Annotated in this window: 53 protein-coding genes, 3 tRNA genes and 1 other RNA gene (2 of these 57 only partly in view); 34 read left to right on the forward strand and 23 right to left on the reverse strand. The window is 65.3% G+C overall.

Annotated features, from left to right (window positions below):
- Nucleotides 1–1,139 carry the 5' portion of an ammonium transporter gene (locus DK874_RS06315; RefSeq protein ID WP_114313170.1) on the reverse strand. The gene continues 190 nt to the left of window position 1, outside the view, so only the first 1,139 of its 1,329 coding nucleotides appear in the window; it begins with the start codon at nucleotides 1,137–1,139; its stop codon lies off the left edge, out of view.
- A 218-nt stretch (nucleotides 1,140–1,357) separates the two neighbouring features.
- On the opposite strand from DK874_RS06315, the gene DK874_RS06320 reads away from it, so the two are divergent.
- The 3 genes from DK874_RS06320 to DK874_RS06330 are packed head-to-tail and all read left to right on the forward strand — an operon-like array spanning nucleotide 1,358 to nucleotide 4,231.
- Entirely contained in the window at nucleotides 1,358–2,893 is a 1,536-nt protein-coding gene (locus DK874_RS06320; protein WP_114313270.1) for an ATP-binding protein, read from the forward strand.
- A 2-nt stretch (nucleotides 2,894–2,895) separates the two neighbouring features.
- Nucleotides 2,896–3,342, forward strand: a complete 447-nt coding sequence (locus DK874_RS06325) for a tRNA (cytidine(34)-2'-O)-methyltransferase (RefSeq protein ID WP_114313171.1) — start codon at nucleotides 2,896–2,898, stop codon at nucleotides 3,340–3,342.
- A gap of 7 nt (nucleotides 3,343–3,349) precedes the next feature.
- Nucleotides 3,350–4,231 (forward strand): histone deacetylase family protein, encoded by an 882-nt coding sequence (locus DK874_RS06330; RefSeq protein WP_114313172.1) that lies wholly within the window; start codon nucleotides 3,350–3,352, stop codon nucleotides 4,229–4,231.
- On the opposite strand, the gene DK874_RS06335 is transcribed toward DK874_RS06330, so the two are convergent.
- Together DK874_RS06335 and DK874_RS06340 are read right to left on the reverse strand one after the other, a co-directional pair.
- Nucleotides 4,201–5,055, reverse strand: a complete 855-nt coding sequence (locus DK874_RS06335) for a GNAT family N-acetyltransferase (RefSeq protein ID WP_114313173.1) — start codon at nucleotides 5,053–5,055, stop codon at nucleotides 4,201–4,203. The two genes, DK874_RS06330 and DK874_RS06335, sit on opposite strands and share 31 nt — an antisense overlap.
- A gap of 34 nt (nucleotides 5,056–5,089) precedes the next feature.
- Complete coding sequence (locus DK874_RS06340) at nucleotides 5,090–5,728, reverse strand: histidine phosphatase family protein (RefSeq protein ID WP_114313174.1); 639 nt, start codon at nucleotides 5,726–5,728, stop codon at nucleotides 5,090–5,092.
- A gap of 17 nt (nucleotides 5,729–5,745) precedes the next feature.
- Here DK874_RS06340 and DK874_RS06345 point away from each other — a divergent pair, with 17 nt between their 5' ends.
- The 4 genes from DK874_RS06345 to aspC all read left to right on the forward strand — a co-directional run bounded on the left by DK874_RS06345 (nucleotide 5,746) and on the right by aspC (nucleotide 8,621).
- Nucleotides 5,746–6,666: a diacylglycerol/lipid kinase family protein gene (locus tag DK874_RS06345; protein WP_114313175.1), complete on the forward strand. Its 921-nt coding sequence runs from the start codon at nucleotides 5,746–5,748 to the stop codon at nucleotides 6,664–6,666.
- Between the two features lie 56 nt (nucleotides 6,667–6,722).
- Complete coding sequence (locus DK874_RS06350) at nucleotides 6,723–6,941, forward strand: type II toxin-antitoxin system Phd/YefM family antitoxin (RefSeq protein WP_114313176.1); 219 nt, start codon at nucleotides 6,723–6,725, stop codon at nucleotides 6,939–6,941.
- A complete protein-coding gene (locus DK874_RS06355; RefSeq protein ID WP_240307618.1) occupies nucleotides 6,938–7,345 on the forward strand; it encodes a type II toxin-antitoxin system VapC family toxin in 408 nt (135 codons plus the stop codon). Before DK874_RS06350 ends, DK874_RS06355 begins: the two co-directional genes overlap by 4 nt.
- Before the next feature lie 118 nt (nucleotides 7,346–7,463).
- Complete coding sequence (aspC, locus tag DK874_RS06360; RefSeq protein ID WP_114313177.1) at nucleotides 7,464–8,621, forward strand: aspartate/prephenate aminotransferase; 1,158 nt, start codon at nucleotides 7,464–7,466, stop codon at nucleotides 8,619–8,621.
- A gap of 4 nt (nucleotides 8,622–8,625) precedes the next feature.
- On the opposite strand, the gene DK874_RS06365 is transcribed toward aspC, so the two are convergent.
- From DK874_RS06365 to lspA, 3 genes are read right to left on the reverse strand one after another with little or no spacing between them, the layout of a single operon-like run.
- Nucleotides 8,626–8,844, reverse strand: coding sequence for a DUF2283 domain-containing protein (locus DK874_RS06365; RefSeq protein ID WP_114313178.1), 219 nt, complete (start codon nucleotides 8,842–8,844; stop codon nucleotides 8,626–8,628).
- Nucleotides 8,828–9,127 (reverse strand): DUF4258 domain-containing protein, encoded by a 300-nt coding sequence (locus tag DK874_RS06370; protein WP_114313179.1) that lies wholly within the window; start codon nucleotides 9,125–9,127, stop codon nucleotides 8,828–8,830. Before DK874_RS06370 ends, DK874_RS06365 begins: the two co-directional genes overlap by 17 nt.
- A 10-nt stretch (nucleotides 9,128–9,137) precedes the next feature.
- On the reverse strand, nucleotides 9,138–9,587 hold the full coding sequence (lspA, locus tag DK874_RS06375) for a signal peptidase II (RefSeq protein WP_114313180.1): 450 nt from the start codon (nucleotides 9,585–9,587) through the stop codon (nucleotides 9,138–9,140).
- Nucleotides 9,588–9,657: 70 nt separating this feature from the next.
- On the opposite strand from lspA, the gene rpmB reads away from it, so the two are divergent.
- From rpmB to DK874_RS06390, 3 genes are read left to right on the forward strand one after another with little or no spacing between them, the layout of a single operon-like run.
- Nucleotides 9,658–9,954 carry a 50S ribosomal protein L28 gene (rpmB, locus tag DK874_RS06380; RefSeq protein WP_114313181.1) on the forward strand — a complete coding sequence of 99 codons (297 nt, stop codon included), beginning with the start codon at nucleotides 9,658–9,660 and terminating at the stop codon, nucleotides 9,952–9,954.
- Nucleotides 9,955–10,011: 57 nt separating this feature from the next.
- On the forward strand, nucleotides 10,012–10,707 hold the full coding sequence (locus tag DK874_RS06385) for a M23 family metallopeptidase (RefSeq protein ID WP_114313182.1): 696 nt from the start codon (nucleotides 10,012–10,014) through the stop codon (nucleotides 10,705–10,707).
- Between the two features lie 4 nt (nucleotides 10,708–10,711).
- On the forward strand, nucleotides 10,712–11,809 hold the full coding sequence (locus tag DK874_RS06390; protein ID WP_114313183.1) for an AI-2E family transporter: 1,098 nt from the start codon (nucleotides 10,712–10,714) through the stop codon (nucleotides 11,807–11,809).
- Nucleotides 11,810–11,931: 122 nt separating this feature from the next.
- Here the strand turns inward: DK874_RS06390 and tgt are convergent, their stop codons facing one another.
- Nucleotides 11,932–13,089 carry a tRNA guanosine(34) transglycosylase Tgt gene (tgt, locus tag DK874_RS06395; protein ID WP_114313184.1) on the reverse strand — a complete coding sequence of 386 codons (1,158 nt, stop codon included), beginning with the start codon at nucleotides 13,087–13,089 and terminating at the stop codon, nucleotides 11,932–11,934.
- Nucleotides 13,089–14,297 carry a flavodoxin-dependent (E)-4-hydroxy-3-methylbut-2-enyl-diphosphate synthase gene (ispG, locus tag DK874_RS06400; protein ID WP_162798738.1) on the reverse strand — a complete coding sequence of 403 codons (1,209 nt, stop codon included), beginning with the start codon at nucleotides 14,295–14,297 and terminating at the stop codon, nucleotides 13,089–13,091. The genes tgt and ispG overlap by 1 nt, the downstream gene beginning before the upstream one ends.
- Before the next feature lie 367 nt (nucleotides 14,298–14,664).
- On the opposite strand from ispG, the gene DK874_RS06405 reads away from it, so the two are divergent.
- Nucleotides 14,665–17,739 (forward strand): carboxypeptidase regulatory-like domain-containing protein, encoded by a 3,075-nt coding sequence (locus tag DK874_RS06405; RefSeq protein WP_114313186.1) that lies wholly within the window; start codon nucleotides 14,665–14,667, stop codon nucleotides 17,737–17,739.
- A 179-nt stretch (nucleotides 17,740–17,918) separates the two neighbouring features.
- On the opposite strand, the gene DK874_RS06410 is transcribed toward DK874_RS06405, so the two are convergent.
- The 7 genes from DK874_RS06410 to DK874_RS06440 form a co-directional block, all read right to left on the reverse strand.
- Nucleotides 17,919–19,274, reverse strand: a complete 1,356-nt coding sequence (locus DK874_RS06410) for a S8 family serine peptidase (RefSeq protein WP_114313187.1) — start codon at nucleotides 19,272–19,274, stop codon at nucleotides 17,919–17,921.
- Complete coding sequence (locus tag DK874_RS06415; RefSeq protein WP_114313188.1) at nucleotides 19,271–20,593, reverse strand: carboxypeptidase-like regulatory domain-containing protein; 1,323 nt, start codon at nucleotides 20,591–20,593, stop codon at nucleotides 19,271–19,273. The genes DK874_RS06410 and DK874_RS06415 overlap by 4 nt, the downstream gene beginning before the upstream one ends.
- Before the next feature lie 8 nt (nucleotides 20,594–20,601).
- The gene (locus DK874_RS06420; RefSeq protein ID WP_114313189.1) at nucleotides 20,602–21,927 is read right to left on the reverse strand and encodes an S-layer homology domain-containing protein; all 1,326 of its coding nucleotides are present in this window, start codon (nucleotides 21,925–21,927) and stop codon (nucleotides 20,602–20,604) included.
- A 21-nt stretch (nucleotides 21,928–21,948) separates the two neighbouring features.
- Nucleotides 21,949–22,728, reverse strand: coding sequence for an enoyl-ACP reductase FabI (locus tag DK874_RS06425; protein ID WP_114313190.1), 780 nt, complete (start codon nucleotides 22,726–22,728; stop codon nucleotides 21,949–21,951).
- A gap of 41 nt (nucleotides 22,729–22,769) precedes the next feature.
- Nucleotides 22,770–23,210, reverse strand: a complete 441-nt coding sequence (locus tag DK874_RS06430; RefSeq protein WP_114313191.1) for a PIN domain-containing protein — start codon at nucleotides 23,208–23,210, stop codon at nucleotides 22,770–22,772.
- The gene (locus tag DK874_RS06435; RefSeq protein WP_114313192.1) at nucleotides 23,210–23,458 is read right to left on the reverse strand and encodes an AbrB/MazE/SpoVT family DNA-binding domain-containing protein; all 249 of its coding nucleotides are present in this window, start codon (nucleotides 23,456–23,458) and stop codon (nucleotides 23,210–23,212) included. The genes DK874_RS06430 and DK874_RS06435 overlap by 1 nt, the downstream gene beginning before the upstream one ends.
- 94 nt (nucleotides 23,459–23,552) lie before the next feature.
- Nucleotides 23,553–23,825 carry a glutaredoxin family protein gene (locus tag DK874_RS06440; protein WP_114313193.1) on the reverse strand — a complete coding sequence of 91 codons (273 nt, stop codon included), beginning with the start codon at nucleotides 23,823–23,825 and terminating at the stop codon, nucleotides 23,553–23,555.
- A gap of 45 nt (nucleotides 23,826–23,870) precedes the next feature.
- On the opposite strand from DK874_RS06440, the gene DK874_RS06445 reads away from it, so the two are divergent.
- The 9 genes from DK874_RS06445 to fmt are packed head-to-tail and all read left to right on the forward strand — an operon-like array spanning nucleotide 23,871 to nucleotide 29,957.
- Entirely contained in the window at nucleotides 23,871–24,146 is a 276-nt protein-coding gene (locus DK874_RS06445) for an AbrB/MazE/SpoVT family DNA-binding domain-containing protein (protein ID WP_114313194.1), read from the forward strand.
- The gene (locus tag DK874_RS06450; protein WP_114313195.1) at nucleotides 24,143–24,538 is read left to right on the forward strand and encodes a type II toxin-antitoxin system VapC family toxin; all 396 of its coding nucleotides are present in this window, start codon (nucleotides 24,143–24,145) and stop codon (nucleotides 24,536–24,538) included. The genes DK874_RS06445 and DK874_RS06450 overlap by 4 nt, the downstream gene beginning before the upstream one ends.
- 18 nt (nucleotides 24,539–24,556) lie before the next feature.
- Nucleotides 24,557–25,528 (forward strand): AFG1/ZapE family ATPase, encoded by a 972-nt coding sequence (zapE, locus tag DK874_RS06455; RefSeq protein WP_114313272.1) that lies wholly within the window; start codon nucleotides 24,557–24,559, stop codon nucleotides 25,526–25,528.
- A gap of 9 nt (nucleotides 25,529–25,537) precedes the next feature.
- On the forward strand, nucleotides 25,538–25,795 hold the full coding sequence (locus DK874_RS06460; protein ID WP_114313196.1) for a hypothetical protein: 258 nt from the start codon (nucleotides 25,538–25,540) through the stop codon (nucleotides 25,793–25,795).
- Nucleotides 25,795–26,937, forward strand: a complete 1,143-nt coding sequence (locus tag DK874_RS06465) for a phosphopentomutase (RefSeq protein WP_114313197.1) — start codon at nucleotides 25,795–25,797, stop codon at nucleotides 26,935–26,937. The genes DK874_RS06460 and DK874_RS06465 overlap by 1 nt, the downstream gene beginning before the upstream one ends.
- A gap of 3 nt (nucleotides 26,938–26,940) precedes the next feature.
- Nucleotides 26,941–27,654: a diadenylate cyclase CdaA gene (cdaA, locus tag DK874_RS06470; protein ID WP_114313198.1), complete on the forward strand. Its 714-nt coding sequence runs from the start codon at nucleotides 26,941–26,943 to the stop codon at nucleotides 27,652–27,654.
- Nucleotides 27,647–28,465, forward strand: a complete 819-nt coding sequence (locus DK874_RS06475; RefSeq protein WP_114313199.1) for a CdaR family protein — start codon at nucleotides 27,647–27,649, stop codon at nucleotides 28,463–28,465. The genes cdaA and DK874_RS06475 overlap by 8 nt, the downstream gene beginning before the upstream one ends.
- 5 nt (nucleotides 28,466–28,470) lie before the next feature.
- Nucleotides 28,471–29,046 (forward strand): peptide deformylase, encoded by a 576-nt coding sequence (def, locus tag DK874_RS06480; protein WP_114313200.1) that lies wholly within the window; start codon nucleotides 28,471–28,473, stop codon nucleotides 29,044–29,046.
- Nucleotides 29,043–29,957, forward strand: coding sequence for a methionyl-tRNA formyltransferase (gene fmt, locus DK874_RS06485; protein ID WP_114313201.1), 915 nt, complete (start codon nucleotides 29,043–29,045; stop codon nucleotides 29,955–29,957). The genes def and fmt overlap by 4 nt, the downstream gene beginning before the upstream one ends.
- Nucleotides 29,958–30,096: 139 nt before the next feature.
- On the opposite strand, the gene DK874_RS06490 is transcribed toward fmt, so the two are convergent.
- Together DK874_RS06490 and DK874_RS06495 are read right to left on the reverse strand one after the other, a co-directional pair.
- Nucleotides 30,097–31,773 (reverse strand): hypothetical protein, encoded by a 1,677-nt coding sequence (locus DK874_RS06490; protein WP_114313202.1) that lies wholly within the window; start codon nucleotides 31,771–31,773, stop codon nucleotides 30,097–30,099.
- Nucleotides 31,770–32,381 (reverse strand): hypothetical protein, encoded by a 612-nt coding sequence (locus DK874_RS06495; RefSeq protein WP_114313203.1) that lies wholly within the window; start codon nucleotides 32,379–32,381, stop codon nucleotides 31,770–31,772. Before DK874_RS06495 ends, DK874_RS06490 begins: the two co-directional genes overlap by 4 nt.
- Before the next feature lie 79 nt (nucleotides 32,382–32,460).
- Between DK874_RS06495 and DK874_RS06500 the strand changes: the two genes are divergently transcribed.
- From DK874_RS06500 to DK874_RS06525, 6 genes are all read left to right on the forward strand, one after another.
- A tRNA-Gln gene (locus DK874_RS06500) sits at nucleotides 32,461–32,534 on the forward strand.
- Nucleotides 32,535–32,540: 6 nt separating this feature from the next.
- Nucleotides 32,541–32,615, forward strand: a tRNA-Glu gene (locus DK874_RS06505).
- Nucleotides 32,616–32,636: 21 nt separating this feature from the next.
- Nucleotides 32,637–32,712: transfer RNA gene (locus DK874_RS06510), tRNA-Glu, on the forward strand.
- Nucleotides 32,713–32,844: 132 nt separating this feature from the next.
- Nucleotides 32,845–33,822: a thioredoxin-disulfide reductase gene (gene trxB / locus DK874_RS06515; RefSeq protein ID WP_114313204.1), complete on the forward strand. Its 978-nt coding sequence runs from the start codon at nucleotides 32,845–32,847 to the stop codon at nucleotides 33,820–33,822.
- An 8-nt stretch (nucleotides 33,823–33,830) separates the two neighbouring features.
- Nucleotides 33,831–35,063, forward strand: coding sequence for a DUF4127 family protein (locus DK874_RS06520; RefSeq protein ID WP_114313205.1), 1,233 nt, complete (start codon nucleotides 33,831–33,833; stop codon nucleotides 35,061–35,063).
- Nucleotides 35,064–35,077: 14 nt separating this feature from the next.
- The gene (locus tag DK874_RS06525) at nucleotides 35,078–36,682 is read left to right on the forward strand and encodes an HD domain-containing phosphohydrolase (protein WP_114313206.1); all 1,605 of its coding nucleotides are present in this window, start codon (nucleotides 35,078–35,080) and stop codon (nucleotides 36,680–36,682) included.
- Nucleotide 36,683: 1 nt separating this feature from the next.
- Here the strand turns inward: DK874_RS06525 and glmS are convergent, their stop codons facing one another.
- Nucleotides 36,684–38,498 (reverse strand): glutamine--fructose-6-phosphate transaminase (isomerizing), encoded by a 1,815-nt coding sequence (gene glmS / locus DK874_RS06530; RefSeq protein ID WP_114313207.1) that lies wholly within the window; start codon nucleotides 38,496–38,498, stop codon nucleotides 36,684–36,686.
- Nucleotides 38,499–38,970: 472 nt separating this feature from the next.
- On the opposite strand from glmS, the gene DK874_RS06535 reads away from it, so the two are divergent.
- Together DK874_RS06535 and uvrB are read left to right on the forward strand one after the other, a co-directional pair.
- Nucleotides 38,971–41,670: an S-layer homology domain-containing protein gene (locus DK874_RS06535; RefSeq protein ID WP_114313208.1), complete on the forward strand. Its 2,700-nt coding sequence runs from the start codon at nucleotides 38,971–38,973 to the stop codon at nucleotides 41,668–41,670.
- A 59-nt stretch (nucleotides 41,671–41,729) separates the two neighbouring features.
- On the forward strand, nucleotides 41,730–43,727 hold the full coding sequence (gene uvrB / locus DK874_RS06540; RefSeq protein WP_114313209.1) for an excinuclease ABC subunit UvrB: 1,998 nt from the start codon (nucleotides 41,730–41,732) through the stop codon (nucleotides 43,725–43,727).
- Here uvrB and DK874_RS06545 read toward each other — a convergent pair.
- Entirely contained in the window at nucleotides 43,724–44,863 is a 1,140-nt protein-coding gene (locus tag DK874_RS06545) for an E3 binding domain-containing protein (RefSeq protein WP_114313210.1), read from the reverse strand. The two genes, uvrB and DK874_RS06545, sit on opposite strands and share 4 nt — an antisense overlap.
- Before the next feature lie 20 nt (nucleotides 44,864–44,883).
- Between DK874_RS06545 and DK874_RS06550 the strand changes: the two genes are divergently transcribed.
- On the forward strand, nucleotides 44,884–45,978 hold the full coding sequence (locus DK874_RS06550) for an aminopeptidase (protein WP_114313211.1): 1,095 nt from the start codon (nucleotides 44,884–44,886) through the stop codon (nucleotides 45,976–45,978).
- Here the strand turns inward: DK874_RS06550 and DK874_RS06555 are convergent.
- Together DK874_RS06555 and DK874_RS06560 are read right to left on the reverse strand one after the other, a co-directional pair.
- Nucleotides 45,975–46,745: a DUF2705 family protein gene (locus DK874_RS06555; protein ID WP_114313212.1), complete on the reverse strand. Its 771-nt coding sequence runs from the start codon at nucleotides 46,743–46,745 to the stop codon at nucleotides 45,975–45,977. The two genes, DK874_RS06550 and DK874_RS06555, sit on opposite strands and share 4 nt — an antisense overlap.
- Nucleotides 46,738–47,616, reverse strand: a complete 879-nt coding sequence (locus DK874_RS06560; protein ID WP_114313213.1) for an ABC transporter ATP-binding protein — start codon at nucleotides 47,614–47,616, stop codon at nucleotides 46,738–46,740. Before DK874_RS06560 ends, DK874_RS06555 begins: the two co-directional genes overlap by 8 nt.
- A gap of 19 nt (nucleotides 47,617–47,635) precedes the next feature.
- Between DK874_RS06560 and ffs the strand changes: the two genes are divergently transcribed.
- An RNA gene (ffs, locus tag DK874_RS06565) (signal recognition particle sRNA small type) lies at nucleotides 47,636–47,736 on the forward strand.
- An 85-nt stretch (nucleotides 47,737–47,821) separates the two neighbouring features.
- Here the strand turns inward: ffs and DK874_RS06570 are convergent.
- Nucleotides 47,822–49,024, reverse strand: coding sequence for a CaiB/BaiF CoA transferase family protein (locus DK874_RS06570; protein WP_114313214.1), 1,203 nt, complete (start codon nucleotides 49,022–49,024; stop codon nucleotides 47,822–47,824).
- A 31-nt stretch (nucleotides 49,025–49,055) separates the two neighbouring features.
- Here DK874_RS06570 and DK874_RS06575 point away from each other — a divergent pair, with 31 nt between their 5' ends.
- Genes DK874_RS06575 through DK874_RS06585 form a run of 3 tightly spaced genes read left to right on the forward strand, consistent with a single transcriptional unit; the run spans nucleotide 49,056 to nucleotide 50,964 of the window.
- Nucleotides 49,056–49,841 (forward strand): carbohydrate ABC transporter permease, encoded by a 786-nt coding sequence (locus DK874_RS06575; protein WP_114313215.1) that lies wholly within the window; start codon nucleotides 49,056–49,058, stop codon nucleotides 49,839–49,841.
- Between the two features lie 34 nt (nucleotides 49,842–49,875).
- Entirely contained in the window at nucleotides 49,876–50,397 is a 522-nt protein-coding gene (locus DK874_RS06580) for a hypothetical protein (RefSeq protein ID WP_114313216.1), read from the forward strand.
- Nucleotides 50,398–50,406: 9 nt separating this feature from the next.
- On the forward strand, nucleotides 50,407–50,964 hold the full coding sequence (locus tag DK874_RS06585; protein ID WP_114313217.1) for a hypothetical protein: 558 nt from the start codon (nucleotides 50,407–50,409) through the stop codon (nucleotides 50,962–50,964).
- Here the strand turns inward: DK874_RS06585 and DK874_RS06590 are convergent.
- Nucleotides 50,942–52,189 (reverse strand): replication-associated recombination protein A, encoded by a 1,248-nt coding sequence (locus tag DK874_RS06590; protein ID WP_114313218.1) that lies wholly within the window; start codon nucleotides 52,187–52,189, stop codon nucleotides 50,942–50,944. The two genes, DK874_RS06585 and DK874_RS06590, sit on opposite strands and share 23 nt — an antisense overlap.
- Before the next feature lie 44 nt (nucleotides 52,190–52,233).
- Between DK874_RS06590 and DK874_RS06595 the strand changes: the two genes are divergently transcribed.
- On the forward strand, nucleotides 52,234–52,845 hold the 5' portion of the coding sequence (locus DK874_RS06595) for a hypothetical protein (RefSeq protein ID WP_114313219.1). Its footprint extends 72 nt past the window's final position; only the first 612 of its 684 coding nucleotides appear in the window; its start codon is at nucleotides 52,234–52,236; its stop codon lies beyond the right edge, outside the window.

Raw genomic sequence — 52,845 nt, forward strand, 5'->3', positions numbered from 1 at the left:
GCGGAGTAGGCCACCGCCACCCCCACCGCCAGGGCTTGGACGGCGAGCTGCCCTGGGTTACCGAAAAGAAGGCCATCCGCCACCCCGTTCCAGGCCTTCTCCGCCAGGAGGCCGGTGAGAAGGGCCCCTGTGGTGCCGGCAAGCCCGTGGGCGCCGAAGACATCCAAGGAGTCATCCAGCCGGCTCCTGGGCCGCCAGAGGAGGAAGAAGTAGCTGGGGAGGGCGCTTACCGCCCCCAGCACCAGGGCCGACAGGGGAGATACGAACCCCGCTGCTGGGGTGATGGCCACCAGGCCCACCACGATGGCGGTGGCCAGGCCCACCGCCGTAACTTTTCCCGTGCGCAAGAGGTCCAGAAGGGCCCAGACCGTGAGGGTGGCCGCGGGGGCGAGAAGGGTATTCACGAAGGCCAAGGCGGCCACGGCCCCCGAGCCTAGGGCACTTCCCCCGTTGAAGCCGAACCAGCCGAACCAAAGTAGGGCAGCCCCTAGGAGCACGAAGGGGACGTTATGGGGCAGGATGGCCTGGCGGCCATAGTCCTTACGGGCCCCCAGGACCAAGGCCCCCACCAGGGCGGCCACGCCGGCGTTGATGTGTACCACCGTGCCTCCGGCGAAGTCCAGGGCCCCTAGGCTTCCCAAAAACCCCCCGCCCCAGACCCAGTGGGCCAGGGGGGCGTAGACCAAAAGCCCCCAAAGGCTTAGGAAGAGAAGGAGGGCGGGAAAGCGCATCCTTTCCACCAGGCCTCCGGTGAGGAGGGCGGCGGTGATGATGGCGAAGGTGCCCTGGAAGGCCATGAAGAGGAGGTGGGGGATCTCCCCCTTGGCCTCGAGGCCCACCCCCTGCAAGAGGGCATGCCCGAGGCCTCCCAGCCACGGGCCTCCCTCGGCAAAGGCCAGGCTGTAGCCCAAAAGGGCCCAGCCCGCCCCCACGAACCCCAAGGCGGCGAAGCTCATCATCATGGTGTTCAAGGCGTTTTTGCTCCGCACCAGGCCCCCGTAGAAGAAGGCCAAGGCCGGGGTCATGAGGAGGACCAGGGCCGTGGAAACCAACATCCAGGCCGTGGCGGCTCCATCCACCCCTTCCGCCAACGCCAGTCCTGGGAATCCGCCTACCGCTAACCACAGGGTCTTCCGCATGGGTCCACACCCCCTTGGCCCTAAGGGTAGCACTCGGTTTGCCGATCGTCAAGATATAGCTTGACAGTTAGCAAATACTAGTGAAACATGCAACGCAAAAAACGCTAGAAAGCTGCTTAATGTAAACAAAAAGATTGACGAAAGGCAACATGAGGCGGAACACATCCTCCTCCAAGCCCCCTGATCCACCCCGGGCCCCTGCCCTTAAACTGAGGCCCGTGACGTGGGAGGAACTCTTGGATCGGCTTTCCCTGGGTCAGGATGAGCGCACCCTTTTCCTGCCCCCAGACCTCTCCCCGGAGGAGCTGGCCCGCTACGCCGCGGGCCTGGCCAACCACCGGGGGGGAATCCTTTTCCTGGGGGTGGACCGGGAAGGACGGGTGGTGGGGGCCTCGGAGATCCACCCCTTGCAGATCACCCATGCTCTGTTTCAGCTCACCCAGGGGCTTCTCTTGCCCTATGTGGAGGTGGTGGAGGGGCCCTTGGGCCGGGTTCTAGCCCTCCACGTGCCCCAAAGCCCGGCGGCCATCGCTGTGGGGGTGGGGAGGGTGCCCTTTTGGGATGGAAAGCGTCTCACGGAGCTTAAGATGGGCCAGGCCCTGCCCGAGCCCGACTTCACCGCCCAGGTCCTGCCGGCGGCGAGCCTTTCCGACCTGGACCCGGTGGAGGTCCTGCGCCTAAGGCGCATCCTGGAGGAACGGGGGAGCAACCTGGCGGCCTTGCCGGACCTCGAGCTCCTCTTCGCCCTGGGGCTTTTGGAGCGGGTGGAGGGGGAGGAAAGGCCCACGGTGGCGGGGCTTCTCCTTGCGGGCACCCCCTTGGCCTTAAGGCGGCTTCTCCCCCAGGCGGAGGTGAGCTACTACTTCCACGAGAGCGAGGAGGGGTACACCTTCCGGGAGGATTTGCTTCGCCCCATCCCCGCCCTTTTGCAGCGGCTTAGGGACCTGATCCAGGCCCGGAACCGGGTGCGCTACCTGATGGTGGGGCTATTCCGCCTCGAGGTCTGGGACTTTGACCAGGAGGTTTACCGGGAGGCCCTCCTCAACGCCTTGGTCCACCGGGACTGGCAGAGCCCGGATGCCATCCAGGTGCACCACTACCCGGATCGCCTGGAGGTTTCCAACCCGGGAAGCTTCCCCCCCGGCATCACCCCGGAAAACATCCTCCGCCATCCCCCCAAAAGGCGGAACCCCCGTCTGGCCGAGGCCCTTTACCGGCTTGGCTACGTGGAGCGGGCGGGAAGCGGGGTGGACAAGATGTACCGCCTCCTCCTCAAGTATGGGAAGGAGCCCCCGGAGTACCGCCTTTTCCCCGAGGCCCTCACCCTGGTCCTTTACAATCCGGAGCTGGACGAGGCCTTCGTGCGGGAGCTGGCCGAGGCCCAGGAGCGCCTGGGCGGCTTCAGCCTGGACCACCTCATCGCCGTGGGCCACCTGCGCCGGGTGGGGGAGGCCACCTTGGAGGAGCTTTCCCGGGCCTTGCAGCTTCCTCCCGAAGCGGCCCGTAAGGTCCTTTCCCGCATGGAGCGCATGGGCCTTTTGCGCAAGGAAGGGGGGCGGTACCACCTTCTAAGGCGCGACCCTTTGGGGGAGAGGGTGCTGGGCCTTTTGGAGAGGCCCCGTTCCCGGCGGGAGGTGCAGGAGGGGCTTGGGCTTTCCCCAAGGGCGGCCTTGGTCCTTTTGAACCGCCTCATCCGCGAGGGCAAGGTGGAGCGGGTGGGCCGGGGGGCGGCCACCCGTTACCGGCGCCTCTAGCCATGCCCCACCTGGTCCTCTACCAACCGGAAATCCCCCAGAATGCGGGGAACATCGCCCGCACCGCCGCCGCCTTGGGGTGGCCCTTGCACTGGATCCGGCCCCTGGGGTTCCGCCTGGGCGACCCCAGGCTCCGGCGGGCGGGCCTGGACTACTGGCCCCATGTGGACCTCCGCCTTCACCCTTCCTGGGAGGCTTTCCTAGAGAGCCTCCCTTCCGGGGCGCGGGTTTGGGCCTTCAGCGCCAGGGGAAGGACGAGCCTATACCAGGTGCGTTTCCAACCGGAGGACTACCTCCTCTTTGGTCCTGAGACCCGGGGGCTTCCCCCCGAGGTGCTGGGGAGGTTCCCCAGCGTCCACATTCCCATGCCGGGGCCGGTGCGCTCCTTGAACCTGGCGGTGGCCGTGGGGGTGGCAGCCTACGAAGCCTACCGCCAGCTTGGGGCATGATGGAAGGGTGCGGGCCTATACCACCGCCCACCTTCAGGTGGACCTTCCCCAAGGCCACCCCTTTCCCCTCTACAAGTACCGGGGGGTGGCGGAGGCCCTGAGAGGCCTCCTTCCCATCCTGCCGGCCCCCGAGGTCCCCCGGGAAGCCCTCCTTCTTGCCCACTGCCCGGAGTACGTGGAGAAGCTTTTCACCGTGGGGCTTTCCCGGGAGGAGTCCTTGCGCCTGGGTCTTCCCTTTAGCCCAAGTCTCCTGAAGCGGGCTCTACATGCGGCGGGGGGAACCCTGGCTGCGGCCCTGGATGCCTTGGAGCTGGGCTTGGGCCTCAACCTTTCCGGGGGCACCCACCACGCCTACCCCGACCGGGCCGAGGGGTATAGCCTCTTCAACGACGTGGCGGTGGCCGTGGCCTGGCTGAGGCGGGAGGGTTTTTGGGGCCGGGTTTTGGTGGTGGACCTGGACGCCCACCAGGGCAACGGCACGGCAGTCTTCTTCCAGGAAGATCCCACCGTTTTCACCCTTTCTCTGCACGGGGAGCGGAACTACCCCTTGAGGAAGGAGCGGAGCGACCTGGACGTGGGCCTCCCCGATGGCGTGGGGGACGAGGCCTACCTAAAGGCCCTCGAGGAGGCCCTGGAACGGGCCCAGGCCTTCCGTCCGGAGCTGGTCTTTTACAACGCCGGGGTGGACGTGCTCAAGGGGGACCGGTTTGGCCGCCTGGCCTTGAGTCCGGAAGGGGTAAGGAAGCGGGACGAGCGGGTGTTCCGCCTGGTGAGGGCCTTGGGGGTGCCCTTGGTGGTGGTGATGGGCGGGGGGTATAACCGCGATCCCCGGCTTACGGTGGAGGCCCATGCGGAAACCTACCGGCTGGCCCTAAGCTCCTTGGCGTAGGTGGCCACCGCCTCCTCGAGGCTGAAGCCCAGGTTGCGGTAAAGCTCCAAGGCCCCGGTTTCGTGGTCGTGGGCCCGGACCCGGAGGAGCTTGGCCCCCTTCCTCTTGGCTAGCCTGGCCGCCTCGGCCAAAAGGGCCCGTCCGATGCCCTGGCCCCGGACCTTGGGCACCACGCCGATATAGGCCACGCTGGCCTCATGGTCCTCCAGCTCCACCTCGGCCAGGCCCACGGGGCTTTCCCCCTTGTAGGCCACCAGGAGGTGAACATGGGGGTCCTGGAAGTGTTCCCAAAGCTCCTCGTCCGTCCACTTAAGGCGCAAGGCCCAGCCCTCCTCGCTTTCCCGGTAAAGCTCCCGGTAGACGGCGGGGCCGGGAAAACCTAAGCGGATCACCACCCCTTCGGGGGGTGGGTAGTCCAGGCCCTCAGGGTTCTTGACGAAGAAGTAGGTGAGGTGCAAAAGGCCGAAGTCGGCCTGTTCCAGGGCTTCCCGCACCGTGCGGTTCTCCTCCCGGGGGAAGGCGTAGAGGCGCTCTAGCCCGAGCTCCTCCGCCCGCCTCTCCGCCGCCTGCAATAGGGGTAAGAGGTCCTCCTCCCGGTAGGCCAGGGGCCCCTCGAGGGCCGCCCCATCCCAAAAGGCGTAAAGCCCCACGTACCCCGCCACCTCCCCGTCCCTCAGGAGGACCAGGCCGTCCTCCAGCTCCTCCGCCAGGCCCTCCAGGTCCCGGGCCTCCGGGGCCAGGACCCCCCGCTTGGGGCTTTCGTCCATCCAGCGGAGAAGCTTTAAGAGCCCGGGAAGGTCCTGGCGGGCCACGGGCCGGATCATGCCTCCAGTTTACTCCCCTTTCCCTGGGGAAAGGCTAGGGACAAGCGTCCAGGTTCAAGGCCTTTACCACCCCCTCCTCCCCGTAGAACTCCACCACGGAAAGCCGGGCGTAGTCCTGTTCCACCCGGAGGCCCTCTTCCGGGGGAAGGGGCAGGACCAGGTTCAGGGCGGCGCGGTTTAGGGTGCAGTTCCCCACCACCAGGAGGGCCTGGCCTCGGTGCTTTTGCAAAAGGGTCTTCACGGCCCTTTGCCCTCGGGCCCAGGCCTCCTTCAGGCTTTCCCCTCCCGGGGGGGCAAAGCCGGCCTCGTCCTCCAGCCAGGCGGCCACCTCCCGGGGATACCGCTCCCTTACCTGGGCGAAGCTTTGCCCTTCCCATTCCCCCCAGCTTCGCTCCCTGAGTTCGGGAAGGAGGGCGAAGGGCACCCCTAGGGCTTCCGCCAGAAGCCCGGCCCCCTCGGCCTCCGCCAGGCTGTCGGGGGCGTAGACCCAGGCCACGGGGTAGCCCTGGGCCAGCCTGGCCAGGGCGCGGAGGGCCCGCCTGCCCTCTTCCGCAAGGGGAAGGCCCGGATGGCTGTAAAGGACGTGTTCTGGGTTTTCCACCGGCCCGGCTCGGGTGAGGATCAGGGTGGTTTTGGGGTGGGGTCCTTGGAGGAAATGGGCCAGAAGCCCCATGGGTCTAGAATACGGGGGTGGAAAGGTGGGTCATCGTGAACCCGGCGGCGGGGCGGGGCAAGGTGGGGAGGCTTTCCGGGGCCATCCTCAGCTCCGCGCGGGCCAAGGGGGCTAAGGCCTTCCTCACCGAGGGGCCGGGCCACGCCACGGAACTGGCCCGGGCGGCTCCCCCGGGGGCGCGGGTGGTGGCGGTGGGGGGGGACGGCACGGTGCATGAGGTTTTACGGGGTCTTGCCGGTGCGGAAAAGGTTTTAGGGGTGGTGCCCATCGGTAGTGGCAACGACTTCGCCCGCATGCTGGGCCTGAAGGGACTTCCCTGGAAAGAGGCCTTGGACCTGGCCCTCTTCGCCCAGGAGGAGGCCATAGACCTCTGTTGGGTAAACGGCGAGCCCTTTGGGGCCTCCCTGGGCATCGGCTTTGACGCCTTGGTGGCCAAGAAGGCCCTCACCGCCCCCTCCTTCCTGCGGGGTATGCCCCGCTACCTTTACGCCCTCTTTGGGGTGCTTAAGGAGCTCCGCCTGCCCGAGGGGCGGGTGGTGGTGGAGGGGGAGGAGGTGCACCGGGGACCTTTGCTCCTGGTGGCGGCCATGAACGGGCCCGCCTACGGGGGTGGCATCCCCATTGCCCCCATGGCCGATCCCCGGGATGGCCAGCTATCCGTGATCCTGGCCCGCTCCTTCACCCGGCCCGGGGTGGTCCTCATCCTGCCCCGGCTCCTTTTGGGTCGGCACCTTTCCCATCCCCAGGTGGTGGCCTTTAGGGGCCGGGAGGTGACGGTGGAGCTCGCCCACCCGGTTCCCGCCCATGCCGACGGGGAGCTTCTGCCTGAGGCCAGCCTATACCGGGCCCGGGTGGAGCCTTTGGGCCTTAGGGTGGTGGGGGGAAGGGCGGGGGAGAAGGGGGAAAGGCCCCTCCTAAGCCCAGTGGGGGCGGGTTGAGGCCAGGTGGCCCAGGGCTTGAAGGGGGGTCGGTGACCAGGTATCATGGCCTGGTCATGAGGGTGTCTAAGAGTTACTTTAAGGCTCATGCCCTCGAGCTTCTCCGCCAGGTGCAGACCACAGGGGAGCCCTTGATCCTCACGGACCGGGGCCGGCCTGTCTTGGTGGTCCAGCCCTATCGGGAGGAGGACCACCTGGACAGGCTTAAAGGGACCCTGGTGCTTTACCAGGACCCCTTGGAACCCACGGGGGAGGCGTGGGAGGCCCTGGGGTGAAGGCTCCACCTTTTCTTCTGGACACCCACGCTTGGGTATGGTTTTTAACGGGCTCGGACATGCTCCCCGTAAGCCTTAGGGCCCGCCTGGAGGAGGCCCGTCAGGAAAAGCGCCTTTTCATTTCCGCCATCACCCCCTGGGAGGTGGCGGTTTTGGCCCGTAAAGGGCGCATCGTCTTTTCCTTGGACCCCAAGGACTGGTTGGAGGCGGCTCTACGGGTTCAGGGTATCCAGGTGGTTCCCCTGGATGCCCAGGTGGCGGTGAGGGCCGCCTACTTGGACCTTCCCCACCCTGATCCTGCCGACCGCTTTATCCTGGCTACCGCCACGAGGTTAGCCGCGGTCCTGGTTACCCGGGATGGGAGATTGCGGTCCTATGGGGGTGTGCGTACCCTCTGGGATTAGAGGTAAAGGCGGTAACGCCTCCCCCGCAGGAGCTCCCCCACCCGCCTCGAGGCCTCCTTCAGGACCTCCTCCCGAACGCCTTCCGCCACCCACCCATTCTAGCCCCTATACTTAAACCATGCGTGGCCTTTCCGAAAGGGTTAAGGGCATGAAGCCTTCTGCTACGGTGGCGGTGAACGCCAGGGCCCTGGAGCTGAGGCGCCAGGGGGTGGACCTGGTGGCCCTGACGGCGGGGGAGCCCGACTTCGACACCCCCGAGCACGTGAAGGAGGCGGCCCGGCGGGCCTTGGCCCAGGGCAAGACCAAGTACGCGCCCCCGGCGGGCATCCCCGAGCTTCGCGAGGCCTTGGCGGAAAAGTTCCGGAAGGAGAACGGCCTTTCCGTCACCCCTGACCAGACCATCGTCACCGTGGGGGGTAAGCAGGCCCTTTACAACCTCTTCCAGGCCATCCTGGACCCCGGGGATGAGGTGATCCTCCTGGCCCCCTACTGGGTGAGCTACCCGGAGATGGTGCGCCTGGCGGGAGGGGTGCCGGTGGAGGTGGAAACCCTGCCCCAGGAGGGCTTCGTGCCCGATCCTGAGCGGGTGAGAAGGGCCATTACCGGGCGCACCAAAGCCCTGGTGGTGAACTCCCCCAACAACCCCACGGGGGCGGTCTACCCCGAGGAGGTCCTAAGGGCCCTGGCGGAGCTGGCCTTGGAGCACGACCTTTACCTGGTTTCCGACGAGATCTACGAGCACCTCATCTACGAGGGAGCCCACTTCTCCCCGGCTCAGGTGGCCCCGGAGCACACCGTCACCGTGAACGGGGCGGCCAAGGCCTTTGCCATGACCGGCTGGCGCATCGGTTACGCGTGTGGCCCCAAGGAGGTCATCAAGGCCATGGCCGACATCTCCAGCCAGTCCACCACCAGCCCCGATACCATCGCCCAGTGGGCCACCCTCGAGGCCCTCACGGACCAGGAGGCCTCGAGGGCCTTCATAGAGATGGCCCGGGAGGCCTATAGGAGGCGGCGGGACCTCCTCTTGGAGGGCCTTGCGGCCCTGGGCCTAAAGGCGGTCCGCCCCAGCGGGGCCTTCTATGTCCTCCTGGATACCTCCCCCTTTGCCGAGGATGAGGTGAGGGCGGCGGAAAGGCTTTTAGAGGCGGGGGTAGCGGTGGTGCCGGGAACGGACTTTGCCGCCTTTGGGCACGTGCGCCTCTCCTACGCCACGAGCGAGGAAAACCTAAAGAAAGCCCTGGAGCGCTTCGCGCAGATTCTGCAAAGGGTCTAGGTCCTCAGGTTCCCTCCCATACCGGAAGGGCCTCCAGGGAGAAGCGCCTTAAGGCTTTGGGGTCGGATAACCGCTTGCTGGCGTCCAGGATCTCAATGCCCAAGAGCTTGCCTTCCGCATCCCAGTCCAGGGCAATGCCCTCTCCTACTTCCTCCACGGTGGCCGGTCCCTCGCCAAAGGCAATGTATAGGGCATCGGCTTCCGGGTCATAGGTAATCCGCATGGTTCTCCTCCTTCACCCCCCCTTTGGGCAGGAAGTAAACGTAAACCGTTATGACCACAATCGCGTCCGTTTTCTCAACGAATATGGGGCGCACCTGTTTTCTATTGTAGCGCTTACCGTTCCAGTAGCCCTCAAAAGGAAACTCCCAAAGGCATTCCCATCGCCCTTGGGTTGTGGGTCTCCAAGGAGCTTTCTGAATGCAGGCGATCACCTCGTCCGCAGTAGCTCCTCGGGCCAGGCGGAGTGTGGCGTGCTGGGTAAACAAGATGGGCTTCTTGGACATACTCCTGGGTCTAAAAGCCGCGCTTCCTTTTAGGGGCCAAAAGGAGCAGGGCGGCCCCCACCGTCACGCACACATCCGCCAGGTTGAAAACGGGAAAGTGGGCGATGGGGGGGATGGAGGTTCCCAGGTCCAGGTAGTCCACCACAAAGCCCCGGCCCAGGCGGTCGATGCCGTTGCCCAGGGCCCCCACGGCGATAAGGGAAAGGGCCAGGGTTGGCCAGAAGGCGTAGCGCCTTTGGGCCAAAAGGTAGAGCAGGAGGCTTCCCACCCCCAGGCTAACCCAGCCCAGAAGGAAGGCCTGGCCTTCCAGCATGCCAAAACCGGCCCCCGTGTTCCTCACCAGGGTGAGGTAGAGGAGGTCCCCCAGAAGGGGCCTGGGCACCGGGGAAAGGTTTTCCAGGGCCCAGAGCTTAAGGATCTGGTCAAAGGCTAGGAGGAGGGGCACGAGAACCGTGGGCATCCCCTTGAGTCTACCCAATCCCCTTTGTGCTATACTCCATAGGGTTTGCCTTCGGGCACGGGAGGGTCGTATGTCCAAGGTGTGCGAGATCAGCGGAAAGAGGCCTATCGTGGCCAATAGCATCCAAAGGCGGGGCAAGGCCAAGCGGGAAGGGGGCGTGGGCCGGAAGACCACCGGCATTTCCAAGCGCCGCCAGTACCCCAACCTGCAGAAGATCCGGGTGCAGGTGGCGGGGCAGGAGATCACCTTCCGGGTGGCCACCAGCCACATCCCCAAGGTTTACGAGCTTCTGGACAAGGCTAAGGGGCTGAAGCTGGAGGGCCTTTCCGCCAAGGAGATCAAGGAGCGGCTTCTCAAACTCCTCTAGCCCGGATTGCCCCCTTTGGCGAGACCCCTTAGGGGGTCTTTTTTGTAGCATAGGCCCATGGTGTGGAAGCCGGGCCACTACCTCCTTCTGGCCCTGGCCCTGTATGCCCTGGTCATCACCCTGGGGTTTTCCCAGAGGGGAAGGCAGCTTTCTAGCCTGCGGCAGGAGGTGCGGGTGCTGGGCCAAAAGGCGGCCTTGGCTCCCGAGGGGTACCTGCTTCCCCTGCCCGGGGCCTGCCTGCCCACCCGTTCGGAAAACCTCCCGGGGGCTCCCCGCCCCTACCGCAAGGGGGTGAGTGCGGGCTTCGTGTTCATCGGGGGGGATGCCTGCGTGCCCGTGGTGCGGGGGATGGGGGTGGTGGCCGCCGCCGCTGGGGAGGTGGTGAAGGTGGAAGGGGACTACAGGGAACCCTCCCCCGAGGAGTACCGGAGGCTCCTCGAGGCGGTGCGAAACGGGGCCTCCCCGGAGCAGATGGACCTCCTAAGGGGCCTCGAGGTCTGGATCCGCCACCCCGACGGGCGCACCAGCGTCTACGCCCACCTCGAGGGGCCTTACCCTGGCCTTAAGGTGGGGCAGAAGGTTCTCCGTGGTGACCCCATCGGCTACGTGGGGAACACCGGGCTCATGGGTGGGGCTCCCCGTCTTCTCTTTGAAATCTGGGAAGGGGAGCCCGACCGGGGGAGGTTCCTCTTTCAAGGCCTATCGGGGGAGGAGCTCGTAAGGGAGGCCAAGGCCTTCTTCCGCTTAGAATAGCCCCATGCGCGAGGCCTTCGCCCGGGTTTGGGAAAACCCCTATGTCCGGGTCCTGGTCTACCTGCTCCTCCTTTATTTGGCCTATCGCTTTCTCCTCCGGGCCTGGCCGGCCCTTTCCATCCTGCTCACCGCCTTTGCCATCGCTTACCTAACCCATCCCGTGGTGCGCTTCTTTGAGGCCAGAAGGCTTCCCCGGCTCCTGGGGGTGGTGCTGGTCTATCTGGGGCTAGGCCTTTTCCTGGGGCTGGCCTCCTTCCTCACCGCCCAGACGGTTTTGGAGCTTTCCCGCCTGGCCCAGGAGCTTCCCCGGCTCCTGGACCCCTTCCTTTCCTGGCTCCTGGACCTGCCCAATCGGGTTCGGGCCATCCCTATCCCCGAAACCCTGAACCCCATCCTGGCCGAGGCCAGCCGTAGCCTCCAGGGCCTTTTGCAAGGCTTCTTGGAAACCCTGGTTCGCTGGCTCCAGGGGCTTCTCTCCCAAGGGGGCAACCTCCTGGGGTTCTTCACCTCCTTGCTGGGTGGCATCTTCCAGCTCCTTACCGCCCTTACCCTTTCCGTCTACTTCCTCTACGATCTTCCCCGCCTGGCTCAGGCGGCCCTACGGGTTTTCCCGGAGCCCTACCAACCCTTGGTGGCCGACCTGGCCCACAAGCTGGACCGGAGCGTGGGGGGGTATGTGCGGGGGCAGCTTCTGGTGGCTTTTCTGGTGGGGCTCATGGTGGGGGTGGGGCTAGGGCTCGTGGGGGTTCCCCTGGCCGCCAGTCTGGGCTTTCTGGCGGGGGTCTTTAACCTGATCCCCTTCGTGGGGGTGATCGTCTCCGGGGTGCCCGCCCTGCTCCTGGCGGCCACAGGGGGGTGGGGCAAGGTGCTTTTAGCCCTTTTGGTCCTCTGGCTGGCCAACCAGGTGGAGGGGAATCTCCTGGGGCCTTTCATCGTGGGCCGCTCCACCCGGCTTCACCCGGTGACCGCCATCGCCGCCATCCTGGTGGGGGCCACCCTTTTCGGCCTCTGGGGAGCCCTTTTGGGGGTGCCTGCGGCCGCCTTTCTCAAGGTGCTTTTGGAGGAGTATTACCAGAAAAGCCGCTTCTACCGGGAGGGCTAGGCTTCCATTTCCGGTCTCCCACCGCCCAGGTTGGGGTTGCCGGGGTCCCCACCCTGGCGCCAGCCAGGGTGGGGTGGTCTCACCGGGGCCCCCGCCCTGGCCTGGGCCAGGGCGGGGTGGTATCACCAGTGCCCCCCCGCCGCCATGGCCTCCCGGAACCAGCGGGGTATCTCCTTGCCAAAACGCCTCTCGGCAAACTCCCGGGCAAAGGCCCCGTAGCTTCCTTGGCGGATCGCCTTCCGGGCCCTTTCCGTAAGGCGGTGCAGAAAGCGAAGGTTGTGCAGGGAAAGGAGGATCCCCCCAAGCATCTCCCCCGCGCGCACCAGGTGGGCGATGTAGGCCCGGCTGAAGTTCTGGCAGGCGTAGCAGTCGCAACCCTCTTCCAGGGGCCTGGGGTCTTCCAGGTAGGGGGCGTTTTTCAGGTTGATCCTTCCTTCCGGGACCAGGGCGGAGCCGAAGCGGCCTGTGCGGGTGGGGTAGACGCTGTCAAACAGGTCCACCCCCAGGCCCATGGCCGCCACCAGGTCCTCGGGATGCCCCACCCCCATGAGGTAGCGGGGCTTTTCCTGGGGAAGGATCTCCGTGGAAAGGGCCACCATGGGGAACATCTCCTCCTTGCTCTCCCCCACGGCCAAGCCCCCGATGGCGTAGCCGGGGAGGTCAAAGTGCACCGTCTCCCGGGTGGAAAGGGCCCGAAGCTCCGGGTCCGTTCCCCCTTGGGCGATGCCGAAGAGAGCTTGGTCGGACCGGGTTTTGGCCTTGAGGCTCCGCTCTAGCCAGCGCAGGGTGCGCTCCAAGGAGGCCTTCAGGTATTCCGGAGGGGAAGGGTAGGGGGGGCACTCGTCAAAGGCCATGATGAGGTCCGCCCCCAGGGCCTCCTGGACGGCGATGCTCCCCTCCGGGGTGAGCTTTACCAGACTTCCATCCAGGTGGCTTTGGAAGATCACGCCTTCCTCGTCTATGCGCTTCAGGTGGCCCAGGCTCATCACCTGGAAGCCCCCGGAGTCCGTGAGCCAGGGGCCACCCCAGCCGGCAAAGCGGTGGAGCCCGCCCAGGGCCTGCACCCGTTTTGGCCCCGGGCGGAGGAGGAGGTGGTAGGTGTTGGCCAGGAGCACCTGGCTGCCTATGGCCTTCAGGTCCTTGGGCAAAAGCCCCTTCACCGAGCCCTGGGTGCCCACGGGCATGAAGAGGGGGGTTTCCACAGGGCCATGGGGGGTGGAAAAAAGCCCCACCCGGGCCCGGCCGCTTTGGGCTTGGATGGCGAAGCGAAAGGGTTCCATCAGGCCTTGGAAAACCGCCGTTCCACGTAGTCTTCCAGGATGCCCAGGAAGTCCTGGACCAGGTTCTCCCCCTTGAGGATGGTGAGGAGCTGGCCGTCGGCGTAGACCGGGGCCTTGGGTTCCTCCCCGCTTCCCGGCAAGGAGATGCCGATGTGGGCATGGCGGCTCTCCCCGGGGCCGTTCACCACGCACCCCATCACCGCCACCTTGAGCTCCTCCACCCCAGGGTATTGGGCCCGCCACTCGGGGAGCCTGGCCTTTAGGTGGGCGTTAACCACCTGGGCCAGCTCCTGGAAGAAGGTGCTCTTGGTGCGGCCACACCCCGGGCAGCTGGTGACCTCGGGGGCGAAGCTACGGAGGCCTAGGGCCTGGAGGATTTCCTGGGCCACCTCCACCTCCCGGGTGCGGGGTTCATGGGGAGCGGGGGTGAGGGAGATGCGGATGGTGTCCCCGATCCCCTCCAGGAGCAAAGGGGCGAGGGCTGCGGTGCTGGCCACAATCCCCTTCACCCCCATGCCCGCCTCCGTGAGGCCCAGGTGGAGGGGGGCCTTTGTGCGGCGGGCCAGCTCCCGGTAGACCCAGACCAGGTCCTTAGCCTTGGACACCTTGGCGGAGAGGACGATCTTGTCCTCCCCTAGGCCCAGTTCCCGGGCCGCCTCGTAGGAGCGCACGGCGCTTTCCACCAGGGCTTCCAGAAGCACCTCGTGGGCGCTTTTGGGCTCGAGGCGGCGGGCGTTTTCCTCCATGAGCTCGGTGAGGAGGGCGGGGTCCAGGCTTCCCCAGTTGGCCCCGATGCGCACCGGCTTGCCCAGGTCCAGGGCGATGCGGATCATCTCCCCGAAGTTTTCGTCCTTGTGCCGGCCCCGGCCTAAGGTGCCCGGGTTGATGCGGAACTTGTCCAGGGCCTCGGCCATCTTGGGGTACTTCCGGAGGAGGAGGTGGCCGTTGAAGTGGAAATCCCCCACCAGGGGTACCTCCACCCCCTCTTCCCCAAGCCGCCTTTTGATCTCGGGTACCGCCTGGGCGGCCTCCTCGTCGTTCACCGTAAGGCGCACCAGCTCGCTCCCCACCCGGTAAAGGGCCAGGACCTGGGCCGTGGTGGCCTCCACGTCCGCTGTGGGGGTGTTGGTCATGGACTGCACGGCCACGGGGTGGGCGCCTCCCAGGGGAAGGCGGCCCACCCAGACCGTGGGGGTAGGGCGTCTCATCCCCCTTATGTTACGGAAAAGCCCTCCGGGGAAAAGGGGGTATGGGCTGCAAAGGTCTGGACGTTGTTAGGTTTGTGTTCACTCCTCGTTAAGCTCCCGGAGGCTATCCTATCCCCAGAGGGGTGAGAAGGGACATTGGATTAGGGGAGAGGTCCAGGGATTGGCGACAGGATTCTTCTGACAAAAGCTTAAGGGAGGCTTAAGGCAAAGGGCTTTGGCTTGACATGAGAGGGAGTTGTGCGTAAGATTAGCCTCGGATGCCAGGGGAAGCTCTCGAGCAAAGAGAGAAAAACCTAATCCTGGCGCCGGACCCAAAGGGGGAAACTCGGAAAACCCCGAAGGGAAAAGCACTAAGGAGGTGTACGGTATGAAGGGAGTAAGGCTAAAGGCTCTAGGTTTGGCCCTTCTCGGGGCGCTGGGGTTGCTGTTTGCGGGTTGCGGCCAACAGCAACCTGGCCAACCCCAGACGGGTACCCTCGAGGTCACCGTACAGGAGACCAACGGGGCGCCTATCCAGGGGGCTTCGGTGAGTGTGAACGGGGTCCCCGGAACCCAGCTCACCAACGCTCAGGGTAAGGCCTCCTTCACCCTGACGCCCGGGGACTATACCGTTAACGCTTCCAAAGCGGGTTATAACCCGGGGAGCACGCAGGCCACAGTGACCGCAGGCCAAACCGCTCAGGCCACCATCACCCTAACCAAGATCCAGACCCCTCCTCCTAGCGGGTATCGGATCGGCTCCATTGAGCTCCTCTCTGGCTTCCCCAAAGACGCCTCGGGGCTTCTCCCCCTTAACCAGGAGGAAAACCCCCACAAGGACGTTAACCTCTACGCCGCCCAGACGGAGGAGCCCGTCTGCTTCCGCTTCCAGGTGAAGGACGAGCAGGGCAACCCTGTGGGCGAGGGTGTGCGGGTGAAGGTGGAGAGCTTTGAGTACGGCGGGGTTACGGTGGACGTGTCCTTCGGCTGCGAGCCCAACCTCCAGGGCCGGGACTACGGCTACACCGATGCCCAGGGCCAGGTGTACTTCACGGTGAACGCGCTGTACAGCAACATTATTCAGAACGTCTTTTTGCCAGAGCCCATCAAGTTCACCGCCGTGGCCACCGACGAGCGCACCCAGACCGCGGCCCGCACGGAGTTCAAGGTCTGGTTCTTCAACATCTCCCACCTGTACTTTGCCCATGAGGAGGGCAACCAGCTTCCCTTCCAACCGGAAACCGCCCAAATGGCCCCCACCCGCACCGGCCACGACTTCGGCGCCATCACCAACATCTTCAACCAGAACCGCGACCTGATGGCCCACACCTTCACCAGCTTCGTGCGGCTCAAGCAGCCCGCCGGTGAGGCCTTCTATCCCGGTGCTTCCCTCCCTTGGGTGGACAACTCCACCTACGAGATGGTCTACACCCTGATGGGCGGGGACGTGAACGATGTGCAGTGGGTGGCGGGGTGCGATTCCGGCGCGGGCACCACCTGTGTGGACTTCAACGGCTCCGGGGTGGTCCTGAACCTGAAGCCTACGGTAACCCTCCAGGACCTGCCCAAGGAGGTGCAGGTCAAGGCCACTATGCGGGTGACGGTAGAGTACGGCGACAGCATCTACACCTTTGACCTCAAGGACTACACCTTCACCAAGCGCTGGGTGGGCGCCTACCTCACGGTGAACAAGTACGTGGACAACCACGTCCTCACCTGGTACGGCCCCGACCGCACGTTGAGCGCCTCCAGCCAGACCTTTGATGGCAACTACACCAGCACCGTCCACATCGTGGTGACCAACCCCTCCCAGTCCCCCATGTACAACGTCACCATCCGGGATGCCCTGCCCCCCGAACTGGGCGTGGTCACCAGCAAAATCACCGACAATGGCACCTACGACCCCGTCAACCACGTGGTCACCTGGAACTACAGCCAGTTCGCCGCCCTGCAGCAGGTGGACCCCGGGGAGACGGTGGAGGTGACCTTCCAGGTCTACGTGCGCCAGAAGCCGGGCTTCTGCGCAGATCCCAGCCTGGTGGGGCCGAACTACGTGGTGCCTGCCCTGTATGGGGCGGGTGGCATAGCTAGCCAAGCTGGGGCCAATGATTGCCAGAGGCCCTACGACGACCCCTACAAGGTCACCAATGGCCTCCAGATCAACGACGTTACCGCTTCCGGCTTCCTGCAACCCAACGGCCAAGGCCCGCAGCTGCTCTTTGACTACACCCCCGTGGCGGACGAGTCCGACATCTGGGCGGTGCGGCCCATCTTTGACATCGACAAGCAGCTGAAGAGCGCCTCCCCCATCACCCAGGGCGCTTCCGCCCTCTTTGAGATCGCCGTCACGCATGAGGACCGGACCGAAAGCGAGGCGGCCTATGGGGCGCTCGAGGCCCTTTACCCCTGGGAGTTTGGCGACAACACCCAGGGCACGGGCCACCGCTCCCCCACCTACCAGCTCCGCACCAACACCTACGCCCACGACCTGGAGGTGACGGACGCCTTTGAGGTGGGCCTGGACTTCACCGACGCCTCCGACTTCGTTGGGGCTGGCCTCCTCTCGGGTGGCGCGGCCCAGCCCTACGACCCCGTGGTGGGCAAGCGCTTTGAGTGGACCCCCATGAGCATCCAGGCGGGGAGCACGGTTACGGCGCAGATCTTCCTCACGGGCAACCTGCCTACCCCTGAGGATGAGGTTTGGGACAACTGCGCCTTCCTGGGTGCGCCCCAGCTGAACCAGCCTGCGAATGTGACCGGGACGGCCTACTACGGGCCGTGGGTTCCGGGCCGGGTGGTCTGGAGCAAGAACCAGCTCACCTACGCCACGGAGGTTACCGGCACAGACGGTAGCTTCAACACCAGCCCTGCCCTTAGCGACGCCGAGGTCCAGGGCCGCATCCACTCCTGCGCCGGCGTGGAGGTGGTGCCGCCGCCGCCCTCTCCCTACCTCTCCCTCACCAGCCACGGGGAGTACAACAGGGGTACAAATGGTTCCGATCCCTTCGCCGACCCCACCGGGACTCCTATCCCTGGCGACACCGTCAACAACACCAACCCCGGCGGTACCCCCACGGAGGGCATCCCCGTGAACAGCACCTTCTGGTACAAGGGCACCATCTTCAACACCGGTGCGGCGGACGCCACGGGCGTCACCTACACCGCCACCCTCACCGGGACCACCTACGTGAACTTCGTCAACTCCCCGGCGACCCGGATCTACGTCCTTGACGCTACCAACATAGTGCAGAGCATCCTTAGCCCGTCTACTTTCACCTCCACCAGCGTCACCTTCTCCGGCTTCAACATCCCCGCAGGCGGCCTGGCCCGGGTGGTGATCGAGGCCCGGGGCGTGGCGGTGGGCCAGCAGGAGTACTTCCGCCAGGAGGTCACCTACAGCAACAACACTTACCCGCAGCCCCTGCCCCTGGTGACCCAGGAGACTACCACCATCGCGCCTTAAGGCGTTAGGCCTTCTGCCCCCCGGGCCCACAGGGCCCGGGGGTTTTCTTTGGTCCAGGGGATGTGTGGTGTCTTGGAGGACCTACCTAGGAACCCCCTTTTGCGGATACCTGGCCCCGCAGGATGGTAACCGCTTGGGGTTTTCCGTGGGCAGAGTGGGGGACGGGTAACCCGGGGGTTTTAGGGAAGGAGCACGAAATGCTCCACCGTGCAGGCGTAGGAAAGGCTTAGGCCTTCCTCCACCTGGACCCAGCCAGCGCTTCCCAGGCCGCTTACCCTAAGCCGGTAGGCCCCAGGGGCCACCTGATATATCCTGGCCCGCCCCTGGCCGTCGGTGAGGAGGCGCAGAACCTCCGGACCCTCCAGGGCCACCTCCGCCTGGGCCACGGGGCGTCTCCCGATGGGGCTTTCCGGGTCCGGACGGAAGACCCGAAGCTGCAGGCAGGCGCCAAAGCCGTACTGGTCAAAGGGAGCCCCCAGGAGGCCGGCGGCATCCAGAAGGCCTTGGGACCTGAGGCCCCAGCGTAGGGGAAAGGGCCAGCGGTACCCTTGGGCCTGGACCAGGGCCAAGGCCCCGGCCACCAGGGGGGTGGCGAAGGAGGTACCGTCCCAAAAGGCTTGGCCCCCGCCTGGGATGGCGGTCAGGATCCTTTCACCGGGGGCTCCCACGGTGTACCAGGGCCCGAGGTTGCTAAAGGGGCTGGGCTGGCCTGCGGGACCTGTGGACCAGACCCCCACCACCCCGGGGTAGGCGGCAGGGTAGTAGGGCAGGGTGAGGCCTAGGTTGCCCGCCGCCGCCACCAGGCTCACCCCCCGTTCTATGGCGTAGACCACCGCATCGTAGAGGGCCTGGCTGTAGCCCAGCCCCCCCCAGCTCAGGGAGAGGACCTTGGCCCCGGCGTCCACCGCATAGCGGATGGCGCGGGCGGCGTAGAAGTCCCCGGGGTAGTCGGGCTGGAAAAGGCGCACCGGCAGGATGCGGGCCTTAGGGGCCAGGCCGTAAAGGGGCCCCTGGCCTGCCAGCAAGGCGGCCACGGCGGTGGCGTGGGGGTCGGGGGTGGGCCCGGGCAAGGGGATGGGGGCATCCGCTACCGGATCGTACCCGGGGAGGAGGCGGCCTTGGAGGGCAGGATGGCTGGGGTCGGGCCAGCCGTCCAGGAGAGCGATGACCGCTCCTTCCCCCTCGCTTGCCGCCCAGGCCTCGGGGGCGCGCACCGCCTCCAGAAACCATTGCCAGGGGTTGGGGGTGTTCTGGGGGGAAAGGGCTAGGGGGAGGGGTTGCCGCAGGCGTTCCCCCGCACCCAGGGGCTCCCGGTAGCGGATCCCTGGGCCTTCCCCAGGTGGCACGAGGAAGAGGGCCAGGCCTAAGGCGGGCTCCACGGCTAGCGGAGGGCCCAGCTCGTTCGTCAATCGGACCAGATCCTTCTCTTGGGCATAGCCCACCACCCAACCCCCGGATGGGCTCGTAGCCAGCCAGGGAACCTGGGTACAGGCCGCCAGGGCTCCGCCCAGGATTAGAAGAAGGACCCTCTTCATGGCCGTACCTCAAAGGTAGCGGTGGGGCCAGGGAAGGGTAGGCCCAGAACCTGCCCGGCCTGGTCCACGGCCAGGCTGTAGGCCCGGGGGTCTTCCCCCGAATCGGTGGCGTAGGCCAGGTATACGCCCCAGGTGTAGGTCCTTCCCGGGATCAGGGGGGGGCCAGCCCAGGGGATGAGGGTTTCGGAGGCAGGGCTTGGGGGGAAGAGGGTCACGCTGCTTCCCGTGTGGAGGTCAAAGAGCACCAGGCGCAGGGCCAGGGGTCCGGGAAGCCCGGGGGACAAGCCCACCCGGAAGCTGGGGGTAGGTGGGGCCGTCCCTAGGGGTTCCAAAAGGGTCATGTGAAGGGGGGACAGGGGGGTTGTGCAGGCCTGGGAAATGAGGGGTGGACCCGTGGTCACCACGGTTTCCAGGCGGTAACAAACCTCCTGTCCCGGCCCGAGGTCGGGGCCCTGGTCGTAGGCCTCCCCCAAGAAGGGAGGGTACTGGCCTACAAGCCTCTCCCCCTGGAATAGGCGGTAGCCTAGGGCATAGGGTACAGGCTCCCAGGTGAGATGCACGAAAATGCCTGGCGGACGCTCCCCCAGGTTGAGGGCTTGCAGGGGCTGGGATAGCGTGAAGGCGATGGCTTTAAGGGGTGGCGGGGCTGCTGGGTCCTGGCCTGTGGAAGCGCCCAGCCGGACCGGGAGCAAGAGGTGGGTGCGGTTGTTGTTGGCATCGTACGCCACCACGTGGAGGGTTGTGGGTCCGGGTGGACCCGAGGACAGGCTGGGGGGAAGGGTCAACCATCCGGTATCCGCGGTCTGGTCCCACACCAGCTGGCCGGGGGCGGCCAGGGGCAGGGTGGGGGGGCTACCCAGCCGGACCATGATCTTCTGGATGGGTAAGCTGCCAGAGGTCCTGATGCGCACGCTCTGTCCGGCCGCCAGCAGGGAACCAGCCGGAATGCCTTCCAGGTACAGGCTGGGAGCGCTTTTGGGCCAACCGGGGTAGAAGGCGGGAAGGAGGATGGGGTCAAACCGGCTGGCGGTGCCCACGACCAGCCCTTCTATGCGACTGGCCGCATACCCTTCCCGCTCCACCTGGGCGGAATAGGTTCCCTGGGGCAAGGTGATGCGGTAGAAGCCTTGGGCATCGCTTTGGGTGTGAAAGGTTCCCCAGGGGGAGCGCAGGGTTATCCCGGCTAAAGGAACGAGGGGACGGGTGGGACCTTCCTGGACGTATCCTTCCAGCTTTCCGGAGGGAGGGGGCTGAAGGTAGCAGGCCCCCAATAGGGCTATGCCTAGAAAGAGCAGAAAGGAAGAGCCCACTGCTCTCATGATGGAAGCTACGGCCTAAAGGCCAGGCCAAAGGCCAAGGTGGAGCGCTGGCCCATCTGGCCGTCAAAGAGGTAGCGCTGGTGCCCCTCCAGGAAAACGCTCAGGTTAGGTACCACCCGCACCCCGGCCCCGATGAGGAGCTGGCCGAAGGGTGTCCCCTCCAGGTAGAGGCCCCCGCCCACCCCGAAGTAGCCGTCCAGGTCCCCGTAAGAGGCGCGGAAGGTGAGGTCCAGGCTGGCGAGGCCCTGGCTGGGCTCTGCGAAGGGGGCTTCGTAGGCCAGGCGGAGGCCCAAGGGTCCCAGGAGGGCGTCGTGGCCCAGGAGAAGCCGGCCGAACCACTCCCCGGTGACGTCGCCCCGGTAGCCGGCCAGGCCCAGGTAAAGGGGAAGGCGGCTTGGGGTAAGGGTGCGCTTCAGGGAGGCCACCTCCTCCTCTAGGGCCTGCAGCCGGCCCTCGGCATGGGCCTGGCGCTCTTCCAAAGCCCTTAGGCGGTTCTCCAGGGCCTTTAGGCGGTTTTCCTGGTCCGAAAGCCCTTCCTCCAGGGCCCTAAGGCGAGGCTCCAGGGCCTGGAGACGGGCCTGGGCCTCCTCGGCCAACTTCCGGGCCTCCGGTAGGTCCTTTAGGCGCTCTTCCAGCCCCTTAAGGGCCTCCTGCTGGGCGCTCCGGGCCCCTTCCAAGGCAGCCAAGCGGTCTTCTAGACCCTTTTGGGCGGCTTTAAGGGCTTCCTTCTCCGCCTTCAGGGACTCCAGTTCCTTGGGTTCCACCTGGGGCCTGCCCTCCAGGGCCTTGAGTTGCCTTTCCAGCTCTTTGAGGTCCTCCTGGACCCTTCTAAGGTCTTCCTCCAGGGACCGGGCTTGCAAGGCTTTTTGGGCGGCCTCGAGGCCCTTTTGGGCTTCCTCCCGGGCCTTAAGGCGTTCCTCCAGCTGCTTCAGGGCCTCCTCCAAGGGGCGGGTGTCAGCCTGGGGTTGGCCTTCCAGGGTTTTGAGGCGCTCCTCCAATGCCTTGGCTTCTTCCTTAAGACCGGCCATCTGCTGGCTTTGGTCGGCAAGTTCTTCCTGGAGGCGCTTCACCACAGAGAGGAGGCGGTCCACCTCCTCCGGGGAAAGCCGGTCCAGGCCGTAGGCGGCCAAGAGGCGGTAGAGGGCTAGGGCGGCTTCCTGCCGGGTCAAGGGTTCCCGCCAGCGGAAGGTGCCGTCGGGGTAGCCGATGAAAACCCCTTTGGCTACCAGGAGTTCCACCGCTTCCCGGGCCCAAGGGGCGGCCGGTGGGTCTTGGATCTCTTGGGCTAAGACCAAACCTAGGGACACCACGAGGAGGATCCAGAGGCGGCTCATGCCCACTATTGTATCAATACCTTACTCCAGCTCCATCCCCATGATGTGGTACCCGGCGTCCACGTAGACCACCTCCCCGGTGATGCCGCCCGAGAGGGGGGAGAGGAGGAATAGCCCCAGGTTCCCCACCTCCTCCTGGGTGATGTTGCGCCTAAGGGGGGCCACCTGGGCCACCCGGTCGTACATCTTGGTGAAGCCTGGGATGCTCCTGGCGGCCACGGTGCGCACGGGTCCGGCGGAGATGGCGTTCACCCGCACCCCCTTGGGGCCAAGCTCGTGGGCCAGGTAGCGGACGCTGGCTTCCAGGGCCGCCTTGGCGATGGCCATCACGTTGTACCGGGGCACCACCTTTTCGCTGGCGTAGTAGGTGAGGGTGACCAGGCTTCCCCCCTCCTTTAGGAGGGGTTCTGCCCGCTTTGCCACGGCCACCAGGGAGTAGGCGGAGACCTCGAGGGCCAAGAGCCAGTCCTGGCGCCGGGTGTCCAGGTAGCGGCCCTCCATGGCCTCCCTTGGGGCGAAGGCGATGGCGTGGACCAGGTAGTCCAGTTCCCCCCAGGTTTCCTTGATCCCAGCGAAAAGCTGGTCCAGCTCCTCGTCCCGGGTTACGTCCGCTTGGAAGGTGAGGGCCTTTAGGGGGGCGGCCAGCCGCTCCACCTCCTCCTTAAGCCTTTCCCCTTGGTAGCTGAAGGCCAAGGCCGCCCCTGCCTGGTGGAGCTTTTCCGCGATGGCATAGCCCAGGCTCCGCTGGTTGGTGACGCCCATGATGAGGGCCTTCTTGTCCGAAAGGTCCAGGGTGAGCATGGGGGGATTATACCCAAGGGAGCAAGGCTAAGGGACTAGGCTTACGAAGGGGGCCTTTGCCCTTCTGCCTTTTGCAGAAGCACGAACCAGGCCTCTTTCAGGGAGAGCACCCATACCCCCCGGACTTTACGCCCCATAAGGGGGCCGAAATGTTTGCGGTCACCGGTGACCAGGAGGTCGGCCTTGGCCGCCCAGGCCGCGGCAAGGACAGGGGCGTCTTTGGGAGGTAAGCCCTGCCTGAGGGCCTGGTGGACTAGCCGGGCTGGGGCCTCGGGGACCAGGACTACCCCTAGGAAAAGTTCCTCAAAAAGAGGCCAGGTCTCGGGCCGTTTAAGGAGTAGGTTGCGCCTCGCCTCCTCCAGAGCGTGGGGAGAGGTTAGGAGCTGGGCTTCCGCCCGTTTGGCCAGGGGGAAGAGGCTTCGGGCTCTCCCCTCCTGCCAAGCGGCGGCAAAGAGAACGTTGGCATCAAGGAAGAGGCGCATCAACCCTCGCCCAGAACCTTAGCTAGGCGCTCTTTTTCCTCCAGGGTAAGGCGATCCTCCTCCAGGAACTCCTGGATGCGGTTTTGGGAATAGATCTCTATGGGATAAACCCCGGCCGGCTTGAGCACGATGGTCCCTTCGGGGGAAAGTTCCACTAGAAAATAGGCCTCGCCCTCGAGGCCCAAGGCCTTGAGGAAGCGCTTGGGGATGGAGATCTGCCCTTTGCGGCTAAGCTTTACCAGCTCCATGTACCCAGTTTACCCGATATTCCAAAAGCTTGGTTTCCTGGTTTTTGGCAAGTTACACGGTGGGATCCAGACCCGTTAGTGCCGGCCGGTAGGGTCAGCCGGGATGGGAGGGCGAGGTTGGCCCGGCCTGGTACTTGGCCAGCCAGGCGTTGAGGGTGGCCGGGGATACCCCGCGGATGGCCTCCACCTTCCCGTTCCACTCCAGGACCACCCCGGCGGTGGGGCTGCCCACCAGCTCGCTGATCTTCCTGGCCGCTTTGGGATCCTGCCGGGCGTTGACGAACTCAAAGGGGATGCCCTTTTGCACCAGGAACATCTTCACGATCTCGCAGGGGCCACAGCCGGGGATGCCGTAAAGCCGCACCATACTCCCTCATGGTACCATGGCTTTCCTGGGTGGTACCATGAGAGCATGGCGCAAGTGGCGGAAAAAACCCAGTTTGTGGTACTGGTGGGCTCTAAAGGCCGGGTGGTACTCCCGGCGGAGGTTCGGGAGGCCTTGGGGCTTAAGGAGGGGGACCCAATTCTCCTCCGCCGCCGCCAGGATGGCTCCTTCGAGCTGGTGAGCTTCCGCCAGGTAGCCCACCGGGCCCGCGGCCTCCTCAAAGGCCTGTCCCCAGGGGTGAGCCTGGTGGATGAGCTGATCCGGGAGCGGCGGGAGGAGGCCAGGAGGGAGGAGCTGGAGTGAAGGCAGTGCTGGATGCCTCGGCCTTGTTGGCCCTGATTTTGGATGAACCCGGAGCCCAACGGGTGGAGGAGGCCTTAGCCGGAGGGGCGGCCATCAGCGCCGTAAACCTTGGGGAGGTGCTTTCTAAAGTTGCGGAACGGGGGTGGGATCCCCAGGAGGTTCAGGAGCGGTTGAGGGGGGAAGGTATTCTAGAGGCCCTTAGGGTCTTCCCCTTCACCGAGGAGGATGCCCTTTGGGTGGCCCGTCTTCGTCCCCTCACCCGCCCCTTGGGGCTTTCCCTGGGGGATAGGGCCTGTCTGGCTTTGGCCCAGCGCCTGAGCCTGCCGGCCCTTACCGCCGACGTTAACTGGCGTGGTCTTTCCCTAGGGGTGGCCGTGGAGGTGGTGCGCTAGCTGGCTAGAATGGAGGCCATGCGCCTGGTGGACCGCCACCCCGAGGTGGATTTGGAAAGGCTCCTGCGAAGCTTTGCGCCCCCGCCCCGTTTTCAGTCTGCCACCTTTGCCACCTACCGGCCCGATCCCCGCTATCCCTCTCAGACCCTGGCCAAGGAGCGCCTGCGACGATGGGTCAAGGACCGGCCTAAGGGCTTCTTCCGGTCCCGGCTTCCCGGGCCGCAAGGGCTCTACCTGGACGGGGGCTTTGGCGTGGGGAAGACCCACCTCCTGGTGGCGGCCTATTGGGAGGCCCCTCCTCCGAAGGCCTTCCTTACCTTTGAGGAGCTCACCTACACCCTGGGCCTGATGGGGCTAAGGGAGGGGGCCAGGCGTTTCGCTGGCTTGCGCTACCTCTTCCTGGACGAGTTTGAGCTGGACGACCCCGGCAACGCCCAGATGGTCACCCACTTCCTGGCCCTCACCATGGACAAGGGCCTAAGGGTGGCTACCACCTCCAATACCCCGCCCGGCGCCTTAGGGGAGGGGCGCTTCCACGCCGACCAGTTCCGGCACCAGATCCAAGGCCTGGCCCGGCGCTTCGCCGTGGAGCGCATCGAGGGGGAGGACTTCCGCCACCGCCATCCGGAGCGGTGGCCCGCCCTCCTTTCCGATGCCGAGCTCCTGGCCCTCTACCGGGAAGACCCTCGCCGTAAGACCCTGGACGACTTTCCCAGCCTTCTCGCCCACCTCTGCACCCTCCATCCCATCCGCTACCGCTATCTCCTAGAGGGGGTGGAGGTCCTCTACCTAAGGGGCCTCGAGGCCATCCCCGACCAGAACGATGCCCTCCGCTTCGTGCACTTCGTGGACCAGGTGTACAACCTTAAGGTGGCCTTGCGGGCCTCCGGTGCACCTCTAAAGGAGCTTTTCCCCGAAGATTACCGCCACGGGGCCTTCGCCAAGAAGTACGGGCGGGTCCTTTCCCGGTTGGCGGAGCTTTTGGGGTAGCATGGGGGCATGGACCTGGCAGAAAGGCTTGCTGAGATGGCCCAGGCCCTATCCCAGGCCAGCGCTGCGGTGGGGATCCTCGAGGCCATAGAGGAAGTGTTGGACGATTACCAGGATGGGGAGCTTTCCCTGGAGGAGGCCATGGAGGAGATCCAGGGCCTGGTGGAGGAGTTCCAGGCGGTCCGGGCCCTTTCCGAGATGACCCCGGAGGAGCTGATGGCCCTGGCGGAGGAGGAAGAGGAGGAAGAAGGGGGCTTGCGGTCTTAATGAAGGTGACAGCCATCGTCCTGGACTCGGTGGGCCTGGGGTATCTGCCGGACGCCGCCCTTTTTGGGGACGAGGGGGCGGATACCCTGGACCACACGGTGCTGAAGACCGGGGTGGAGCTTCCCCACCTGGCCGCTTTGGGCCTGGGATGGGTGAAGGGGGTCCACACCCTGCCCCGGCCTGAGCCCCAAGGGGCCTTTGGCCGCATGCGGGAGGTGAACCCCGGCAAGGACACCACCACCGGGCACTGGGAGTTCGTGGGGGTGTACCTGGAAAAGCCCTTCCGCACCTATCCTGAGGGTTTCCCCGAGGAGCTCCTTAGGGCTTGGGCCGAGGCCATCGGGGTAGGGGGGTGGCTTCTCAACCGTCCCTACTCCGGCACCGAGGCCATCCGGGACTACGGCGAGGCCCACCTCAGGACCGGCTTTCCCATCGTCTACACCTCGGCGGATAGCGTCTTCCAGGTGGCGGCCCACCTGGAGGTGGTTCCCCTGGAGGAGCTCTACCGCTTCTGCCAGGTGGCCCGGGAGATGCTTAAGGGGGAGCACCAGGTGGCCCGGGTGATTGCCCGGCCCTTCGCCGGGGAACCGGGGAACTTTTACCGGCGGGAGGATTTGCGGAAGGACTTTGCCCTGGAGCCTCCCCGGAATGTCCTGGACCTTCTTAAAGAGGGGGGCCTCGAGGTGGTGGGGGTGGGGAAGATCCCCGACATCTACGCCCATAGGGGCTTCACCCGGGAGGTGAAAACCCGGGATAACGCCGACGGTCTGGAGAAGACCCTAAGCCTTATGGAGGAGCCCTTTTCCGGCCTGGTCTTCACCAACCTGGTGGACTTTGACGCCAAGTACGGGCACCGGAGGAACCCCCACGGCTACGCCCGGGCCCTTAAGGAGGTGGACGATTTCCTTCCCCGCCTCCTGGAAGCCCTGGGCCCTGAGGACCACCTCTTTTTGGTTTCCGACCACGGCAACGACCCCACCTTCTTCGGCACCGACCACACCCGGGAGTATGGGATGCTCCTCTGGGTGGGTCCTGGGGTGAAGGGGGAGCTGGGTACCCGGGAGAGCTTCGCGGATCTGGGGGCCACCTGGGCTAGGCTTTTTGGCCTTACCTGGGAGGGCCCGGGAAAGAGTTTGCTATAGGCCATGCCCCTCACCTGGCGCGACCTCCTGGACATCCTCCTGGTAGCCATCCTCTTCTATTACCTTTGGCGCCTTATGGCGGGAACCCGGGCCCTGAACCTGGTGCGGGGGGTCTTGGTTTACTTGGCGGTTTGGTTTCTGGCCAGCCTTCTTGGGCTTTCCACCCTCTCCTGGCTTTTGGGGAACGCGGCCACCCTGGGGGCCTTTGCCCTGATCGTGGTCTTCCAGCCGGAACTCAGGGGGCTTTTGGAGCGCATCGGTCGGGCCCAGGGGCCCAGGGCCCCTTCCTTGGCCCTGGAGGAGCTCCTTTTGGGCCTAGCCCGGCTTTCGGAAAGGCGCTACGGGGCCATCCTGGCCCTGGAACGGCGCACGCCTTTGGGGGAGTATGCGGCCACAGGGGAGGTGTTGGAGGCCCGGCTTTCCGCGCGGTTGTTGCAAACGGTGTTTTATCCCGGGACCCCCTTGCACGACGGCGGGGCCATCCTGAGGGGGGATCGGCTTTTTGCCGCGGGGTGTGTCTTTCCCCTTTCCGAGGTCCGGATGGGCCTGGGCACCCGGCACCGGGCGGCCTTGGGGCTTTCCGAGGTTTCCGATGCCCTGGTGATCGTGGTGAGCGAGGAAACGGGGGCCATCAGGCTGGCCGAGGGGGGAAGGCTTTCCCCGCCCATGAGCCTCGAGGCCCTGAGGGAACGGCTCAAGGAGGTGCTCCGTGCGTGACTGGGCGGGCTTCCTCCTCGCCCTTTTGGCGGCCTCCGCCGTCTGGTACTCCCTAAGGGAGAGGGCTCCGGTGGTGGAGCGGGCGGTAAGCGTGCCCCTGCAGGTGGTGGGCCTGGGAGGGGAGCGCACCGCGGAGGGGGTACCCAAGGAGGTCCTGTTGCGCCTAAGGGGGCCAGCCCCCCTGGTGGAGGGGGCCAGGCTTCCCGTGTCCGCCTACCTGGACCTCTCCGGGGCCGAGGGGGCCTTTTCCCGGGAGGTGCGGGTGGCCGTGCCCCAGGGGGTGGAGGTCTTGGAGATCCGCCCCGCCCGGGTGGAGGGCCGGGTGGAGGCCATCCTCACCCGCACCCTCCCGGTGGAGGTCCTTTCCCAAGGTGCCTGGGTGGAAACCCAGCCCGCCTTCGTGGAGGCCAAGGGACCGAGGAGCCGGGTGGAGGAGGCGGTGGTGGCCCTGGGCCTGGACCTGGGAGGGGAGACGGTGGCCCTCACCGCCTTTGGCCCCCAGGGGCCCCTTCTTGGGGTGGAGCTTTCCCCGGCCCAGGTGCAGGTGGTGGGGCGGGAGGTTCCCCTTTTCCGCAAGGAGGTCCCCCTGGTCCTTAAGCCCCCGGCGGGCCTTAAGGTGCTGGACTACGCCCCCAGGACCGTGGAGGTGGTGGGGCCCAAGGAGGCCTTGGCGGATTTGCTTCAGGTGGAGGCCAGGCCCCAGGGGGGCTTTCGCCCTGGGGAGGTTTCCGGGCCGCTTCTCCTCACCCTGCCCCCGGGGGTGAGGGTTCTCGGGGAGGTTTTGGGAAAGGTGCGGCTTGCGCTAGAATAGGTAGGATGATCTACCCCATCCGCCTTTACGGGGATCCAGTATTGCGCAAGAAAGCCCGGCCCGTTCAGGACTTTAAGGACCTCAAGAAGTTGGCCGAGGACATGCTGGAGACCATGTTTGCGGCCCGGGGCGTGGGCCTGGCCGCACCCCAGATTGGGCTTTCTGAGCGCCTTTTCGTGGCGGTGGAGTACGCCGACGAGCCCGAGGGGGAGGAGAGGCCCCTAAGGGACCTGGTGCGCCGGGTCTATGTGGTGGCTAACCCCGTGATCACCCACCGGGAGGGCCGGATGGAGGGCCTGGAGGGTTGCCTTTCCCTCCCCGGCCTTTACGCCGAGGAGGTACCCCGGGCGGAGCGGATCCGGGTGGTCTTTCAGGACGAGGAGGGAAAGGAGCGCACCCTGGAGCTGGAAGGGTATATGGCCCGGGTCTTCCAGCACGAGGTGGACCACCTGGATGGCATCCTCTTCTTTGAACGCCTCCCTAAGGCCAAGCGGGAGGCCTTTTTGCAGGAGAACCGGGCGGAGCTGGCCCGGATGCAGAAGGAAGCCAGGGCCCTTTTGAAGGAGCTTTCCCAGGGATGAGGGTGGCCTTTTTCGGTACGCCCGCCTGGGCGGTGCCGGTGCTGGACGCCTTAAACCGCCACCACCAGGTGGTGCTGGTGGTCACCCAGCCGGACAAGCCCAAGGGCCGGGGCCTGAAGCCCGCCCAGAGTCCGGTGGCGGAGTACGCCCTGGCCCATGGGCTTCCCCTTCTCAAGCCCCAGCGCCTCAAGGGGAATCTGGAGTTTTTGCAGGCCTTCCGCCAAGCGGCGCCGGAGGTGGCGGTGACGGCGGCCTATGGCAAGATCCTCCCCAAGGAGGTCCTCGAGGTTCCCCCCTATGGCTTTCTGAACCTCCACCCCTCCCTCCTTCCCAAGTACCGCGGCCCAGCCCCGGTGCCCTGGGCCCTGATCCAGGGAGAGAAGGAAACCGGGGTGGCCATCATGAAGACCGAGGAGGGCCTGGACACCGGCCCTCTTTACGCCCTTTGGCGCACGGAGATAGGCCCCGATGAGGATGCGGTGGCCCTTTCCGAGCGGCTTAGGGATAAGGGCATTGAGCTTCTCCTTTGGGTTTTGGAAAACCTTCCTCACCTCACCCCCACCCCCCAGGAGGGGGAGCCCTCCTATGCCCCCTTGCTCACCAAGGAGGAAGGGCGCATCCGTTTTACGGATAGCGCCCAGGCCATCTACAACCGCCACCGGGGGGTGCAGCCCTGGCCGGGAAGCCACTTCTTCCATGGGGGCAAGCGGGTTAAGGTCCTAAGGATGCGCCCTGAGCCCGGTGTGGGGGAGCCTGGGGTGGTGGAGAGGGTGGAGCGGGAAGGGGTCGTGGTGGGTACCGGGGAGGGGCTCATCCGGCTTGTGGAGGTGCAGCCTGAGGGTAAACGCCCCATGCCCGCCGCCGACTGGGCGCGGGGGTATGGGGTAGGGCCAGGTACCCGGTTGGAATGAGGGGTCCTGGCGAGGGCAGAGGGAGGGGTGCTGCCCACCCTCCGTGGCGGGGTGGCGTCATGCCCCTCATTCCTTAGGTACTCCCGCAGTAGGGCCTTTCCGGGGTCCCCACCCAGGCTTGGGCCTGGGTGGGGTGACATTAGAACTCCTCGTCCCACTCCACGATGGTTTCGCTGGTGAGGGTGGTGGCGGAGGGTTTCTGCTCCGCAAGGGTGGCCACCTCCCTGCCCCGTTCCTTCAGAAGGCCAAACTGGGCGGCGATGCCCCTTAAGCCCGCTCCGGCGAAGGCCACCACCAGGAAGATGGCGTTCCCCCAGGCCAGGTAAGGCACCAGGCCTTGGCCGATGGAGAGGTTGCTCAAGAAGGCTAGAAAGGGCGTACCCCCGTAGTCGGCCATGATGGCGCCGAAGTAGGAGAGCCCCTCCACCACGATGGGTAGGAAGAGGAAGAGAAAGGCCAGGGCCAGCAGGTTCCAGTAGACATTTCGCCCACCAAAGGTGAGGCGGATTAGGTAGAGGGGAAAAAGGCTTAAGGCCGCGGCCAGGAGAAAGAGGACGGCCCGGGGGATGCCTGCGCTCTGGGTAACCCAAAGCTTGAAGGAAAGCCAAGGGGTAGCGGCTGGGCCTTGGCTAAACTGCATTTTTAGCTCCTCGAGGCCTTCGTATACGGCGAACACATCCAAGGTGCGTATGCCGGTGGCGGTGGAGAGGTGGATTAGGCTGGAGGCGATCTGCCCGGTGAGGCTGGGGTTGACCAGGGAGAAAATGGGTTCCAGTTGGATTTGGAACCGCCATAGGGCCCTTTCCAGGTGTTCCCGGGCCAGGTTTGGGTTAGCCCTTCCGAGTGCATTGGCCGCAAGCCCCACCTCCAGTAGGGCCTGGTCCAGAACCTCTAAAAGCTCGAAGGTATAGTTGTACCCCAGCTCGTAGGCTTGGCGGCGCAAGCTCTGGGCAGTATTGGGGTCCATCCAGACAGGGGTGCGAAAGGTTTCCACTCCCTGGGGTTCTGGTGATGAGGGTGGGGGAGGGGTGGGAGGGGAAGAGGGCACGGAGGAGGAAACCGGAGGCAGAGAGTTTGAGGAAGGGGAGGTGGTAGGGGGTGGAGCAGGGATCTCGGGTTTGGGTTGACGCAAGCTAGATCGCCATGCGCTCGCCCTTTGGCCCATTGCCGTCACCTCGGGCCGGAAGTCCTCCCCCCCGGAAACCTTAGCCAACGCCTGGATGAAGTCCTGGGCCTTAAGGGTGCTTTGGGGGCTATCCTGGATCACCAAAAAGCGGGCGTAGGCCCGGGCCAGGGCCAGATAGGCCTGGGGGCGGGAGGAAGCGGAAAGGGCTTGGCTCAGGTCCTCAGCCAGGAGCTGAAGGTAGGCGGCTTCCATCTGGAGCCGGGCTTCCTCGGAGGGGCGGTTTTCCACCCCCTGGACCCGGGCCTGCCTCAGGCCCGTGGCCCGGATGAGCCGGCTTAGGTACAGGGGTTTTTCGGTGGCTTTGGCCTGGAAAAAGCCGTCGTAAAGGGCCTTGCCCAGAAGGTGGCGCACCAGGAGAAGGCGGGCCTCGAGGTCCACCCGGCTTTGCTTGAGCACCGCCTGCCGGGCATCCTGCAGGTGCAGGAGGGTGGCGTCGCGCAACACGGGGGGAAGCCCTTCGCTTTCCTGGCGCAGAAGGCTTTGCGCCCGGTCCAGGGCGGAAAGGGCCTGGGTGGGGTTTTCCAGGCGCACCTGCCTGAGGGTTTCCTCCAGGCGGTCATAGAGCTGGGGCAGGGGGGCGGCCAAGGCCAAAAGGCCAAGGAACAGGGCTAGGGCAAACCATCGTTTCATCCGCTGACCTCCGCTAGGGATATGAGCCGCCTTAAGGCGTGGAGCAGGCGGCCGATGTTGGCTTCCTTTCTGGCAAGAAGGCCGATGTATCCCTGGGCCAGGGGCCTTAGGGCCACGATTTCCCTCTCCAAAAGGGCATAGAAGATCCCGTAGCCCTGGCGCCGGAGGAGGGGGTAGGCCAGGTCCAAGGGCACGGGTTCCCCGGAGAAAAGCTCCTCCTTGCCTCCATTTCCGGCCACCACCACCCCTGTTACCCCCTCCAGGCGGGCGAGCCTTCTCGCCAGTTGCTGGCGGGCTCTAGGGTCCTCGAGGTCCACCGCCTCTAGGGGGAGCTCCTCTTCCTCGGCTTCGGGGGCCTCAGCTTCCGCTATCGGGAAAGAGGCCTGTTCCCTCCATTCCCGCGCCAAGGCCTTGAGCTCCGGGGGCATTTCCCGGAAGGGAAGGAGGCGGCGGAGCTCAGGCCAGAGGGTTTCCTCTAGAAGGCGCGCCCACTCCCCGGGGGAGGTGGGCCTCCTCTGGGCCAGGGCCCGCCTCACCAGGTTTTCCGCGGCCTGGCGGGAGACATATTGGCTCAGAACTTGCAAAAGGCTTTCCTCGTTGGACGCCATAGGAGGACACCCTGGGGCTTGCCAATCTGCCCTTCAAAGTGTACCATAACCTCTGCCCGAGGGATCGGGCAAGCGCCGCTGGGGTGTCGTCTAACGGCAGGACAGCGGACTCTGGATCCGCCGGTCGTGGTTCGAGTCCACGCACCCCAGCCAAAACCTGGCCCCATCGACTAGTGGTTAGGTCACCGCCCTTTCAAGGCGGCGGCGGGGGTTCGAGTCCCCCTGGGGTCACCAGAAGCAGTCCGAGCCGCGCATGGCCCCATCGTCTAGAGGCCTAGGACACGGCCCTCTCAAGGCCGAGACGGGGGTTCGAATCCCCCTGGGGTCACCAGATGCGGCTCGGATTGCTTTTATGCCTGGGCCAGATTTCCCTTGACGGATGCCCTGGTCTTGGGGGAAACTGGATGGGCTATACCCCCGCTGGGTATGTGGGGGTGTAACCTGGACAAAGGAGGAGGGATCCATGGAGTTCACCCTCACCGGGCTTGCGGGAAGCGGGGAAAAGGAGGAACGGTACGATGTGGTCATTATCGGCGGGGGGCCTGCGGGCCTTACCGCGGGGATTTACGCCGGGCGGGCCCAGCTCAAGACCGTCATCCTGGAAAAAGGCCTCCCCGGGGGGCAGATCGCCCAGACCGACGAGGTGGAGAACTACCCGGGCTTCCCCGAGGGCATCTCCGGGCCGGAGTTGGCGGGCCGCATGGTGCAGCAGGCGGAGAAGTTTGGGGCGCGGATCGTCATGGACGAGGTCCTGGGCCTCGAGGCCCAAAACGGGGGCTTTCTGGTGCGGGGGTTTGAGCGCGCCTACTTCGGGCGCGTGGTCATCATCGCCACCGGCGCCAATCCCAGGAAGCTCGGGGTGCCCGGAGAGGAGAAGTTCTATGGCCGGGGGGTTTCCACCTGCGCCACCTGCGACGGCTTCTTCTACCGCGACAAGGAGGTGGTGGTGGTGGGCGGCGGGGATGCGGCCGTGGAGGAGGGGCTTTTCCTTACCAAGTTCGCCCGCAAGGTAACCCTCATCCACCGCCGGGATGAGCTAAGGGCCAACAAGGTGGCCCAGGCTCGGGCTTTCCAGAACCCCAAGATGCACTTCCTCTTCTCCCACATCGTCACCGAGATTCTGGGGGAGGACCAGGTCACGGGGGTTAGGCTGAAGAACCTAAAAACCGGGGAGGAGTACGTCTACCCCACGGATGGGGTCTTCGTCTTCATCGGCCACGAGCCCAACACCTCCTTCCTCAAGGGGGTGGTGGAGCTAAGGTCCGACGGCTACGTGGCGGTGCGGGATGAGGTCTTCACCTCGGTGCCCGGCATCTTCGCCGCTGGGGATGTGGCCGACCCCATCTACCGCCAGCTCACCACCAGCGTGGGGGCAGGCACCCGGGCGGCCATGATGGCGGAGCGCTACCTGGCGGAGGCCCACGAGAAGGTGAAACCCTAGGGCCTAGGGTGCGGGGCCTGGTACTGGCGCTTTTCCTTTGGGGTTTGGGCCTGGCCCAGGCCTCCATCTTTTACCTTCCCCTGGACGACCGCCCCCCCAACTGGGCCCCTTGCACCTGGGGCCTGGTGGCCTGCCCGCCCAAGGAGGCTTACCGTGGGCCTCTTGGGGCGGATCTCCAGGCCCTGAGGGTTTGGCTCCTCGCTGCCCCGGGAGAGAGGCTTGTGGCCAGCCTGGATGCCCTAGCCTACGGGGGTCTCCTGCAAAGCCGGCACCTGCCCCTGGCCCCAGAGGATGCCCTGGCCCGGCTTGGGCCCTTGCTCTCCTGGAGGGTGCGCCAGGGGGGAGAGCTTCTCCTTTTCGGGGTGGTGCCCCGGTGGGACGCCACCTGGAGGCAAAGGAACCTGGCCGTGTTGCAGGCCTTGACCTCCTGGGCGAGACTTCCTGGGGTCTACCTCGAGGCGGTTTGGGACGACGCCCTGAGGAACTCCCCTGCCCCCAAAGAGGCCAAAGCCCTTTCCTACCCCAGCCGTCCGGGGGCGGACGAGGCGGGACAAGTCCTTCTCCTAAGGGCCTTAAGGCCCGGCCTTAAGGTGGCGGTGGTCTACGAGGAGGAGGCCCTGGAGGGGCGCACTACCCCCTATGAGGGCCTACCCTTGCGGGATACGGTGACCGGGGTGCTCCAGAGCGCCCTGGCCCAAAGGGTTTCCCTGGAAGAGGGGCCCGACCTGGTCCTTTACGTCTACGGGGGTCGGAATCCCAGGAGGGCCACCCAGGACCTCCTCCGCCTCATGCCCCGCTTTCCCGTGGCCCTGGCGGATCTTTCCCGGGTGAACCGCGGGGATGCGGGCCTCATGGCTTACCTGGAAGGCCTGGGGCTTTACCCTCGCCTTGCCGCTTACGCCGCCTGGGGTACTCCCGCCAACAACCTGGGAAGCGCCCTGGCCCAGGGGGGGCTTTTTCTTAGGGATCGGCAAGGAAGGCTTGGGCGCCTGGCCGAGGCCTACTTCGCCTACTGGTGGGGGGAGGTGGGCCGCCCCTGGATGCGGGCCCGTTTCCCTGAGCCCTTGTCCGTGGAGGCCCAAAGGGTGGCGGCCCTTTGGCCGTACCTGGAGCTAGAGGGGTACCGGGTGGACCTCGAGGACCTACGCTTCCCCTGGGAGAGGTCCTTTGAGGCCGAGGTCCGCCTAGAGTTGGTTGCCCTTTCCCCTGGGCTTGCGGGCAGGGTCCGGCTTACCTGGTAAAGTGTAGTCCCGTGATGGTCCCTGGTCATCCCGGAGAACCCCATGGCGTAAGCCTCGAGGTGCGGGAGCTAAGGCGCCTCCAGGCCTTGGCCGAGGCCTGGCGTATCCTCGCTCCTTTGGAGCGGCCGGAGGAGGTGTACCGGGCCGTGGTGGAAACCGCCAAGAAGGCCACGCGGGCCGTCTCTGTTCTCCTCTTTCTCCACCGTCCCCAGGAGGATGCGCTGGAGCTGGTGGCGGCCGCGGGCCTCAGCCAGGACAAGGTGGGCCTTAAGCTCCCCAGGGGAAAGGGGATCTCCTGGGCAGTGTTGGAGAAGGGAGGGCCCCTCTACCTGGCGGACGTGACCCGGGAGCCTCGGGTCATCTTTCTTTCCGGCAGACCCCAACCTGGGGTTTACTTAGGCGTGCCCTTGCGGGATACCCAGGGTCGGGTTTTTGGGGTGCTTTCCATGGATACCGCCGGCGGGGTAGGGGAGATTCTGCCCGAGGAGGAGGCTTGGATCCGGGCCTTGGCGGAAGCGGCAGGCTTGGTCTTGGCCCGCATAGAGGCTTTGGAGAAGGCGAAGGCGGAGGCTGAACGGGCCCAGGCTCTTCTGGAACTTTCCTTGGCCTTGGAGGCTACCCGGGACCCTTTGGCCATGGCCCAGGAGGCCCTGGAGACCCTCCTCCGCCTGACCCCTTACCATGCGGGGGCCCTTTACCTTTTTCAGGAGGGAACGGTTAGGCCTGCCGTGCTCTCAGGAGGGTACCCCGAGGACTTTCCCCGGCTTTACGAGGAGCATCCCATCCGCTTTGGGCAAGGGCTCCTGGGCCACCCCAGGCTTTGGGAAGGGCCGGTGTATGTGGAGGACTATGCCCGTTTTCCCGGGGCCCTGAGGCCCTATGGGGAAAAGGGGCTTCGCTCTGCTCTTTTGGTGCCTCTTAAGCCTGAAGGTAAGCGGTACGGGGTGCTGGCCCTGGGCTCGTTCCGGGAGGCGGTGCCCTACTCTTCTGAGGACGAGAAGGTCTTGCGCCTGGTAGCCCGTAGGCTCGAGGAGGCCTTGGAGCGCCTTTCCCACCTCGGAACCCTAAACCTTACCCGGGAGGCTGCCCTGAAGGCCCTGGCCCGGGTCCTGGAGTACCGGGACCTGGAGACCAAGGGGCACACGGAGCGGGTGGCGGAACTCTCCTTGCGCCTGGGGAAGGCGGTGGGGTTTCCCGACCTGGAAGGCCTTCGCCTGGGGGCCTACTTTCACGATTTGGGCAAGCTGGCCCTGCCCGACGAGGTCTTGCGCAAGCCTGCAGCCCTCTCCACCGGGGAGTGGCGGCAGGTGAAAACCCACCCCGAGGTGGGCCTGGAGATCCTCAAGAACCTGCCCTTCCTTCCCAAAACCGCCTTGAACGTGGTCCTCTACCACCATGAACGGTGGGACGGTTCGGGGTACCCGAAGGGATTAAAAGGGGAGGAAATCCCCTTGGAGGCCCGCATCTTTGCGGTGGCGGATGTCTACGATGCCCTCATTTCCGAAAGGCCCTATAAACGGGCCTGGACCCCAGAGGAAGCGCAAGGAGAGCTCCGGGCCCAGGCCGGCAAGGGCCTGGACCCTAAGCTGGTGGCGGTGTTTTTGGACCTAGTTCGTTAGCCTACTCCACGGTAACGCTCTTGGCCAGGTTCCGGGGCTGGTCCACGTCCCGACCCAGGAGGATGGCGATCTCGTAGGCCAGAAGCTGGAGGGGCACCACGCTCACCATGGGGGCCAGAAGCGGATGGATCTCGGGCACATAGAGCACGTCCTGGGCCAGCTTCCGAATCTCTTCGTCTCCTTCGCTGGCGATGGCGATCACCTTGCCGCCCCGGGCCCGCACCTCCTGGATGTTGGAAAGGGTTTTCTCGTAAAGGGGCCCCTGGGTGGCCAGGACCACCACGGGCAGATGTTCGTCGATAAGGGCGATGGGCCCGTGCTTCATCTCTCCGGCGGGGTAGGCCTCCGCGTGGATGTAGCTAATCTCTTTGAGCTTCAAGGCCCCCTCATAGGCGGTGGGGGCCTGCACGTGCCGGCCCAGGAAGAGGAAGTCCTGGGCCTGGTGGTACTTCTCCGCCAGATGGGCGATGAGGGGGCGCTTTTCCAGGACCTCCTCCACCAACCGGGGGAGCTTGCGCATCTCCTTAAGGAGGCGCTGGGCTTCTTCCTTACTCAGGGTCCCTCTTCTTCGGCCAAAGTGGACCGCCAGCATGGCCATGGCGGCCAGCATGGCCGTGTAGGCCTTGGTGGAGGCCACCCCGATCTCGGGGCCCGCGTGGATGTAGAGGACGTCCTCCACCTCCCGGGTGAGGCTGGAGCCCTTGGCGTTGATCACCCCCAGGGTCCTCGCCCCCTTGGCCTTGGCCTCCCTGAGGCCCTCCAGGGTGTCGATGGTCTCCCCCGATTGGCTGATGGCGATGGCCAAGGTCTTAGAATCCACCACGGGGTCCCGGTAGCGGTACTCGCTGGCCACGTCCCACTCCGTGGGGATGCGGGCTAAGGCCTCCAAGAGGTACTTGCCGTACCAGCCGGCGTAGGCGGCGGTGCCGCAGGCGATCACGTGGATGCGTTCTATGGCCTTGGGGTCCAGGCCAAGGCCCAGCTCCACATCCCCTTCCTCCTCCCTTAGGCGCCCTCCCAGGGTGTTTTCCAAGACCCAAGGTTGCTCGTAGATCTCCTTCAGCATGTAGTGGGGGAAGCCCCCCTTCTCGGCGGCCTCGAGGGTCCAGTCAATCTCCACCACCTCGCGGGTCAGGAGATTCCCCCCTAGATCCCTGATCTCCACCCCTTCCCGGGTGATCCGGGCCAGGTCCCCGTCGTGGAGGAAGATCACCCGGCGGGTGTAGGGAAGGAGGGCGGGCACATCCGAGGCCAGGAAGTTTTCCCCCTCCCCCAGGCCGATCACCAGGGGGCTCACCGTGCGGGCGGCCACCATCTCCTCATGGTCCTCGTGCACCGCCACCACCGCATAGGCGCCCCGCACCTCCTTTAGGGCCTCCTTCAGGGCCTGGAAAAGGTCCCCTTGGTACTTCTCCTCTATAAGATGCGCCAGGACCTCGCTGTCGGTTTCCGAGGCGAAGCGGTGCCCCCGCATTTTTAGAGCTTCCTTGAGCTCCAGGTAGTTCTCAATGATCCCGTTGTGGATCACGGCGATCCGGCCATCCTCCGTGGTGTGGGGGTGGGCGTTGGGATCGGTGGGGGCCCCATGGGTGGCCCAGCGGGTGTGGCCGATGCCCAAAGGTCCCTCCAGGCGTTCTTCTTTAAGGGCTTCTGCCAGGGCGGAAAGCTTCCCCGAGCGCTTGGCCACCCTCAGCCCTTCCGGGGTCCTTACCGCCACCCCAGCCGAGTCGTACCCCCGGTATTCCAGCCTTCTAAGCCCGTCCAAGAGCACATCTGTAGCGTTCCGAAAACCGATATACCCCACGATTCCGCACATATGGCACCCATTCGGGCGGCAAAGGGACCACCCGGTCGTCGCTTCCTTGGCGCCCTGCCCCTCGGTTGTCCCCAGCGGGGCTTTCCCTTGGGGCTTTTCCCAGGCGGGCGGGGCGGGCACACCCCGGGCGGCATCCGCGGATTCCTCGACCTTTCCCGGTTTCCCGGTTATCCCCTTTAGGGGTCCGCCACCTCGTCAGGCCGCTATGGGCCCCCTGCGCTTCCCGCCTTCCCCCTTCCCTTTGCTAGTTTCGCCCTTCCTCCCACCCCCTCCTTCGGCGGAGTATAGCAAAACCTTAAGGCCAGGAGGCTTGACAAGGTCTGGGTGAGGCTTTTATGATAACGGCGGACGCAAGGCGGAAAAGGTTTTTGCTGAGCACGTCTTGCGTCCGGGAAAGCGCCCTTTGGGGAGGAAACGCGGAAACTCGCCCAAAATGGCGCTTCCCGAAACCCTAAAGGGGGTGTAAGGAAGTATGAAGAAAAGGCTAGTCATGCTACTGGCGGGGCTTTTGACCGTGCTCTCTATGGGCTTCGGTCTGGCCCAGTTCTCCGACGTGCCCGCCGGCCACTGGGCCAAGGAGGCGGTGGAGGCCCTGGCGGCCAAGGGGATCATCGTAGGTTTCCCCGATGGCACCTACCGGGGCAACGAAACCCTCACCCGTTACCAGGCGGCCCTCATCATCTACCGCCTCTTGCAGCAGATCGAGGAGGAGCTGAAGGCCAAGGGTGAGTCCCCCACCATGGAGGCCATGGCTCCTGAGGACCTCGAGGCCCTGAAGAACGCCGTGCAGGAGCTGGCCGCTGAGCTGGCCGCCTTGGGGGTGCGGGTCTCGGCCCTGGAGGACAGCGCCGCCACCAAGGAGGACATCGCCCGCCTCGAGGCCATGATTGAGGAGCTCAAGGCCATGCCCATGCCCGAGCCCGGCATGGACGCCGCTGCCCTCCAGGATCTGGCCGACCGGGTGGAGGCCGCCTCCATCGCCGCCGACACCGCCTTGGCCCAGGCCCAGCAGCTGGCCGAGCAGCTGGAGGCCTTGGCCCAGGATGTGGAGGGGGTGAAGGGCGACCTGGCGGCCCTGGGCACCCAGGTGGAGGCCAACGCCCAGGCCATCCAGGCCCTGAACGAGCTCGCCGTCCTCCTCAACCAGGATGTCCTGGCCCTGCAGGACCGGGTTACCGCGCTGGAGAAGGGCTTAGGGGAGCTTCAGGGCGTGGACTTTGAGCAGTTCGCCACCAAGGAGGACGTGGCCGCGGTGCAGGAGTTCGCCGCCGCCCTCCGCTCCGACCTGGTGGGCCTCTCCGAGAAGGTGTCCAAGCTGGAGGGCACCGTGGGTGATCTCTCCGGCAAGGTGTCCAAGCTGGAGCGGAACGCCTTCACCATCAGCGGCAGCCTGAGCTTGAGCTATGGGGCCTTCGCTGGTTCTGGCACCCAGTTTGATATTGACCGGGTCTTCTCTTCCAACTTCTCCACAGGTGACGGCAATGGCAACGGGCTCGTGGTGGATGAAGTGGACCTTGGAAAGAATGCTGAGGGCGAAACCGCAGCCAAGCTTAGCCTAACCCTCAAGACCAACGCCCTGGACGCCAAGTCCAGCCCTGGTGGGTACAACGTCTATCCAGGGCTTGTGGGCTTCAGCCTGACAGGTTCCATTAGCAACCCTGTGAAGGACACTACGTACCCCCCCCTTGACGTTACCGTGGACGCGGTGTCCACCACCCTGGCGGTGGCCAAGGACCAGTCCTTGTCCTTCACTTTCGGCCGGACTGTCAAGACTAAGTTCAGCGAGTACGTGTTTGACAACGACGGCGTAAGCTACGGCCACGGCCTGGTGGCCACCTACAAGCCGGGCATTTTGGGGGCCACGCTCACGGGTGTGTACGCTTCCAAGCTTGGGGCTAACGGGGATAACCTCTATGCTCGGGGTGTGGGCCTGGCGCTTTCGCCGGTACAAGGCTTCTCCCTGAAGGGTGCCGTGGTGCAGCAAGGCGGTGATATCCTGGGCGGCGGTGTGGGGGCCACTACGGTTTACGGGGTGGGCGCCGATCTGGCCCTTGGCCCCGTGGCCCTTTCCGGCGAGTACTTCTCCTCGGATGCCGCGGCTAACGCCAACGGCTACTACGTGAAGGCCAAGGCGGAGCTGGGCCCGGTAGCGGTGGAGGGGAACTACCGGAGCATTGGGGCCGACGTGACGCCCGCCAACATGCTCTCCTACGATGCTCTCCCGGGTAACGCTGCCAATGCGGCTCCCTTCCATGCCGATCAGCAGGGTTACGGAGCTAGGGCTACCTTGTCCTTGGGCGCCATCAGCCTGGGTGGCTTCTACGACACCTACACTGGCACGGGGGCTCGCACTGCCTATGGGGCCGAGGCAGGCCTGAAGCTCTTTGCCGGCTTTAGCCTGAGCGGCTACTACCGGGTGGCCGATGCGGGGAACGATGGGACCCCGGATGACAGCGCTGACAAGGAAACCGCTGCCACGAGCAACTATGCATCCTCGGGTAGCGATTACACCCAGTACGGCGCCAAGCTTAGCCACGATGGCAAGGCGGAGGACGCCCTGATCAAGGGCTTGAACCTCACGGCCACTTACGATGTGCGGCCGCAGTTTGTTCCTGGGGCCAAGACGGATATCGCCGCGTATGGGGATTTCTCCCTTTCCTTGGGCATCCTGAAGGCCACGCTCCTTGGGCGCTACCACAGCCAGGATGTGAGCGGTGCCCCGGCAAGCAGCTACACCACGGTCAAGTACGGGGTGAAGGCCGAAACCGAGGCCCTGGCCATTCCCTTAAAGCCCAGCCTCTTTGGGGAGTACGCGGCCCGCACCACCACTGGGGGCACCGCCAACAATGCGGAAACCAAGTACGCCCTGGGCCTCAAGCTCAACGAGTTCCTCTTCCCCAACTCCAGCTTTGAGGCTAAGTACGGTTCCTACGCCGCCACGAACGTGAGCGCCATACTTGTGGGCAACGCGGAGAACGCTTGGGACCCCAGCGTGGACTTCCTCTACGACAAAAATGTGAACGTTGCTGGCGTTAACGGCAGCGTCACCGGCTTCTACCTGAGCTGGAGCTACTGGGACCTCGTCCTTTCCTACGCTGACTTCGTGGTGGACAATAACGGCAGCCCTGAGCACGGTCGCGGCTTCAAGATCAGCTACACCGTCAAGTTCTAAGCCCCTTGCTTCCCTGGGCCCCCTGCCCCCTGGGCGGGGGGCTTTGCTATGGTAGGGGTATGCCCTTCCGCTACCGGGGCCCAGAGCCCAAAGGGGACCAGCCCAAGGTCATCCGGGAGCTGGTGGAGGCCCTTAGGGATGGGGAAAGGTTCCTCACCCTCCTGGGGGCTACGGGCACGGGGAAGACGGTGACGGTGGCCAAGGTGATCGAGGCCCTGGGGAGGCCCGCCTTGGTCCTGGCCCCCAACAAGATCCTGGCGGCCCAGCTGGCGGCGGAGTTTAGGGAGCTATTCCCGGAAAACGCCGTGGAGTACTTCATCAGCTACTACGACTACTACCAGCCCGAGGCCTATGTGCCGGGGAAGGACCTCTACATTGAGAAGGATGCCAGCATCAACCCCGAGATTGAGCGCCTACGGCACTCCACCACCCGTAGCCTCCTCACCCGCAGGGATGTGGTGGTGGTGGCCTCGGTGTCCGCCATCTACGGCCTCGGGGACCCCCGGGAGTACCGCGAGCGGAACCTGGTGGTGGAAAGGGGGGCCCATTACCCCCGGGAGGCCCTTTTGGAGAGGCTTTTAGAGCTTGGGTACCAGCGGAACGACATCGACCTCTCCCCGGGCCGCTTCCGGGCCAGGGGGGAGGTGTTGGAGATCTTCCCCGCCTATGAGACCGAGCCCATCCGGGTGGAGCTTTTCGGGGACGAGGTGGAGCGCATCTTCCAGGTGCACCCCCTCACCGGGGAGAGGCTTAGGGAGCTTCCCGGGTTCGTGCTCTTCCCCGCCACCCACTACCTTTCCCCGGAAGGCCTGGAGGAAATCCTAAAGGAGATTGAGAACGAGCTATGGGAAAGGGTCCGCCACTTTGAGGAAAGGGGGGAGGTGCTCTACGCCCAGCGCCTTAAGGAGCGCACCCTTTACGACCTGGAGATGCTCAGGGTCATGGGCACCTGCCCCGGGGTGGAGAACTACGCCCGCTACTTCACCGGCAAGGCCCCGGGGGAGCCTCCCTACACCCTCCTGGACTACTTCCCCGAGGACTTCCTGGTTTTCCTGGACGAGTCCCACGTGACCGTGCCCCAGCTTCAGGGCATGTACCGGGGGGACTATGTGCGCAAGAAGACCCTGGTGGACTATGGCTTCCGCCTGCCCAGCGCCCTGGACAACCGCCCCTTGCGCTTTGAGGAGTTCTTGGAGAAGGTGCCCCAGGTGGTCTTCGTCTCCGCCACCCCGGGGCCTTTTGAGCTGGAACATTCGGGGCGCATCGTGGAGCAGATCATCCGCCCCACGGGGCTTTTAGACCCTTTGGTGGTGGTGAAGCCCACGGAGAACCAGATCCTGGACCTCATGGAGGAGATCCGGGAGCGGGCGGCAAGGGGGGAGCGCACCCTGGTCACCGTCTTGACGGTGCGCATGGCGGAGGAACTAACCGCCTTTCTTCAGGAGCACGGGATAAGGGCCCGCTACCTGCACCACGAGCTGGACGCCTTTGAGCGCCAGGCCTTGGTGCGGGACCTGCGCCTTGGGCACTTTGACGCCCTGGTGGGCATCAACCTCCTGAGGGAGGGGCTGGACATCCCCGAGGTCTCCCTGGTGGCCATCCTGGACGCCGACAAGACGGGCTTCTTAAGGAGCGAGCGGAGCCTCATCCAGACCATCGGCCGGGCGGCCAGGAACGCCAGGGGGGAGGTCTGGCTCTATGCGGACACGGTTTCCGAGGCCATGGAGAAGGCCATCCGGGAGACCAACCGGAGGAGGGCCCTGCAGGAGGCCTACAACCGGGAGCACGGCATCGTCCCCCAAACGGTGCGCAAGGAGGTTAGGGCCATCATCCGCCCCGAGGAGTATGGGGAGGCGCCCTTGGAGGCCCTGGAGGCGGAGGACCTGAAGGAAAGGATCGCCGAGTTGGAGCTAGCCATGTGGCAGGCGGCGGAGGCCTTGGACTTTGAGCGGGCGGCGAGGCTTAGGGATGAGCTACGGGCCCTCGAGGCCCGCCTTCAGGGCCTTCCTGCCCCAGAAGCCCTTCCGGGAGGCCGGAAGCGGCGGAGAAGGCGCTAGAGGAGGAGCACGGGGTTTTCCAGGTAGAGGGCCACCCGTTCCAAGAGCTTCCGGGCGATGGGGGCCTCGAGGCCCGAGGCCGCCAGGAGGCCTTCTGGGGAAAGGAAGAGGCTTGGCTGGCCGGTGTGCACCTCCTCCTCCCCCGCGAAGCAGAGAAGCCCCTCCCCTGCCTCCCCCTCCTCCTGGCGGAAGAGGGCCAGGAAGCTCCCCAGTGGCCTTAGCCCCAAGACCCTTTCCCCCTCCACCTTGCCAAGGAGGGGCCTAAGGGGTAGCTCCAGCTCGGATAGGGCCCGTTCCGCCGCCTTGAGGAGGAAGGGCAGGGGGTTTTCGGGAACCCCGTGGACCCTCTGGAAGGCCTGAAGGGCTTGCCTAAGCCCCTCGGGAGGGAAGGGCAGGCGGTACACCCGGAGGGAAGGCGTGGGGGAGGTGGGGAGGCCTGGAGCTGGGATAGGTGGGGGGATGGCCGCGGCCAAGGTGGGTTCTGGGGGCTTGGCCTCCTCCCCTGGGGCCGGGGGAGGCCCGGGGGGAAGGAGGTCCTCCTCTTTGGCCTGGGCGAGGGTGGGCTCCTGGGAGGGCGCTTCCTCCAGCTCTTCCAGGGCCTCCAGGGGCTCTAGGGGAGGGGCTTCCTCCTCGCCCCTAAGAAGCAGGTCTTCCAGCTCCTCTTCCGCCTCCTCGAGGGGCTTTAGGAGGGCTTCCTCCCCTTGGTCTTCGGGGAGGAAGGGGGCCTCCTCCTCCACGGGGGCAGGGCTGGGTTCCTCGGCCAGGAGGAGATCCTCTTCCAGGTCTAGCTCCAGGTCATCCAGAAGGGCGGGCTCCAGGTCCAGCTCCTCCTCGGCCACCTCCTCCACCGCCAGGGTGGGGGCCTTGGGTGGGGTGGGGAGGACGTCCTCCAGGTCCACCCCTTCCCGGTCCAGGACTTCCTGGACCCGCTTGAGCTCCTCTTCCGGGGGCAGGGGCGGGGCCTCTTCCGGCATGGGGGGCAACTCCACCTCCCCGGCCATCACCTTGGCCAGGAAGGCCAGGATGTCCCGCTCCACGATGGTGCCATCGGGACCAGTGCCCTGAAGCCTGCGCCAGTCTATGCCGTTCTCCTCGGCCAGACGCCGGGCCAGGGGCGTGATCTTGGGTTCGGCCATCTTGGCCCTATGATAACAGGGTGGAAGCTGCGTTCGCCCAACTCCTGGTGGAGTACTGCCTCGAGGCCCAGGAAGGGGAGGCCATTTTGGTGGAGGCGGAGGTTCCGGCCTTGCCCCTTCTGCCCCATTTGAAGAGGGCCTTCCTGAAGCGGGGGGCCTACCCTCTTTTCCGCATCGGCTACCCGGGGGAGGGGCGGGATTTCCTCCTCCACGGGGGGGCTTGGCTGGAGCGGATACCGGAGGTGGAGCGCGCTCTTTATGAGAAGGCGGACAAGTTCCTGCGCATCCTTTCCGCGGAAAACCCCTTGGAGGGAGCCTCCCTGGACCCCAGGCTTGCCCTCAAGCACCAGCGGGCCTGGCAGCCCCTTGCCGAGCTCCGCTTAAAAAAGCCCTGGGCCCTCACCCTCTACCCCACGGTGGGCTACGCGGTGGGGGCGGGGATGGGTACGGAGGAGTTCCGGGAGTACTTGAAAAGGGCCTTGTTCCTGGACCGGGAAGACCCCGTTGCCGCTTGGAAAGCCCTTGCCCGCTTCCAAGAGGCCTTAATCCAGAGGCTTGCCCAAGGAGAGGAGCTTCGCATCCTGGCCCCGGGAACGGACCTAAGGCTTTCTGTGGCAGGCAGGCGATGGATCAACTCCGATGGCCGGCGCAACATGCCCTCGGGGGAGGTGTTTACCGGCCCCCTGGAGGACTCCGCCGAGGGGGAGGTGCGCTTTAACCTGCCCGCCTACGTGGGGGGAAGGCGGGTGGAAGGGGTCTACCTGCGCTTCCGGAGGGGCGAGGTGGTGGAGGCCCGGGCGGAGGTGGGGGAAGCGTACCTGCGGGCGGCCCTGGCCACGGATGAGGGGGCCAGGCGGCTTGGCGAGGTGGGGATCGGCACCAACCTCGGCCTCACCCGGCCCACGGGCCTCATCCTCCTGGACGAAAAGATGGGAGGCACCGTGCACCTGGCCCTGGGGCGGAGCTACCCGGAAACGGGCGGGAAGAACCAAAGCGCCCTCCACTGGGACCTGGTGCTTTCTTTGGGGGAAGGAAGCCTTCTTTTGGACGGAAAACCCGTGGTGGAAAAGGGGCGCTTCCTGGGAATCCCCGAGCCCCATCCCCTGGCCCCCTAGAGGTCCTTGCGTTCGAAGACCAAAGCGGCCAGAAAGGCAAAGCCCAGGGTGTAGATAAAGAGGAGGGGAAGGCCGAGCCCTGCGGCCTGGGGCCTCAGATGCAGGTCCAGGTAGGTGGTGAGGAGAAAGGGGGTAAGGGCGGGGAAGGCCACCAGAAGCCGCATGAGAAGAAGCGTGGCCACCGCCGCCAAGGCGCTGGCCGTGGTGGAGAGGAAAACCGTGGCGTAAAGGAGGGCCAAGGCAGCGAGGGGCAATAGGACCATCCCCGCCAAAAGATGGGCGTGGAGGAGCTCGCCTAGGGCCTGCTGGGCGCTCAGGAAGCCCGTGCCGGCAAACCCCCCTTGTCCGAGCCCCGTGCCCCCATAGAAGCCACCTAGCCCATGGGGTAGGCCCGCCATGAGGCTTCCCAGGAAGCTTGCGCCGAGGAGGGCAAAGGGGTAGAGGAGTACCGCCAGGAGCTTGGCCAGGAGCAGGGCGGTCCGGGGCAGGGGCCTTAGGAGAAGGCTTTTTAGGGTACCCTGGCTTATCTCGCTACCCAAGGATTCGCTGGCGGCCATGACCACCAAGAAGGGAAAGAGGAACTCCATCCCCGCCAGGAGGCTTAGGGAGACCACCTGCCAGCCCGAGGCCAGGACCAGGCCATAGACCTCCTTAAGCCCTGGAGCTAAGGCCCAGAGGAAGGGGAGGAGGAAAGCGGCCAAAAGGCCAAGCCCTACAGAGCGCAGGCGGAAGAGCTTAAAGAGTTCAAAGACCACAAGCCTAAGCATGCTTCACCCTCTCTTGGTAGTAGGTCATCAGGTCAAACCCCTGAGGGTGTAAGGCCTTGACCCGGTAGCCTTCCCGGAGGAGGGCCCTAAGGGCTTCCTCCGGGTTCCCCTCAAAGAGAATGGCCCTTCCTTGCAGGCGGGGATGGGTAATCCCAGGCAGGGTCCTGAGGAGGGCCAGGGCACCCTCCAAGGGCTCGGCCTCCAAGCGAAAGACCTCCCGCCCCTCGAGGCGCACCTCGTCCAAGAGCCTGCCCCCGCCCAGGATGCCCACCTTGTGGGCGTAGCGGCTTACCTCCTGCAGGTGGTGGGTGGAGAGAAGGACCGCCACTCCTTCCTGGGCTAGCTCCTCGAGGAGGCCATGGACCAGCTCCACCCCTTCGGGGTCCAGGCCGCTGGTGGGTTCATCCAGGACCAATACCTTGGGGTGGTGCAGGATGGCCGCCGCCAGGCCCAAGCGCTGCCTCTGGCCTAGGGAGTAGCTACCCACCTTCTGGTCGGCCACGGCCAGCAGCCTAAGCCGGGCCAGCACCTCGCTGATGCGGCCTTCGTCCTTAATCCCTGCCAAGTACGCCTGCATCCTCAGGTTCTCCCGGCCCGTGAGGTAGGGGTAGAAGGCCGCTGGCGCTTCCACCACTGCCCCCAGGTGGCGCCGGGCCCTGGGGTTTTGGTGCACGTCCTCCCCCAGAAGGTAGGCCCGGCCCTGGCTGGGAAAGGCCAGGCCCGCAACCAGGCGGATCAAGGTGGTCTTTCCCGAGCCGTTGGGCCCTGCTAGGGCATAGACCTCCCCGGGGCGCACGGCTAGGCTTATGTTTTCCAGGATGGGCTTCCTCCCGTAGCGTTTGCCCAAGCCCTCTAGCCTTAGGGCATCCATGGGTGCTATACTACCCAAGCCCCCGGTCCAGCGCGACGGTCCGGGCGTGAACCGGGTCAGGTCCGGAAGGAAGCAGCCCTAAGCGCCACGGGTCGGGTGCCGCTGGGTAGCCGGGGGCAGTTATCCACAGGGTTATCCACAGGGCGCAAGCCTTTTCCGGCAGGGGACTCGAGCCTATGAATTTCCTTTAGGACGGGATTCTTCCTCACCTTTCCCTTTGGGATTGGATACGGACCACGCCCTTTTCCACAAGCCGGGCCACTTCCTCCTCGGTATAGCCTGCCTCCCGTAGCACCTCCTCCGTGTGTTGCCCCAAAAGGGGCGGGGGTAGGGAAGGTTTTGCGGGGGTGCGGGAGAGAAAGCGCAAGGGGTTGGCCAGGGTGGGCAAGGGGCCCAAAAGGGGGTGGGAAAGGCTCCAGATGGCCCCCCGGGCCTGGGCCTGGGGATCTTGGAAGGCCTCGGCCAAGTCGTTGACGGGAGCGGCGGGGGTACCTGCCTCCTTGCACCTTTGGAGCCAGTAAGCCCGGGGATGGGTCCTGAGAACGGCAGACAGGGCTTCCACCACTTCCTCCCGGGCCTCCACCCTCTCTGCGTTGGTGGGGAACCGCTTTAGCAGGTCGGGTAAGTCCAGAGCCTGGCAAAGCCTGGCAAACTGCTCGTCGTTCCCCACCGCTAAAACAAGCCAGCCGTCTGCGGCGGGAAAGGCCCCGTAGGGCACGATCTGGGCGTGGGCGTTGCCCAGGCGCTTAGGGGGCTTTCCCGTGAGGAGGTAGCTTTCCCCCAGGTTGGCCAAGGCGAAGAGGCCCACGTCAAAAAGGGAAAGGTCTATGTGCTGGCCGAGGCCGCTCCTTTCCCGCTCCAAAAGGGCGGCAAGCACGGCCACCCCACCCATCATGCCCGTCATCACGTCAATCCAGGCCACCCCCACCTTCATGGGGGGGCCCGCTGGCTCCCCGGTGACGGACATGATGCCGGTATAGCCCTGCAAGGCGGCGTCGTACCCGGGTTCTTGGGCCCTGGGTCCCGTGTGGCCGAAACCGGTGATGGAAAGGTAGACCAGGCGGGGGTTTAGCCCTTTAAGGCTTTCGTAATCCAGACGGTAGCGCTTCAGATCCCCGGTTTTGAAGTTCTCCACCAAGACATCGGCGCCTTGGGCTAACCTCCGCACCACCTCCTGGCCCTCTGGGGTTTTCAAGTCCAAGGCCAAACTACGCTTTCCTCGGTTCACGGAGAGGAAATAGGCGCTTTCCCCCTGGACAAAAGGGGGTCCCCAGCCCCGGGTTTCGTCCCCCCAGGGGGGTTCCACCTTGATGACCTCGGCCCCCAGGTCGGCCAGGATCATGGTGCAAAGGGGGCCTGCCAGCACCCGGGAAAGGTCCAGCACCTTGATGCCGGAAAGGGGTCGCATGGGAGCATCATAAACAAGCTATATTGGTGGCGTGGGCCGGGCTTTAGGGCATCTTTTGGTCTTTTTGGTTCTCCTTTTCGTCCTCCTTCCCTTCCTCTGGATGACCTACGCTGCCTTCATGCCCAAGGAAGCCGTGTACTCGGGGGAACTGTTCTCAAAGGTGGGTTTTAGCCTGGAGAACGTGCGGGGCTTGGCGAAGGAAGGGTTTTGGAGCCGGCTTTTCTTTTCCATGACGCTTTCTTTAGGGGTGGTCCTCCTTCAGCTCCTCACGGCCCTTTTGGCCGCTTACGCCCTGCGGGCTGGGCTTGGGCTTTTGCCCTTTTACCTGGTGCTTATGGCCGTACCCGCCGAGCTCCTTTTGGTACCCCTTTATGGCATCCTCAAGGGGCTTTCCCTTTTGGATACCGCCCTTGCCCTGGCCCTACCCTTTGCCGCTAGCCCCTTCGTCATCTACCTGGTCTACCAGGCCATGCGGGCGGTACCCGAGGAGCTTTTGGAGGCAGCCCGGCTGGATGGGGCGGGGCATCGGGTGCTTCTTTTCGGGATCCTTTTCCCCTTGGTGCGGCCCACCCTGGTGGCGGCTGGGGTCTTGGCCTTCGCCGCCCACTGGAACCTGGTACTCTACCCCAGGGTCATGGTTTCCGACCCCAGGTTTTGGACCCTGCAGACCTGGCTTACGGACCTGCAGCGCAAATACCCCACGGACTGGGGCCTTCTTTCCGCCGCTGCCCTCTTCTCGGTGCTTCCCATCGCCCTTCTCTATTTGCTCTTTGAGAGGCGGGTGGTGGCCACCTTTGAGGAGGGGCTTAAGGGCTAACGTGCTATCCTGAGGGCTAAAGGGGGTGCAAGCCATGCGGGCCCTTTTGGCGGTTTTGGCCCTGGCGTTGGCCGGCTGTCTGCCGGTTGCGGTTTTGCGCACTCCGGAGCCGGTTTCCGGAAGGAGCCTAGCCTTGGGCCTGAGTGCGCTGGGGCTGGAAGGAGGTGTGGCCCTTCTTCCCTATGCTGCCTACGCCGAGGGCAACGGCCAGACCGAGTATAACTTTTCCGTCCAGATGGGCTTCAGGGCGGGGATCAAACAGGCCTTGGCCCCCGGGCTTTCCTTAGATATGGGCCTGACCTTGCCTCCCGTGCTGGGGGGGGATGCGGTGCCCCTGGCCCTGGACGCGGGGCTTTTACTAGGGCTAGGGGGTGTCTACCTTTCTCCTAGGGTGCACTGGGTTGGATTCCAGTCCCAGAATACGAGGGTGTCGGGCCTTCTCTACCAGGCCACCTTGGGCTATGCCGAGGAGGGGTTCTTAGGAGAGGGGAGCGTGCTCTTCAATGCCCAAGAGGGGGCAGTGCTTTTCGTGGTTTCCGCGGCCGTGCGCCTTTAGGGGGTAGGTATGCGGGTCTTGGCGGCTTTGATCCTGTTTGTGGCAGGGTGTGCCCCTGTAGCTGTGCTTCGCCCGCCGGATCCGGTGCAGGGGCAGGTTTTCACGGTGGGAGGCAGTGTTTTCCCAAGTCCCCAGGGCCAGTATCCGGTCTGGGCCGTACCCTACCTGGGATACGCAGGAGGGGATGGAACGTGGGAGTTTAACTTCTCCATCCAGTGGAGCGTTAGGGTGGGGGGAAAGCTCAAACTGGCCCCAGGGCTGAGCCTGGATGGGGGGCTGAGCTTCCTGCCGGGCTCGGATTCTTGGTTTGGGGATGTGGATGTGGGCCTAGTCCTGGCGGTGGACCGGCTCTATTTCTCTCCTCGCCTTCATGCGTTGGCCGCTAGGGATCAATCCCGCTCCCGTAGCGACCTTGCCTTCCAGGTGAGCCTGGGCTACTGGGGGGAGGGCTGGGCCGTGGAGGTGGGCTACGGCCCCTGTGGCTATTGCCAGATGGGTTGGGATTATAGCCGCTTGCACCAGGGGCCCTACGTGGCCTTGGGCCTCACCTTCGGAACCTCTCCCTGAGGGCCTTGAGCCTCTCCCGCACCCTTTCTTCCCAGCCTTCCCCCGTGGCCTCAAAGAGGAGGAGGTCTTCTAGCCCCTCCGGTAGGTAGCTTTGGGCGAAGCTTCCCTCCTTGTCCTCGTGGTAATAGGCGTAGCCTTTGCCGTGGCCAAGGGCCTTCTGCAAACCGGTCGGAGCGTTCCTCAGATGTAGGGGCACGGGAGCGTGAGGATGGCTCTGGGCTGCCTCCTCTGCTTTCTTCCAGGCGGTGTAAAGGCTGTTGGACTTGGGGGCCAGGGCCAGGTAAACGGTGGCCTCCACCAGGGCCAGCTCCCCTTCCGGGCTTCCCAGGGCCTCGTAGGCCTCCTTAGCCGCCACCGCCAGGCGCAGGGCCAAAGGGTCCGCCAGGCCCACATCCTCCACCGCCACCCGGATGAGGCGGCGGGCCAGGTAGAGGGGGTCGGCCCCGGCCTTAAGAAGCCTGGCCAGGTAGTAGAGGGCGGCGTCCACGTGGCTTCCCCGGAGGCTTTTGTGGAGGGCGGAGACCAGGTCGTAAAACCCATCCCCGCCCTTGTCCATGGCGAAGCGCTCGGCGCCCAGGGCTTCCCGTACGGTCCTTACGCTTACCTCTCCCAAGGAGGCGGCCAGCTCCAGGGTGTTAAGGGCGAAGCGGGCGTCGCCGGCGGCGGCCTGGGCCAGGAGGTGGAGGGCTTCCTCCTCAAAGGGGGTTCCCGGGAGGCCCCTAGGGTCGGTGAGGGCTTTCTGGAGAAGGGCTAGGAGGTCTTCCTCGGAGAGAGGCCTTAAGGGAAAGAAGCGCAGGCGGGAGCGGAGGGCGGGGGTGAGCTCAAAGGCGGGGTTTTCCGCGGTGGCCCCGATCAGGGTGAGGAGGCCCGACTCCAGATGGGGCAGGAGGGCGTCTTGCTGGGCCCGGTTGAAGCGGTGCACCTCGTCCAGGAAAAGGACCAGGCTCCTTTCCTTTCTGGCCCTTTCCACCGCCGCCCTTATTTCCTTGAGCCCCGCCTCCACCGCAGAAAGCCGGAGGAAGGGCTTGCCCACCCCCTCCGCCAGGATCTGGGCCAGGGTGGTCTTGCCCGTGCCCGGCGGGCCGAAGAGGACCATGGAGGAAAGCCTTTTCCCCTCCAGCATCCGCCTTAAAAGCCCCCGGGGCCCGGTGAGGTGGGGCTGTCCCAGGACCTCGTCCAAGGAGCGGGGTCTAAGGCGCTCGGCCAGGGGTTCCATCCCCTTCATGCTAAGGCGGGCGTAAGGGGAGGCATGGTAGTCTTGGAAGGAGCATGCGCTGGCTTTTCCTCCTGCCGTGGGGCCTTTTCCTTTTGGGGCTTCTTCCCCTGGCCCTGGCTGAGCCCCTGGGCCAGGTGGAGCGGGGGCTTGGGCTTCTCTTTTCCGGTCTTCTCCTGGCGGCTAGCGGGAGCTTGTTTTCCCGCTTCCCCGTGGCCTTTTCCGTGCAGTTCTTCTTGGTCTTGGGTCTGGGGCTTCTTTCCTTTCAACTGGCCTTGGAAAGCGCCTTGGCGGTCACGGCCCTCGAGGCCCAGGGCTACACCGCTTTGGGCGGTGCCCTGGGGGCCTTGGCCCTGGCCATGGCCTTCTTCCTGGGCACGGGGCGGGAGGCGCCCCTTTTGCCTGCCCTGGAGGGCATGGGTTCCCAGGAAGACCTGCGCCGCCTGGCCGGGGCCCTGGAAGGCCTGGCCCTCAGGCGCCCCCTGGTGCTGGTTTACCTCTCCACCTCCGCCTCCCCTGAAAGGCTGCAGGCGGAGCTTCGCCGGGGGGATCTGGCCTTCCGCCTGGAGGGGGGGTACCTCTTGGTGCTGCAAGGAAGCCAGCCTGAGGATGCCGCCGGGCTTATGCGGAGGCTTAAGGAGCGGTTTCCCCTCTTAGCCTATGCGGTG

The sequence above is a fragment of the Thermus caldifontis genome (genome assembly GCF_003336745.1).
GTDB classification, from domain to species: domain Bacteria; phylum Deinococcota; class Deinococci; order Deinococcales; family Thermaceae; genus Thermus; species Thermus caldifontis.

What these genes read in the sequence shown, in the direction of transcription:
- DK874_RS06325 (WP_114313171.1), top strand. Translation starts at nt 2,896, where the DNA reads ATGCCCCACCTGGTCCTCTACCAACCGGAAATCCCCCAGAATGCGGGG.
- DK874_RS06335 (WP_114313173.1), bottom strand. Translation starts at nt 5,055, where the DNA reads ATGATCCGGCCCGTGGCCCGCCAGGACCTTCCCGGGCTCTTAAAGCTT.
- DK874_RS06340 (WP_114313174.1), bottom strand. Translation starts at nt 5,728, where the DNA reads ATGGGGCTTCTGGCCCATTTCCTCCAAGGACCCCACCCCAAAACCACC.
- DK874_RS06350 (WP_114313176.1), top strand. Translation starts at nt 6,723, where the DNA reads ATGAGGGTGTCTAAGAGTTACTTTAAGGCTCATGCCCTCGAGCTTCTC.
- aspC (WP_114313177.1), top strand. Translation starts at nt 7,464, where the DNA reads ATGCGTGGCCTTTCCGAAAGGGTTAAGGGCATGAAGCCTTCTGCTACG.
- DK874_RS06365 (WP_114313178.1), bottom strand. Translation starts at nt 8,844, where the DNA reads ATGCGGATTACCTATGACCCGGAAGCCGATGCCCTATACATTGCCTTT.
- DK874_RS06370 (WP_114313179.1), bottom strand. Translation starts at nt 9,127, where the DNA reads ATGTCCAAGAAGCCCATCTTGTTTACCCAGCACGCCACACTCCGCCTG.
- lspA (WP_114313180.1), bottom strand. Translation starts at nt 9,587, where the DNA reads ATGCCCACGGTTCTCGTGCCCCTCCTCCTAGCCTTTGACCAGATCCTT.
- rpmB (WP_114313181.1), top strand. Translation starts at nt 9,658, where the DNA reads ATGTCCAAGGTGTGCGAGATCAGCGGAAAGAGGCCTATCGTGGCCAAT.
- DK874_RS06385 (WP_114313182.1), top strand. Translation starts at nt 10,012, where the DNA reads ATGGTGTGGAAGCCGGGCCACTACCTCCTTCTGGCCCTGGCCCTGTAT.
- DK874_RS06390 (WP_114313183.1), top strand. Translation starts at nt 10,712, where the DNA reads ATGCGCGAGGCCTTCGCCCGGGTTTGGGAAAACCCCTATGTCCGGGTC.
- tgt (WP_114313184.1), bottom strand. Translation starts at nt 13,089, where the DNA reads ATGGAACCCTTTCGCTTCGCCATCCAAGCCCAAAGCGGCCGGGCCCGG.
- ispG (WP_162798738.1), bottom strand. Translation starts at nt 14,297, where the DNA reads ATGAGACGCCCTACCCCCACGGTCTGGGTGGGCCGCCTTCCCCTGGGA.
- DK874_RS06405 (WP_114313186.1), top strand. Translation starts at nt 14,665, where the DNA reads ATGAAGGGAGTAAGGCTAAAGGCTCTAGGTTTGGCCCTTCTCGGGGCG.
- DK874_RS06410 (WP_114313187.1), bottom strand. Translation starts at nt 19,274, where the DNA reads ATGAAGAGGGTCCTTCTTCTAATCCTGGGCGGAGCCCTGGCGGCCTGT.
- DK874_RS06415 (WP_114313188.1), bottom strand. Translation starts at nt 20,593, where the DNA reads ATGAGAGCAGTGGGCTCTTCCTTTCTGCTCTTTCTAGGCATAGCCCTA.
- DK874_RS06420 (WP_114313189.1), bottom strand. Translation starts at nt 21,927, where the DNA reads ATGAGCCGCCTCTGGATCCTCCTCGTGGTGTCCCTAGGTTTGGTCTTA.
- DK874_RS06425 (WP_114313190.1), bottom strand. Translation starts at nt 22,728, where the DNA reads ATGCTCACCCTGGACCTTTCGGACAAGAAGGCCCTCATCATGGGCGTC.
- DK874_RS06430 (WP_114313191.1), bottom strand. Translation starts at nt 23,210, where the DNA reads ATGCGCCTCTTCCTTGATGCCAACGTTCTCTTTGCCGCCGCTTGGCAG.
- DK874_RS06435 (WP_114313192.1), bottom strand. Translation starts at nt 23,458, where the DNA reads ATGGAGCTGGTAAAGCTTAGCCGCAAAGGGCAGATCTCCATCCCCAAG.
- DK874_RS06440 (WP_114313193.1), bottom strand. Translation starts at nt 23,825, where the DNA reads ATGGTGCGGCTTTACGGCATCCCCGGCTGTGGCCCCTGCGAGATCGTG.
- DK874_RS06445 (WP_114313194.1), top strand. Translation starts at nt 23,871, where the DNA reads ATGGCGCAAGTGGCGGAAAAAACCCAGTTTGTGGTACTGGTGGGCTCT.
- zapE (WP_114313272.1), top strand. Translation starts at nt 24,557, where the DNA reads ATGCGCCTGGTGGACCGCCACCCCGAGGTGGATTTGGAAAGGCTCCTG.
- DK874_RS06460 (WP_114313196.1), top strand. Translation starts at nt 25,538, where the DNA reads ATGGACCTGGCAGAAAGGCTTGCTGAGATGGCCCAGGCCCTATCCCAG.
- DK874_RS06465 (WP_114313197.1), top strand. Translation starts at nt 25,795, where the DNA reads ATGAAGGTGACAGCCATCGTCCTGGACTCGGTGGGCCTGGGGTATCTG.
- cdaA (WP_114313198.1), top strand. Translation starts at nt 26,941, where the DNA reads ATGCCCCTCACCTGGCGCGACCTCCTGGACATCCTCCTGGTAGCCATC.
- def (WP_114313200.1), top strand. Translation starts at nt 28,471, where the DNA reads ATGATCTACCCCATCCGCCTTTACGGGGATCCAGTATTGCGCAAGAAA.
- fmt (WP_114313201.1), top strand. Translation starts at nt 29,043, where the DNA reads ATGAGGGTGGCCTTTTTCGGTACGCCCGCCTGGGCGGTGCCGGTGCTG.
- DK874_RS06490 (WP_114313202.1), bottom strand. Translation starts at nt 31,773, where the DNA reads ATGAAACGATGGTTTGCCCTAGCCCTGTTCCTTGGCCTTTTGGCCTTG.
- DK874_RS06495 (WP_114313203.1), bottom strand. Translation starts at nt 32,381, where the DNA reads ATGGCGTCCAACGAGGAAAGCCTTTTGCAAGTTCTGAGCCAATATGTC.
- trxB (WP_114313204.1), top strand. Translation starts at nt 32,845, where the DNA reads ATGGAGTTCACCCTCACCGGGCTTGCGGGAAGCGGGGAAAAGGAGGAA.
- DK874_RS06525 (WP_114313206.1), top strand. Translation starts at nt 35,078, where the DNA reads ATGGTCCCTGGTCATCCCGGAGAACCCCATGGCGTAAGCCTCGAGGTG.
- glmS (WP_114313207.1), bottom strand. Translation starts at nt 38,498, where the DNA reads ATGTGCGGAATCGTGGGGTATATCGGTTTTCGGAACGCTACAGATGTG.
- DK874_RS06535 (WP_114313208.1), top strand. Translation starts at nt 38,971, where the DNA reads ATGAAGAAAAGGCTAGTCATGCTACTGGCGGGGCTTTTGACCGTGCTC.
- uvrB (WP_114313209.1), top strand. Translation starts at nt 41,730, where the DNA reads ATGCCCTTCCGCTACCGGGGCCCAGAGCCCAAAGGGGACCAGCCCAAG.
- DK874_RS06545 (WP_114313210.1), bottom strand. Translation starts at nt 44,863, where the DNA reads ATGGCCGAACCCAAGATCACGCCCCTGGCCCGGCGTCTGGCCGAGGAG.
- DK874_RS06555 (WP_114313212.1), bottom strand. Translation starts at nt 46,745, where the DNA reads ATGCTTAGGCTTGTGGTCTTTGAACTCTTTAAGCTCTTCCGCCTGCGC.
- DK874_RS06560 (WP_114313213.1), bottom strand. Translation starts at nt 47,616, where the DNA reads ATGGATGCCCTAAGGCTAGAGGGCTTGGGCAAACGCTACGGGAGGAAG.
- DK874_RS06570 (WP_114313214.1), bottom strand. Translation starts at nt 49,024, where the DNA reads ATGCGACCCCTTTCCGGCATCAAGGTGCTGGACCTTTCCCGGGTGCTG.
- DK874_RS06580 (WP_114313216.1), top strand. Translation starts at nt 49,876, where the DNA reads ATGCGGGCCCTTTTGGCGGTTTTGGCCCTGGCGTTGGCCGGCTGTCTG.
- DK874_RS06585 (WP_114313217.1), top strand. Translation starts at nt 50,407, where the DNA reads ATGCGGGTCTTGGCGGCTTTGATCCTGTTTGTGGCAGGGTGTGCCCCT.
- DK874_RS06590 (WP_114313218.1), bottom strand. Translation starts at nt 52,189, where the DNA reads ATGAAGGGGATGGAACCCCTGGCCGAGCGCCTTAGACCCCGCTCCTTG.